This window comes from Actinoplanes sp. NPDC024001 (genome assembly GCF_040638955.1).
Taxonomy (GTDB): domain Bacteria; phylum Actinomycetota; class Actinomycetes; order Mycobacteriales; family Micromonosporaceae; genus Actinoplanes.
Genome location: NZ_JBEZZB010000037.1, coordinates 1 through 57,671, shown reverse-complemented (window position 1 = coordinate 57,671; position 57,671 = coordinate 1). Strand labels below are relative to the sequence as shown.

Annotated in this window: 45 protein-coding genes and 1 pseudogene (1 of these 46 running past the window's edge); 12 read left to right on the top strand and 34 right to left on the bottom strand. The window is 68.7% G+C overall.

Annotated features, from left to right (window positions below):
- From AB0F81_RS16825 to AB0F81_RS16800, 6 genes and pseudogenes are all read right to left on the bottom strand, one after another.
- Positions 1–1,814 carry the 5' portion of a DUF6055 domain-containing protein gene (locus AB0F81_RS16825; RefSeq protein ID WP_360197723.1) on the bottom strand. Its footprint begins 337 nt before the window's first position, so 1,814 of the gene's 2,151 nt are visible here — the first part of the coding sequence; the start codon lies at positions 1,812–1,814; its stop codon lies beyond the left edge, outside the window.
- Between the two features lie 691 nt (positions 1,815–2,505).
- Positions 2,506–2,601, bottom strand: coding sequence for a hypothetical protein (locus AB0F81_RS16820; RefSeq protein ID WP_360197720.1), 96 nt, complete (start codon positions 2,599–2,601; stop codon positions 2,506–2,508).
- Positions 2,574–3,032, bottom strand: a pseudogene (locus AB0F81_RS16815) (DUF6461 domain-containing protein); the annotation flags it as partial. The gene AB0F81_RS16820 and the pseudogene AB0F81_RS16815, both read right to left, overlap by 28 nt.
- Positions 3,033–3,094: 62 nt before the next feature.
- Entirely contained in the window at positions 3,095–3,577 is a 483-nt protein-coding gene (locus AB0F81_RS16810; protein WP_360197717.1) for a hypothetical protein, read from the bottom strand.
- A gap of 89 nt (positions 3,578–3,666) precedes the next feature.
- Complete coding sequence (locus AB0F81_RS16805) at positions 3,667–4,395, bottom strand: polysaccharide deacetylase family protein (RefSeq protein WP_360197714.1); 729 nt, start codon at positions 4,393–4,395, stop codon at positions 3,667–3,669.
- A gap of 652 nt (positions 4,396–5,047) precedes the next feature.
- Positions 5,048–5,557, bottom strand: a complete 510-nt coding sequence (locus tag AB0F81_RS16800; protein ID WP_360197711.1) for a PH domain-containing protein — start codon at positions 5,555–5,557, stop codon at positions 5,048–5,050.
- Between the two features lie 118 nt (positions 5,558–5,675).
- Here AB0F81_RS16800 and AB0F81_RS16795 point away from each other — a divergent pair, with 118 nt between their 5' ends.
- The 3 genes from AB0F81_RS16795 to AB0F81_RS16785 are packed head-to-tail and all read left to right on the top strand — an operon-like array spanning position 5,676 to position 8,093.
- A complete protein-coding gene (locus AB0F81_RS16795) occupies positions 5,676–6,992 on the top strand; it encodes a NucA/NucB deoxyribonuclease domain-containing protein (RefSeq protein WP_360197708.1) in 1,317 nt (438 codons plus the stop codon).
- Positions 6,962–7,879 carry a fibronectin type III domain-containing protein gene (locus tag AB0F81_RS16790; RefSeq protein ID WP_360197705.1) on the top strand — a complete coding sequence of 306 codons (918 nt, stop codon included), beginning with the start codon at positions 6,962–6,964 and terminating at the stop codon, positions 7,877–7,879. Before AB0F81_RS16795 ends, AB0F81_RS16790 begins: the two co-directional genes overlap by 31 nt.
- A 13-nt stretch (positions 7,880–7,892) precedes the next feature.
- Positions 7,893–8,093, top strand: coding sequence for a substrate-binding domain-containing protein (locus AB0F81_RS16785; protein ID WP_360197702.1), 201 nt, complete (start codon positions 7,893–7,895; stop codon positions 8,091–8,093).
- On the opposite strand, the gene AB0F81_RS16780 is transcribed toward AB0F81_RS16785, so the two are convergent.
- The 6 genes from AB0F81_RS16780 to AB0F81_RS16755 all read right to left on the bottom strand — a co-directional run bounded on the left by AB0F81_RS16780 (position 8,086) and on the right by AB0F81_RS16755 (position 16,367).
- A complete protein-coding gene (locus AB0F81_RS16780; RefSeq protein WP_360197699.1) occupies positions 8,086–8,913 on the bottom strand; it encodes a carbohydrate ABC transporter permease in 828 nt (275 codons plus the stop codon). The genes AB0F81_RS16785 and AB0F81_RS16780 overlap by 8 nt on opposite strands.
- Positions 8,910–9,752 carry a sugar ABC transporter permease gene (locus AB0F81_RS16775; RefSeq protein WP_360197697.1) on the bottom strand — a complete coding sequence of 281 codons (843 nt, stop codon included), beginning with the start codon at positions 9,750–9,752 and terminating at the stop codon, positions 8,910–8,912. The genes AB0F81_RS16780 and AB0F81_RS16775 overlap by 4 nt, the downstream gene beginning before the upstream one ends.
- 35 nt (positions 9,753–9,787) lie before the next feature.
- On the bottom strand, positions 9,788–11,095 hold the full coding sequence (locus AB0F81_RS16770; RefSeq protein ID WP_360197694.1) for an extracellular solute-binding protein: 1,308 nt from the start codon (positions 11,093–11,095) through the stop codon (positions 9,788–9,790).
- Positions 11,096–11,104: 9 nt separating this feature from the next.
- The gene (locus tag AB0F81_RS16765) at positions 11,105–13,096 is read right to left on the bottom strand and encodes a glycoside hydrolase family 36 protein (protein ID WP_360197692.1); all 1,992 of its coding nucleotides are present in this window, start codon (positions 13,094–13,096) and stop codon (positions 11,105–11,107) included.
- Positions 13,097–13,117: 21 nt separating this feature from the next.
- Positions 13,118–15,265 carry a CBM35 domain-containing protein gene (locus tag AB0F81_RS16760; RefSeq protein WP_360197689.1) on the bottom strand — a complete coding sequence of 716 codons (2,148 nt, stop codon included), beginning with the start codon at positions 15,263–15,265 and terminating at the stop codon, positions 13,118–13,120.
- 109 nt (positions 15,266–15,374) lie between these two features.
- Positions 15,375–16,367, bottom strand: a complete 993-nt coding sequence (locus AB0F81_RS16755; RefSeq protein ID WP_360197686.1) for a LacI family DNA-binding transcriptional regulator — start codon at positions 16,365–16,367, stop codon at positions 15,375–15,377.
- Positions 16,368–16,609: 242 nt separating this feature from the next.
- Between AB0F81_RS16755 and AB0F81_RS16750 the strand changes: the two genes are divergently transcribed.
- The gene (locus tag AB0F81_RS16750) at positions 16,610–17,032 is read left to right on the top strand and encodes an SDR family NAD(P)-dependent oxidoreductase (RefSeq protein WP_360197683.1); all 423 of its coding nucleotides are present in this window, start codon (positions 16,610–16,612) and stop codon (positions 17,030–17,032) included.
- A gap of 105 nt (positions 17,033–17,137) precedes the next feature.
- On the opposite strand, the gene AB0F81_RS16745 is transcribed toward AB0F81_RS16750, so the two are convergent.
- Entirely contained in the window at positions 17,138–19,993 is a 2,856-nt protein-coding gene (locus AB0F81_RS16745) for a glycoside hydrolase N-terminal domain-containing protein (RefSeq protein ID WP_360197680.1), read from the bottom strand.
- A gap of 398 nt (positions 19,994–20,391) precedes the next feature.
- Here AB0F81_RS16745 and AB0F81_RS16740 point away from each other — a divergent pair, with 398 nt between their 5' ends.
- On the top strand, positions 20,392–21,528 hold the full coding sequence (locus AB0F81_RS16740) for a serine hydrolase domain-containing protein (RefSeq protein ID WP_360197677.1): 1,137 nt from the start codon (positions 20,392–20,394) through the stop codon (positions 21,526–21,528).
- Here AB0F81_RS16740 and AB0F81_RS16735 read toward each other — a convergent pair whose 3' ends face one another.
- Together AB0F81_RS16735 and AB0F81_RS16730 are read right to left on the bottom strand one after the other, a co-directional pair.
- Positions 21,529–21,699 (bottom strand): hypothetical protein, encoded by a 171-nt coding sequence (locus AB0F81_RS16735; protein WP_360197674.1) that lies wholly within the window; start codon positions 21,697–21,699, stop codon positions 21,529–21,531.
- A 382-nt stretch (positions 21,700–22,081) separates the two neighbouring features.
- Positions 22,082–23,074, bottom strand: coding sequence for a cellulose binding domain-containing protein (locus AB0F81_RS16730; RefSeq protein ID WP_360197671.1), 993 nt, complete (start codon positions 23,072–23,074; stop codon positions 22,082–22,084).
- A 209-nt stretch (positions 23,075–23,283) separates the two neighbouring features.
- Between AB0F81_RS16730 and AB0F81_RS16725 the strand changes: the two genes are divergently transcribed.
- Complete coding sequence (locus AB0F81_RS16725; protein WP_360197668.1) at positions 23,284–24,210, top strand: NADP-dependent oxidoreductase; 927 nt, start codon at positions 23,284–23,286, stop codon at positions 24,208–24,210.
- Between the two features lie 55 nt (positions 24,211–24,265).
- Here AB0F81_RS16725 and AB0F81_RS16720 read toward each other — a convergent pair whose 3' ends face one another.
- The gene (locus AB0F81_RS16720) at positions 24,266–25,330 is read right to left on the bottom strand and encodes a GGDEF domain-containing protein (protein WP_360197665.1); all 1,065 of its coding nucleotides are present in this window, start codon (positions 25,328–25,330) and stop codon (positions 24,266–24,268) included.
- A gap of 210 nt (positions 25,331–25,540) precedes the next feature.
- On the opposite strand from AB0F81_RS16720, the gene AB0F81_RS16715 reads away from it, so the two are divergent.
- Positions 25,541–25,747 carry a DUF397 domain-containing protein gene (locus tag AB0F81_RS16715; RefSeq protein WP_360197662.1) on the top strand — a complete coding sequence of 69 codons (207 nt, stop codon included), beginning with the start codon at positions 25,541–25,543 and terminating at the stop codon, positions 25,745–25,747.
- 86 nt (positions 25,748–25,833) lie between these two features.
- On the opposite strand, the gene AB0F81_RS16710 is transcribed toward AB0F81_RS16715, so the two are convergent.
- Positions 25,834–26,664 carry a helix-turn-helix transcriptional regulator gene (locus tag AB0F81_RS16710; RefSeq protein ID WP_360197659.1) on the bottom strand — a complete coding sequence of 277 codons (831 nt, stop codon included), beginning with the start codon at positions 26,662–26,664 and terminating at the stop codon, positions 25,834–25,836.
- A gap of 255 nt (positions 26,665–26,919) precedes the next feature.
- On the opposite strand from AB0F81_RS16710, the gene AB0F81_RS16705 reads away from it, so the two are divergent.
- The gene (locus tag AB0F81_RS16705) at positions 26,920–27,918 is read left to right on the top strand and encodes an SDR family oxidoreductase (RefSeq protein ID WP_360197656.1); all 999 of its coding nucleotides are present in this window, start codon (positions 26,920–26,922) and stop codon (positions 27,916–27,918) included.
- Between the two features lie 88 nt (positions 27,919–28,006).
- Here the strand turns inward: AB0F81_RS16705 and AB0F81_RS16700 are convergent, their stop codons facing one another.
- Positions 28,007–28,972 (bottom strand): glycoside hydrolase family 6 protein, encoded by a 966-nt coding sequence (locus AB0F81_RS16700; protein ID WP_360197653.1) that lies wholly within the window; start codon positions 28,970–28,972, stop codon positions 28,007–28,009.
- A 402-nt stretch (positions 28,973–29,374) separates the two neighbouring features.
- Here AB0F81_RS16700 and AB0F81_RS16695 point away from each other — a divergent pair, with 402 nt between their 5' ends.
- Positions 29,375–30,385, top strand: a complete 1,011-nt coding sequence (locus tag AB0F81_RS16695) for a LacI family DNA-binding transcriptional regulator (protein WP_360197650.1) — start codon at positions 29,375–29,377, stop codon at positions 30,383–30,385.
- 13 nt (positions 30,386–30,398) lie between these two features.
- On the opposite strand, the gene AB0F81_RS16690 is transcribed toward AB0F81_RS16695, so the two are convergent.
- The 8 genes from AB0F81_RS16690 to AB0F81_RS16655 form a co-directional block, all read right to left on the bottom strand.
- A complete protein-coding gene (locus tag AB0F81_RS16690) occupies positions 30,399–31,466 on the bottom strand; it encodes a polyprenyl synthetase family protein (protein WP_360197647.1) in 1,068 nt (355 codons plus the stop codon).
- The gene (locus AB0F81_RS16685) at positions 31,463–31,645 is read right to left on the bottom strand and encodes a hypothetical protein (protein ID WP_360197644.1); all 183 of its coding nucleotides are present in this window, start codon (positions 31,643–31,645) and stop codon (positions 31,463–31,465) included. The genes AB0F81_RS16690 and AB0F81_RS16685 overlap by 4 nt, the downstream gene beginning before the upstream one ends.
- Positions 31,646–32,136: 491 nt before the next feature.
- The gene (locus AB0F81_RS16680) at positions 32,137–32,934 is read right to left on the bottom strand and encodes a sigma-70 family RNA polymerase sigma factor (protein ID WP_360197641.1); all 798 of its coding nucleotides are present in this window, start codon (positions 32,932–32,934) and stop codon (positions 32,137–32,139) included.
- Between the two features lie 177 nt (positions 32,935–33,111).
- Complete coding sequence (locus AB0F81_RS16675) at positions 33,112–34,029, bottom strand: sugar phosphate isomerase/epimerase family protein (protein ID WP_360197638.1); 918 nt, start codon at positions 34,027–34,029, stop codon at positions 33,112–33,114.
- A gap of 4 nt (positions 34,030–34,033) precedes the next feature.
- Entirely contained in the window at positions 34,034–35,218 is a 1,185-nt protein-coding gene (locus AB0F81_RS16670; protein WP_360197635.1) for a substrate-binding domain-containing protein, read from the bottom strand.
- A gap of 9 nt (positions 35,219–35,227) precedes the next feature.
- Positions 35,228–36,148 (bottom strand): ABC transporter permease, encoded by a 921-nt coding sequence (locus AB0F81_RS16665; protein ID WP_360197632.1) that lies wholly within the window; start codon positions 36,146–36,148, stop codon positions 35,228–35,230.
- Positions 36,149–36,197: 49 nt separating this feature from the next.
- Positions 36,198–37,187 (bottom strand): ABC transporter permease, encoded by a 990-nt coding sequence (locus tag AB0F81_RS16660; protein WP_360197629.1) that lies wholly within the window; start codon positions 37,185–37,187, stop codon positions 36,198–36,200.
- Positions 37,184–38,683 (bottom strand): sugar ABC transporter ATP-binding protein, encoded by a 1,500-nt coding sequence (locus AB0F81_RS16655; RefSeq protein ID WP_360197626.1) that lies wholly within the window; start codon positions 38,681–38,683, stop codon positions 37,184–37,186. Before AB0F81_RS16655 ends, AB0F81_RS16660 begins: the two co-directional genes overlap by 4 nt.
- Positions 38,684–39,133: 450 nt before the next feature.
- Here AB0F81_RS16655 and AB0F81_RS16650 point away from each other — a divergent pair, with 450 nt between their 5' ends.
- On the top strand, positions 39,134–42,682 hold the full coding sequence (locus AB0F81_RS16650; protein WP_360197623.1) for a ThuA domain-containing protein: 3,549 nt from the start codon (positions 39,134–39,136) through the stop codon (positions 42,680–42,682).
- A 119-nt stretch (positions 42,683–42,801) separates the two neighbouring features.
- Positions 42,802–44,133: a ricin-type beta-trefoil lectin domain protein gene (locus tag AB0F81_RS16645; protein ID WP_360197620.1), complete on the top strand. Its 1,332-nt coding sequence runs from the start codon at positions 42,802–42,804 to the stop codon at positions 44,131–44,133.
- A gap of 75 nt (positions 44,134–44,208) precedes the next feature.
- Here the strand turns inward: AB0F81_RS16645 and AB0F81_RS16640 are convergent, their stop codons facing one another.
- The 7 genes from AB0F81_RS16640 to AB0F81_RS16610 all read right to left on the bottom strand — a co-directional run bounded on the left by AB0F81_RS16640 (position 44,209) and on the right by AB0F81_RS16610 (position 55,688).
- On the bottom strand, positions 44,209–45,918 hold the full coding sequence (locus AB0F81_RS16640) for a ThuA domain-containing protein (protein ID WP_360197617.1): 1,710 nt from the start codon (positions 45,916–45,918) through the stop codon (positions 44,209–44,211).
- 14 nt (positions 45,919–45,932) lie between these two features.
- The gene (locus tag AB0F81_RS16635; protein WP_360197614.1) at positions 45,933–48,752 is read right to left on the bottom strand and encodes a carbohydrate-binding protein; all 2,820 of its coding nucleotides are present in this window, start codon (positions 48,750–48,752) and stop codon (positions 45,933–45,935) included.
- 165 nt (positions 48,753–48,917) lie between these two features.
- Positions 48,918–51,293 (bottom strand): ricin-type beta-trefoil lectin domain protein, encoded by a 2,376-nt coding sequence (locus AB0F81_RS16630; RefSeq protein ID WP_360197611.1) that lies wholly within the window; start codon positions 51,291–51,293, stop codon positions 48,918–48,920.
- Between the two features lie 115 nt (positions 51,294–51,408).
- Positions 51,409–52,620 (bottom strand): mandelate racemase/muconate lactonizing enzyme family protein, encoded by a 1,212-nt coding sequence (locus tag AB0F81_RS16625; protein WP_360197609.1) that lies wholly within the window; start codon positions 52,618–52,620, stop codon positions 51,409–51,411.
- Position 52,621: 1 nt separating this feature from the next.
- On the bottom strand, positions 52,622–53,449 hold the full coding sequence (locus tag AB0F81_RS16620; RefSeq protein ID WP_360197606.1) for a carbohydrate ABC transporter permease: 828 nt from the start codon (positions 53,447–53,449) through the stop codon (positions 52,622–52,624).
- A complete protein-coding gene (locus AB0F81_RS16615; RefSeq protein ID WP_360197603.1) occupies positions 53,449–54,282 on the bottom strand; it encodes a sugar ABC transporter permease in 834 nt (277 codons plus the stop codon). Before AB0F81_RS16615 ends, AB0F81_RS16620 begins: the two co-directional genes overlap by 1 nt.
- 140 nt (positions 54,283–54,422) lie before the next feature.
- The gene (locus AB0F81_RS16610; RefSeq protein ID WP_360197600.1) at positions 54,423–55,688 is read right to left on the bottom strand and encodes an extracellular solute-binding protein; all 1,266 of its coding nucleotides are present in this window, start codon (positions 55,686–55,688) and stop codon (positions 54,423–54,425) included.
- Positions 55,689–55,851: 163 nt separating this feature from the next.
- Here AB0F81_RS16610 and AB0F81_RS16605 point away from each other — a divergent pair, with 163 nt between their 5' ends.
- Positions 55,852–56,598, top strand: coding sequence for a FadR/GntR family transcriptional regulator (locus AB0F81_RS16605; RefSeq protein ID WP_360197597.1), 747 nt, complete (start codon positions 55,852–55,854; stop codon positions 56,596–56,598).
- Positions 56,599–56,798: 200 nt separating this feature from the next.
- On the opposite strand, the gene AB0F81_RS16600 is transcribed toward AB0F81_RS16605, so the two are convergent.
- The gene (locus AB0F81_RS16600) at positions 56,799–57,533 is read right to left on the bottom strand and encodes an SDR family oxidoreductase (protein ID WP_360197594.1); all 735 of its coding nucleotides are present in this window, start codon (positions 57,531–57,533) and stop codon (positions 56,799–56,801) included.
- Between the last annotated feature and the right edge of the window lie 138 nt (positions 57,534–57,671).

Sequence of the window (57,671 nt, the reverse complement as noted above, 5' to 3'; positions counted from 1 at the left end):
GAGCCGGGTTCGCGGCCGTCGTTGATGGCGTTCACCGACTCCCACGGAGAGGTGTAGGAGGCCGACGCGGCCGCGGTGCGGGCCCTGTTGTCGCCGGCCGGCGGCGGTGTGGTGCCACTGATCGCCAGGTCGGCGCTGTTGAAGGCGTTGAAGGCCGGGTTGATGTCGGGTTCGCCGCCGGCGCCGTCGCAGCGGCGGTCCGGGTTGAACATGAGATAGGTGCCGGAGCCGCAGGCGAACGCGATCTCCGCGTCGCCGCCGACCACGACAGAGCCGGACAGGTTGGCGCCGCCCTGGATGATGGCGTTGTCCTTGACCACGGCGTTGCCGCCGACGGTGCCGCCGTTCACCCAGCCGAGGCCCTCGACGCGGGCGTTGCCGGTGACGGTGCCGGCCATCACGGCCGCTTTCGGTCCGACGTACGCGGTGGCGGCGACGTTGGCACCGGCGGCGACCCAGCCGCCGCCATTGGAGTGCCAGCGGCCGCCGCCGGTCGGGGCCGGCTTGACATGGCCGGGCTCGAACCCGGACGGGGTGGCGCCGGAGACGCGGAACTCGTACGGGAAGCGGCGTGCCTTGGTGTAGCCGTCGAGGAAGCCGTAGCGCGGGACCGCGTTCGGCGTACCGGTGACGACCAGCCACACCTCCTTCTCGCCGGCCTGCAACGGGAAGTCGATCTGGCCATCGGTGCCCGTCTGCAGCGGCGAGTACCGCGGGGTGCCGTTCCGGACCGCGACCAGGCCGAAGGTCCAGCCGCTGGCACCGGTCTCGGCGTGGCCCTTGAGCCGCAGCTTGACCAGGCTGCCGTCACTCGACGGCACCAGCTTGATCTTGTTGAAGCCGTAGTCGGACGGCGCCACCCGGGCGTTGATGCGGTAGTGGTTGAGGCTCTGGTTCACGGCTTCGACGTTGCCGCCGTTGTAGGCGTTGAGGAAGCCGGCGCCGTAGACGTTGTTGATGAACGGCATCAGCGTGGACCGGTTGCCGAAGTCGTAGGTGACGGTGCGGGTGGCGTACTCCCCCAGCCGCCGGTTGAGCTCGGCCTGGGTGATCCCGGCGATCCGCCGGTAGACCTCGAGCGGGTGCTCGGTATTGCGGGCCTCGTTCCAGATCCGGTTGAACATGCCGATGCCGTCGCGGTCCTTGATGTACTGCAGCAGCATCCAGTTGCCGTAGTGGTGCCGGCTGGAGCTGTAGTACAGGTTCTCCGAGCGCAGCCACCGGGTCAGGTCGCCGGCCGCGGTGGTGGGCAACGCCTGCATGGCCATGAACTCGGCGCTGGTCTCCCAGAACGTGCCGGCCGAGGCGTCGGTGAAGCCGTAACCGGAGCGGCCCAGGAACGTGTAGTTCTGGAACACGTGGGCGAGCTCGTGCGCCACGCCCCACGAGCCGGGCAGAGCCGCGCCCGGAGCGAGGTTGATGACACCCACCTGGCCGTCGACCGAGCCCCCGGTGGCCCAGGCGTTGAGTTCGGTGCGGTTCCACGTGTTGGTGATGATGACGATGATCTTGTGCTTGGCCAGCAGTCCCGCTTCCGGCGTGAACTTCATGTCGTTCACGTAGAACCGGTACAGGTTCTCCAACTGCCCGAGGATGTCGGCCGGATCAAAGGTGTAGGGCGCGGGTGCGGCGGCCGGGTTGGTGCCGGACTTCTCACCCCACAACAAGATGAAGTTGTTCGACTCGCGGGTGCGGTCGGGGGCCCAGGGCACTTCACCGGTCCGGGTCCACCGCTCGGGGATGAATACGGTCTTGGCGGCTGCTGACGCGTTCGACATGATCTGCGGCACCAGCGCGATGCTGGACAGCAGCACAAAAGCGCACGCAAGAATGAACCACAGCTGTCGCCGTGATCGCGCTCGGGGGATCGACATGACCCGGAACCATAGACCATTAAATAGGTGCCAGCAACGCGCCGATCGGCAGAGCCTTCGGACGCCGTTCGTCATTCAACGGCGTCCTGCCCGCTACGCCGAACCTCTCTTCTACCAGGGGTTCTGCAGGCTGACTGCGGGACTGAGCGACCCGGAATCCATGCCGCCCACAGCTTTAGACGCACCTTCGGCGAACCTTTACAGAAGATTAAGAAGAGGGCGTATGATTCGACGCGAATACGATTCTCCGCATCGGCTCGGTAATCGCGATGACACGATCAGCGAGCAACACGCCAACCGCTTGTTTGATTAACCGGGCATCTGTTCCGCGCCGGCTAATCACCGGCAGCCGCCGTTCCGCTGGACAACGGGCGCCATCCCGGATGAGCGCCGCATCATTGTCTCGTTCGGCAGTTTGATTCGCTTATGCAACGTTCGTAACCTTATGCCCGTTACGACACTCCCCGCATGACAGCCGAGGCGGAGGCCTAGCACCTCGTCGACCGAACCATTCAGGCCGCCCGTCAGGCGTCAGCCGGACCGCGACGCCTACACAGGCCCGGCCAGGGATCTAAAGTGACTCACATCACAGTCGACACGGCCTCAAGGTAGCCCCCTGGCCGGGCGCTCCTCACCGTGGTCTCGCTGCCGCCCGGCCCGTCGACGAGCGCGGATCAGCCGGATCTATCTCGTCCGTGCTCAGGTCGAAGCCGAGCGCCTCCAGCACTGGCACCAGCCCGTCCGGGTCGCTGCCCTCTTGCCACCCGGCCCCGGCTCGGGGGCGAAGGTCACCAGGGTTTCGCTGTCGCGAGCCCACCGCAGCCTCGGATCGGTGTTCTCATTGAAGTACAACGACACCAGCTCGCCGCCGCGTGACAGCAGGCGGGCGGACTCCGCCGAGCAACCTCGGAACCCGTTCGGCTCGGCGATCAGCGTCCAGCCGTCGACGGCGGCGGCGGCGGCGGCGATGAAGTCGAGCCCAGTGTTCAGGTCGGCGTTCCACGATCCGTCGTCGCCGATGCGGTCGGGGTAATCGACTTGTTCGGCGGCACGGTGGAGTCGGTGGGCGCCGGTGACGTCGACTGCTTCGGCGCCCCCGAAGCGGGAGATCACCTCGTCGGGGGTGAGGCCACGGACCATGGTCACGCAGAAGTCAGGGCCGAGCGGGTAGTCCTCGGCGAACTACAGGTTCGGTGGATCTAGACTCAGCCCGGTCTTCCCTATTCGGGAGTGCAGTAGTCGACCCAGCCGTCCACGCTTGGGCCGTTCACCTCCACGACGTACTTGTCGATTTCAAATACGTGCGAGTCCATGGTGAAATGGACGAACTGCTCGTCCACCTTTTTGAAGTAGCATCTGATGCCGGTGGCCGCCCTTGTCGTACCGTGAGGCACTGCGGAGTTAGGTCTCGCCTTCCACCCGTCTTGGACGAGCGCAGCCTCGTAGAAGGAGGCGATCTCCGTGCGAGCGAGTGGGCTGCGATAGACCTGGTTCGCATAGGCTTCACCATCGGAATGGTCGCAGTTTCTGTTCCTCGTCACGGGAGTGGCGGACTCTGGATGCATGTCCAGGATCGGGAGCTTGTTCAACCTCTCGGCGAACTGGACGTCGCTTTTCGAGCAGAAGCCATAGCCATCATCCTCAGTCGTGCAGCCGGCAAGAAGCCCGACGGAGAGCGATGCCGTCGCGAAGAGCCCAAACACGCAGTGAAGTGTCTTTTGGTGCAAATTCGCATCCTAACTGCATGATAGTGATTACGCTCGACCGGTAGGGCGACCGGGGTGCGGTGCGATCAGTGTGTGACGACTGTCGACCGTGTTGGTGCAGTGGCCTTCTCGAGACCGACCAGCTGTGACACGGTGGCGAACCGGAAGCCGCGTGCTTTAAGGCCGGCGAACATCGCGCCAAGGCGGCGTAGCGCAACGAGCCGGTGTGACTTGCCGATGTCGTGCGCCAGAATGATCGACCCTGGCCGCACGTTGTCGACGATGTCGCGCACTTGCCCGTCCGGGTCGTCGGCGAAATGCCGCTCACGCATCAGGTGCGACCACAACACGATGTCGTAGCCGAAAGTGTTCGCGGCCAGCACGGTGGAGCCGCCGAGGTGACCATACGGCGGTCGCAGCAGTGTCGGTGGCCGGCCGAAGACGCGCTCGATCACCTCGTGGGTGCGCGACAGCTCTGTCTCCACATGGGGGCGATCGAGGGTGGCGAGGTCGTCGTGCGACCACGAGTGATTGCCGATCTCATGGCGGCTCATCCGGTGGCGTACGAGGTCGGCGTGGGCTTGCAGGTTGCGTCCCACCATGAAGAACGTGGCCGGTATCCGCGCCTCGTCCAGCGCGTCGAGCACCATCGGCGTCCACTGCGGGCCGGGCCCGTCGTCGAACGTGAAGGCCACGACCGGTTCGGTGATCTCCGCGTAGTGGCGGATGGTTATTCCCGCAGTGCGCAGGGCCTCGGGCGCGTCAGCCGCAGCCGCGTACCCCCCGCCCAGCGGCGGCCGGTCCCAGCCGAACATCCGTGGCACCTCGCTCACACCCACCGCGCCACAGGCGGCACCACCCGCGGTGAGAAGCGCCGCGCGCATGACGGCACGCCGATTCAGCCTCATTCAAGATCTCCCCCGTTGCAGCCCGCGAGGCTAGCTCGTCGCGGCAACGGGCTTATCGGCCTCATAGCGCTGGTGTTAGGGGCATCACCGGGGTCAACCCGGTGCGGCACGGTTGCGTGGCGGGACTGCTATGCGCGACAGTCGCGGCTCAGCGCTACAGCGTTTCCGCACATTCGCCGTGGGTAACGGCGGCCGCGGGCGCATGGACTGACTGTGCTGCCCTCGTTATGAGACGCGACGCCGTTCACGACCGCGTGCGCCTACGGGCAGCGGCGCAGCGGCGGGACCTGATGCTGGGTGCCCATGGCCGGACGGGCAGCAGGTACGGCAGCATCAGGTAGCCGACTTTCGTTTGAGCTTGCCGTTCAACCTCCGTTGCTTGCCTGGCGCCGATGCGGAGCGGTTCCCGGCGCCGGCGAGGGCGGCTTCCTGGAGTACCGGTGGACAAGCTGGCGCGGGGTGATGACGAGACCGACCGCGCGTTGACTGCGGCATGAGCGGTCGTTGCCGCGGACCGCTTGGAAGGGTCGCTTCGTTGGGCGCGTGGCCGAGAAACGGACTACGACTGCACGCTCAAGTCAGCGGATGCCGAGGCCCGGATGTGCACCGAGTGCCTTGGTGAGGATTTTCTACGGTCGGACGCCCCGACCCCAACGTCCGGAGTCGTCGGATTGTCCTCGATGAATTGAGCGGCAAGCTCGGGAGTGGCTCCGGCAACGAATGCCAGGGCTTGATCCACGCTCGCGTCCGGAGCCTCGTAGTAGCGGTCGCCAGCAGCTGTAGGGAGCCCGACGGTCACGCGACCGCCCCAGCGCTGAAAGAGGGTCTGCTCCAGCCTCCAGCCGATGACAGCGCCGCACTCCAGGGCCACGGTGTTCCGGCTCACGGCTCCACGGCGGACCACAAGGTAGCGGCCGTGCAGCGCGTGCCCGAGGGACAGGTAGGCCGCCACCGCCAGGGCCAGCGTCAACGGCAGCAGGGTCAGCGGCAGCGGCCACACCCAGTCGGGAATCGCATCGCTAAGCCCGTAGAGGAGCAGTACCCCCGAGGCCGCGGCGGGGCCGTACACGGCCCGGCCCAGCCGCCGGATCAGTGCGCCGCGAGGGTGCCACAGGAGTTCCGCCTCCAGAGGGCGCTGGGTGTCGGCCAGGACCTTGGCAGCAAGTTCTCGGGCCTCGTGCAGTCGGATGCGTCAACTACCCGGCCATCCGGGCCGCCCGGGCGACACGCCCTTCACGCGCGTGGCGGGCGGCAGCTCGGCGGCCATCGCCAACCGCGACCGTTCCTGCGACAAGAACCCGGCGTTCCGGTACGACGGAAGTGGCACCGAATGCGATGAGTACCCCTTCGCCACCACTTCACAGACCACTACGTCGCCATTCTCGGCGATGCCGGTCCCAGCCGCCGCCAACAACCGGCAGGGAAACATCCTCAGCGACGGCATTCTCAAGAATCGAATCAACGTCGACGACTTGTACTACGTGGTCGTGAAGACCAGTTCGACCCGCAGCGGGTCTCCCGCCAAGAACTCCACCCTCAACACCCAGTTCACCTCGTACGGCGACAATGCCGGGTGCGCGGACTGGAGCGGCGGCGACGCTACGAACTCCGTGCAGATCCCGGGCACCTCGAAGCGGGCGTGGTTCTTCTCCGACTCCTACCTCGGTGCACCGTCCGACCGCCGCAATCTGTTCGCGACGTCGCCGATCCGCAACTCGATCGTGGTGCAGGACGGGTCGACGATGCGCACCATCACCGGCGGCAACACCTGCCAGGAATTGAACCAGGACCTCGATTTCTTCAAGCGCTACGCCAAGACCCCAGCGGCGGATCCGGACGGCGGCTTCTTCTGGACCGGTGACCAGGTGGCGTCCGGCGGCGACGTGGTGAAGTTCTACTACCACGGCCGGCCGAACGACATCGCCTGGGTCAACGACTACGCCGCTGTGGCCACGTTGTCTGGCTCGGCCCTGTCCGCGGCGTCCACCTCCGCCGCTCCCACCATGACCATTACGCCGAGCAAGCTGTCCTGTGCGGCCGGAGGACCGGACGCCATGTGGGGCACGATGGTCATGAGATGGTCCGACGGCAACTACTACATCTACGGTACGGGCGCGTCGGTGCCCCATAAGCTGTACCTGGCGCGGGCATCCGCTGCCAACCTGACGAACTTCTCCGGCTGGCAATTCTTCGGTGGCAGCGATCTGCGGACCGCGACCGGTTCGGGCACCGCGACCTGGACGACGTGCGCGAGAGCGAAGCCGCTGCCCATCGGGGAAGGGGCCACCGGCGGCAGCATCGATTACATCAACGGCACGATTTGGCTGATCCAGGACGACTACGTCAATCCGAACTCCTTCTCGGTCGGCACCATCTCCGCTCACCCGTCGCAGACCCCCTGGGGATTCACCGACCGGCGGATCCCCCTCTACGACCCGCCTGAGGGCACCCACACCTACCCTACTACCACTGGGTGTACGAGCCGCGGATCCAGGACGGGCTGACGTCCGGGTCGAACCTGGTCATGTCCTACAACGTCAACACCGACGCCCGGAACACCGGATGCGTCGACGCCAACAACTGGGACGGCCGCATCTACCGCCCGCGGTTCGTCAACATCCCCACCAGTTGGCTCAACCCCCACGACGCCGCCTATATGTCCACCGGCAAGTACTCCTACCCGGGTGTGACCCCCGCCCGCGAGGTCGCCACGAACATCGGCGGAGCCACGGACTGGTCGGCCGGCGGCCTCGGCAGGAACAGCTGCCCGGATGTCGCCCCCGCCTCAAACTTCAACGTCACCGCCCAATCCAACGGCACCGTCGACATGTCCTGGAAGGTCGTCGGCAGCGACATCTGGTCATACCTGTGGCAGTGCGACTCCACCGTGACGACCTGCGGAACCACCCCGAACTGCACCTCCGGCGCCGCCGGCTTCACCAAGCAGTTCGACGGCCTGTGGATCACCACCCAAACGATCAACCTCGCACCGATCCAGATAGGCACTCAGAACGGGCACACCCTCCAGTGGTACGTCTGCTCCTCAGGCGCCAGAAGCAGCAAGGGAGGTCCTTCGGCCATCGCGTCAGCGACGGTCAGAGTCCCGGCGCCCCCCGCGCCGACCAACCTCCGCCTGACCACGCGCTCCGGGACCTCGGTCACGCTGGCCTGGAACGAGGTCACCTTCCCCTCGAAGAGCGTGTACATCACCCCGTACTACTGGGACATCACCGCCGGCGGCACCGCCGCCAACGCTATCGCCGGTACCCCGCAGACCGGCGGCACGACCATGACCACCACCGTGCCGAACGCCACCCACACCTACGGCTTCTATCTCAAAGCCTCGAACGTCGCCGGCATCGGCCCAGCGTCCAACCAAGTCCAGGGTTGACAATTGCACCAGCATGCCGGAGGAGGGTGGCTACCAGGCCGCTCAGCGGACCTTCGATCGGGCCCACCCACCGACCGCGGTCTTCGGCGGGGCCGACATCGCCGCGTTCGGCGTCCTACGAGCCGCCGAGGAACGCGGCTTGCGGGTGCTCGAGGACATGTCGGTTGCCGGCTACGAACATCCTGCACTCGTCGGCAGCAGCCAGATCACTTGACGGCACCGCCGGTGATGCCGGAGATGATCTTTCGCTGGGCTACGGCGAAGACCACCACGAGCGGCAGGCTCATGAGGATGACGTACGCGAAGATCAGGTGCCAGTTGTTCAGGTACAGGCCGGCGCTGGCCACCCGGAACAGGTTGAGCGGCAGAGTGTCCAGGCGGCCGCCGACCACGAAGAACGCGTAGAAGACGTCGTTCCAGACGTACAGGCAGATCAGGATGGTGGCGGTGGCCAGGACCGGGCGCAGCAGGGGCAGCACCACACGGCGGAACACCGCGACCGGCCCGGCGCCGTCGATGCGGGCCGCCTCCTCCAGGGCGGACGGGATGGTGCGGACGAACCCGGTGACGAAGAAGATCACCGTGGACAGGTAGATGCCCAGGTAGACGCCGATCATGCCGAGTGCGGTGCCGGCCAGGCCGAGCTGACGCAGCAGCAGGACCACGGTGACCACGGCCGGTGGCAGGATGATGCCGCTGATGCCGAGCGCGTACAAGATTGCGGTGAGCCGGGAGCCGCGCCGGGCCAGCACCCAGGCGGCCATCGAGCCGAGCACGAGAACCCCGGCCACGGTGGGCACCACGATGAGCAGGCTGCCGAACAGTGCCGCCGGAACGTCGGCGGCTACCCACACCTGCCGCAGGTTGTCCAGCAGTTGCCACTCGGTCGGCGGGCTCAGGTTCGGGTCGATCGCCTCACCCTGTGACTTGCCGGCGGTCGCGACGACCAGCCACAGCGGGATCCCGATCAGCGTGACGACCAGGACGATCGCGGCGACGGGTTGCAGCCGCTGCCAGATCGGCAGATCGCTCATGACATCACCTCCTCGCGTTTGCGTAGCAGCCTGATGACCGGGAACGCCAGTACCACGACCATCAGGAACAACACCAGGCTCATGGTGGTGGCTTGGGCGAACAGGCCCTGGCCGAAGGTGCGGTAGATGAAGATGTTGAGCAGTTCGGTGGTGCGTGCTGGGCCGCCGCCGGTGGTGGCCTGCACGATGTCGAAGCCGTTCATCGAACCGAGCAGGGCGGTCGCCACGTTGAAGGTGACCGCCGGGGCGAGCAGCGGGGCGCGCACTTTCCAGAAGGTCCGCCAGCGGGAGGCGCCGTCGATGCGGGCCGCTTCCAGGACGTCGAGCGGGATGGTCTTGAGGCCGGCCAGGTAGATCAGCATGGCCAGGCCCATCCACTTCCAGGCGTGGATGAGCGAGACGACCACGATGGTCCAGGTGGTGTCGGCGAGCAGGCCGGTGCCTTTGAACAGGGCCTGGAAGATGTAGCCGACAGCCAGCGCGGACATCAGGACCGGGATCAGGAAGAAGGTCCGGGCGATCCGGTTGATGACGGTGTCGCGTTCCAGCAGCACGGCCAGGCCGAAACCGAACACGTTCTGAAAGATCGCCACCAGTACGGCGTAGACGAGCGTGATCCGCAGCGACCGGAAAAGGGTGCCGTCAGAGGCGAGCTGGGCGAAGTTCTCCGCGCCGACGGGGTTGATCGACGCCTTGAACCCGGACCAGTCGGTGAACGCGTAGATGAACTGGTAGACGGTCGGCAGCACGAAGAAGACCAGCAGCAGCGCGTACGCCGGAAGCAGGAACCAGAGTGGGTGCGTGCGCCGGGTGATGGTGCCCGGGCGTGCCGAAGGCAACGCCCGAGCGGGTGCGAGGGTTTCGACGGCGGTGGTCACTTGAGGTAACCGGCGGCCTTGGCGAGTTGTTCGAACTGCTCCTGGGTGGCCTGGGCGACCTGCTGCGGTGTCATCGTGCCGGCGATCATGTCGGCCAGGTTGAGGTACAGGTCGGGGTTGGCGACGGCGAGGGCCTGCATCGAGCCGGCCGACGAGCCGACGGCGGCGTGCACGTCGAGCAGAGCCTGGGGTACGCCGGACGGGTTGCCCACCCCGGTCTGCAGCGACACTGTGTTGCGGTCGGTGATGAAGTCCTTATAGCCCGGACCCATCCAGTAGGCGAGCAGCTGCCTGGCCGCGGCTTCCCGTTTGGCGTCGCCGGTCTTGAAGGCCACCAGGGCGTTCGACTGGTCCGGGATGAACGTACCGACGTTGCCGGACGGCGCGATCGGGAAGAAGCCGATCTTCTTGTCCAGCGTGGCGGTGTCGGCCTTGGCCTGCAGCTGGCCGAAGAACGAGTTGACCTGCATGACCATCGCCGCCTTGCCGTCCAGCAGCGCGGTGCCCTGATCCTCGAACTTGGCGGTCTTGATGTCGCTGTTGAACAGCCCGTCCTTGATCAACGCGTCGTAGCGGGAGATCGCATCCAGCACGGTCCTGTCGGTGAACTTCTCCTGCCCGGTGTTGATCCGGTCCCACAGCCCGGCCTTGGCCGCGTCGGCGAGCTGCACCTGCACCCACCACTGGGTGGCCCAGCGGTCCGCGCCCATCTCGTGGAACGGGGTGACGCCCTTGGCCTTGAGCCCGCGGGCGACCTCGACCAGCTCGTCGAAGCTCTTCGGGGTGGTGGTGATCCCGTTCGCCGCGAAGACCTCCTTGTTGTAGTAGACGCCCTCCACCGCCGGACTGGTGACCAGAGCTGCGTAGCGGGTGCCGTCGAGGATGCCGGTGATGTCCTTGAGCGCCGGGTCCAGGGCGGACAGCCAGGGTGCGCCGGTGAGCGGCTGCAGGTTGGTCTTGGCGTTGATCGCGGTCAGCATCGACGCGGTCGGCTGCCAGAACGCCAGGTCCGGCTTGTCACCGGTGGCAACTTTGGTCTGGATGCCCTGCTCGTACGGGTCGGGGATGGTGACCACCTCGACGCTCGCACCGGTGGCCTGCTGGAAGCCCTCGACGACCTTCTTCGGCACGGTGTTGCTGTTCTGGGCTGCCCAGATGGTCAGCTTCACGCCGCCGAGCTCGGCGGTCGGCTCGGCCCAGGTGATCGCGGACTCGTCGGTGGTGGTCTCGGCGCCCGGGTCGGTGCAGGCGGTGAGCCCGGCGGCGAGCAGCAGTGCGCCGGCGGCGCTGATCCAGCGTTTCATCGGCATTCCTTATCGGGAGGAGCGGTGGCGGATCCGGACGATCCGAGCCGCGTACGGGTCGGTCTGATCGGTGGTCACGGTGAGCCCGCCGGCCGTCCAGGAGTATGACCACTCCGGGAGCCGGCGCGGGTAGAGCACCTCGACGTCGCCGGCGGGCAGCGGCAGGGTGATGCCTGGTTCGGCGCCGGGGCGCCGCCAGAGGCCGAGGTAGGTGGTGTCGCCGGCGTGCAGCGCGAGGCTGAGCCAGGTGTCGTCCCAGTCGGGCAGGCCGTTCGGCCACGAGGGGACACAGTTTGCAAGATCTGTTCGGATCGTCCGGTAGGCGAGTACTCCGTCGCGGACGAGTTCGTGCTGGTCGGCGCGCATGGCGTCGAGGCGGCCGGAGAGGTAGAGCCGGCCGAGCAGGCCGGTGCACATCGTGTACGCGATCTCCTCGTCGGTCATCTCCGGTTGCGGATAGGCCCAGCTGGCCGCCTGCTCCGGCAGCACGGACAGCGGGGCGGCCACCGCGATCGGCGGGTAGAGCCGGAAGTCCTGCTGGTCGCTGGTGGACTGCAGGTGCATCCGGCTGAGCAGGGCGTAGTCGGCGCGCATCGCCCCGGAGGCGCAGTTCTCCAGGATCAGTTCGGGATGGCGTTGCCGGATCCCGTCGAGCCAGGCGAGGTGTGCGCGGTTGTGGGCGAGCAGCCCGGCGCCGGCGCTGGTGGCGTCCAGGTCGGTGCCGGTGCCGGGGTCGATGTTGTAGTCCAGCTTGAAATATCCGACCCCGAGCTGCTCGACGAGACGGTCGACCACATCGTCGAGGTGGGCGATGGCGGCCGGGTGCCGAAGGTCCAGGTGGTAGCGGCCGTGCTCGACCAGGCGTACGCCGCCGCGCTGCAGGAACGCGGCGTCCGGCAGTTTCTCGGCGACCGGGCTGCGCACCCCGATCACCTCGGGTTCCAGCCACAGACCCGGGATCAGACCACGGTCGCGGATCCGGCCGATCACCTCCTCGATGCCGCGCGGGAAGCGGGTCTGCGACGGCTGCCATTCGCCGACGCTGTCCCACCAGTCGGCGTCGTTGTCGTACCAGCCGGCGTCGATGCAGAACACCTCGGCGCCGGTGGCCGCGGCGGCGTCGATCAGCGGCAGCAGTTTTGCCGTGGTCGGGTCGCCCATCAGCGTGTTCATGTAGTCGTTGAAGATCACCGGACTGGTGCCCGCGGGCTCGCGCAGGGCCCGCCGGTGCGCGGTCAGGTCGTCGATCGAGCCTGCGAGGGAGACCGGGACCGTGGTGAACGACTCGCCCGGCGCAAGCCACTGCTGCCACTGGTGGTCGGTGTCGGTGGGCCCGAGCAGGGCGAGATAGGCGCCGTCGCGGCGTTCGCCGACCTCGTAACGCCACGGACCGTTGTGTTCGACCTGCCACCACCAGGACCTGCCGGTGGCCCGGTCGGTCAGGCCGCCGGTGGGCAGGTGGGTGCCGGTGGACCAGGTGCCCGTACTGGTCACGGTGTGGCAACCGCGCCCGTCCTGACCGTGCGCACGCAGGTGCAGGTCGGGAATCAGGTCGCGCAGCGGCCGCCGGGTCCACCGGCCCTCCCCCAGCCATTCGCTGTCACCGGTGTGCAGGTCGAAGTCGTCGACCCGGCCCGGCAGGCCCGCAGCGAAGGAGGTGACGCCGAGCAGCAGGACCGGGTCGGGGCCGTTGTTGGTCACCGTGGTGCGTGCCTGGACGGCGGCAACCCCGTCGCTCCGGCGCAGAGCCAGGCGTACGGTCAGACCGGTCGCCTCGTCGTGCTGGTCGAGCCGCAACTCGTGCCAGTGCCCGTCGCAGATCTGCCCGACGCCGGCGAACCGCAGCCGGCGGCCGATCGAGGTCTGCGAGAAGCGCCGCGACACGTGGTCGCGGCCCTCCCCCGCAACCAGGATCTCCACCAGCGGCTGGCCGCTCCCGCGCAGTACCGCGGGTCCTTCGACACCGGGCTCGATGACCAGATTTGCCCATTCCAAGGCCACTGTTGCTCCTGTTTCTGCTGTTCAGCCGAGCACTGCTGCGATCTGGATCCGGTCGATGTTCGGCGCGAAACCGCTCGAGGCGTTGCCGAAGGTGATCGTGTTGGCGCCTGCGGCCAGGTCGACGTCGACGACCGCGGTCCGGTAGGTGGACCAGCCGAGGGTGTTGCGGAAGACCGCCCGTTTCGCGGGGCCGCCGTTCACGCTGATGTCCGCATGCCGGTCCACGATGTTGTTGTTGTAGGCGTGATCGCCCACCACCTCGGCGTTCGCGTAGCTGACGACCAGGCGGTAGCGGCCCGTTGCCGGTGCGGTCACGTTGTTCAAGCGCAGCGTGTTGGCGGCGCCGGCACCGATCCACCCGACGTAGCGGCCGCCGGACGCGGCGGCGTCGCTGACGGCGACGGCGGTTCCGCTGAGCGTGTTGGTCGCGCTTTCCGCCTCGTACGCGGTGACGGTGCCCGTTGCCGCGGCGACGTCGAGGTGGTCGAGGTTGACGGCGTCCCGGTCGTCGCTCGCGAAGGCGCGGTAGTCGATCCGGTTGATCCCGGCCGGCAGGTAGACCTTGGTGGTGACGGTCCGCCAGGTGTTCCAGTCGGCGGTGCCCGGCAGGGCCACGTCGGTCAGGTCGCTCCCGTTGACCCGCAACCGGATCGACCGGTTCGCGGGTGCGCCGGTGTACGGTCCGGCCGAGTAGCGCAGGGCGAGCTGGTAGTAGCCGTCGTTCGGTGCGGTGACGACGAAGGTGGTGCTGGCGGTGCTGCTCGCGCCGTACCCCTCGGTGAAGTAGGTCCCCGAGTAGCCGCTGTTGCTGCCGTAGGTGACCCGCGCGGTGCCGCCGAGGGCGGCGTATTCCGCCTCGTAGCGGTTGGCCGAGGCCGCGGTCAAGTCCCGGTCCGGCGTGATGATGATCTGGTACGCCGATTGGCCCTTGAGTCCGGTCAGTGGCACCGTGATCTGCCCGCCCTCGGCGGTGAAGTCGCCTTCCTTGACGACGTACGGCCCGCTGGACGGGTTGGTACCGGAGGTGTCGACTCCCTGCACGGTGGCGTGCACCCGGCTGCCCAGGTAGGACGGCAGGCCTCTGACCACGACGTTCGTGTCGTAGGTTCCGGTGACCGGGTTGTTGCCGCCGAGGATGACCCGGGCCTGCTTCTTCGCCGCGTCCACCGCCGCGAGGCCCTGCAGGGAGCCGCCGGGCGACGGCGGGGTCACCGCGACCGTGGTGCCGGTCAGTTCGCCGTACCACTTGTAGAGCCACCACGCGCCGGTCGCCTGGTTGTTGCGGGTGACCAGGTCGTTGAGGCCGCCCGCGGTGGTCCAGTAGGCGAGGCAGCCGTCCACCTTGCTGGCCTCGAACTTCGCGACGAACTGCACCAGGTTGCCGGGCACGCCGAGGTCGCCGGAGGCACGCCCGTACTCGTTGATGGTGATCGGGCGGGCGCTGACGCCGAGGCTGCGCTCGATCGCCCGGTAGTCGTCGAAGTGCTGCTGCCAGCTGGTGTAGAAGTCGTCGCCGAGTTCGTGCCAGGCCATCACGTCCGGCAGCACGTTGTTGTCACGGGCGTAGGTGAGGAAGGTACGCAGGTCGGCGGAGCGGTAGGAGGCGAAGTTCGGGCCGGCGATCCGTGCGCCCGGGTCGATGGCACGGATCCGGCGAAACACCGTGCGCCAGTCGGCCAGCAGTCCGGGCAGGTTCCCGCCGTACCAGATCATGTCGGGTTCGTTGAACGGCACGTAGACGTAGGAGCTGCGGTACGGATCGGCGACCACCTTGCGGGTCATGGTGTCGACCTTGGCCAAGTAGTCGTTGATGCCGAGGTTCTCGTAGGGCCACTGCTGGTAGATGTCCTGCATGTAGATCTGGATGTCGCGGCCGCCGGCCCGCTTGAACATCGGGGCGATCTTCAGGGCATCGCCGTTGGGGTGCTGCAGCCCGTCCGGCGCCTTCTGGGCGGTGACCTGCGGTTTGAGGGCGGCGAGCATGGTCTCGGTGGGGATGCCCTCGTCGCCGAGGCCGTAGAGGAAGCCGGTGGCGCCGTAGCGCAGGGCGCCGGTGCTGGTCGCCAGGTCCACGGTGAACTGCGAGGGTGCGGCGTGGGCCGGGACGGCGGAAAGGCTCGCTGCCAGGACGGTGGCGGCGAGGACGGTGGTGATGTGTCTCGATCGCACGGGGGTCTCCTAGAGGAGATGTGACCGGTCACATTGCTTCGGACAGGTAGAGTGTGACCGGTCACACCTACAGCACGGAAGACCGCGTTACAGTTTCGTTACCTGAGGGCTACCGCGGTGATGCGGTGGACTCCCGCACGACCAGGTGCGGCGGATCCACGTCGACCGGCGCCGCGTCCTCGGTCAGGGCCGCCACACAGGCCCGGCCGAGCCCCACGAAATCCATCCGCACCGTGGTCAGCGCCGGCGTCCAGTACGCCGCGCCCGGCACGTCGTCGAAACCGACGATGCTCACGTCGCCCGGAACGTCCCGGCCGGCCTCGTACAGCGCCCGCCGCACCGCCAGGGCGGTGTCGTCGTTGCCGCACAGGATCGCCGTCACCCGCGGATCCCCGGCCAGCTGCTGTCCCGCCCGATAGGCCGACGCCAGATCCCACCCGGCCGACAGCACTTCGGGAACCACGGCTCCCGCCTGCTCCAGGGTCGCCCGCCAGCCGCCCTGCCGCGCGCTGGTCGGAACCTCGGACGGGATGGCCACGTGATGCACGGTCTCATGGCCCAGATCGAGCAGGTGCCGGGTCGCGTCGGCCGCGGCTTGCCGCTCATCCAGGAAAATCATCCGGCGGTCCAGGCCGGGCAGCCCACCGGCTTCGGTCGCCGCCACCATCGGCACGTCCTCCGGCATCGCCCGCAGCACGCCGGAGCCGGCCGGGTCGAACGCCACCACGATCACGTTCCCGCAGCTCGGATCGGTGACGTAGTCCACCGCCTGGCGCACGTGCTCGGCCGTGTCCGACTCCACGACCCGCACCCCGACCGTCAGCTCCAGCAGCCGGCCGGCCTCCTCGACACCCTGCAGCACGCCGGCGTACCCGTACAGCGTGGTGTTGGAGGTGACGACGGTGACTGCGCTCGCCCGGCCGGAGCCCAGCGCCCGCGCCGCACGATTCGGCCGATACTGCAGGCGCTCCATCGCGTCCAGGACCAGCTGGCGGGTCTCCGCCCGCACCCGAGGCGCGTTGTTGAGCACCCGCGACACGGTCTGGTACGACACCCCGGCGGCAGCAGCCACATCCCGGATCTGTGGCGTCGCCCGCTTCATCGCCCGTCCCTGATTGGTCAGCCCGAACGGCACCACCCTAACCCTCGCGCATCATCTCGGTCGCCACCGGGCGACAGCCTGGTCACACCGTGAACCAACCGGCCTCGGCCGTGAGATCGGACGGGGCTTGCTGTTTCCTAGCTTTCGTAGATTCCTGGGCCGTTCCGCGCGAGAGGCCGCCGCTCTCGCGCAGGTGTCCCGCCGCCGTCGACCTCCTCGGCGTACGCGGAAGGTTGTGCCTGGTGGCCATCCACCCGCAGCCGCGAGAGATCAACCTGCACCGCTTCTTCTGGCGCCGGCGCCGACATCATCGGCGTCAGCGCGAACCTCGAGGAGACCGGCAGCGACGTGGCGAAAGACATCGCCGCGGCGGGCCGGTCCTTCGAGCCGATCCGGCTGACCTCGCTGATCCCGCGGCGGTCCGGGAGCTGGGTGCGGACCTGGCCCGGCGGAGCCGCCCGGCGGACGTCCTCGTCAACAACGCCGGCACGATCCGCCGGTCTCCCGCCGAGCGGCACAGCGACGGGGACTGGGACCTGGTTCTGCAGGTCAACCTCACCGCACAGTTCGTGCTGGCCCGGGCAGAGGGGAGCGCGATGGCCACTCGAGGGCGCGGGAAGATCATTTTCACGGCGTCGCTGCTGAGCATCGACATGTTCCAGTAAGCGGTGGCCCGGAACCCTTCTCACGTACGGATCGAGCAGGACACCGCCCGGCTTGTCCGGCGCGGGTCCTGCTCTCCGCTCCTCGATGCGCTGAAGCTCGAGGTGCTAGATCCGCTGGAGCTGGAAACGCTGGTTGGCGCCGCTGCCGGGGGTCCATTGCGAGATCCGCGCACCGTCGGCGGTGGAGGCCTGCCACACGTCCATAGCGAGTCCGCTCTGGCGGTTGATCAGCCTGACCACCCCGCTGCCCTGGTCCTCCACCAGCCACTGCTGGCCGGTGGAGTTGGTGTCGGGCTGCTGGGTGACGTCGGCGCCGGTGCCGGTGCCGGCGACCTGCAGGACGAGACCGCTGTGCCGGGCCCGGATCCGGTAGTAGCCACCGCCGGAGGACAGGAAGTCGAACTGCTGATTGAGTCCGCTGCCGGCCTGCCACTGGATCAGCAGCGCTCCCGCGGCGGTCGACGCTCCGTTGATGTCGGCGGCCTTTCCGCTGTGCTGGGCGACTAGCCGGTAGTTCACGCCGGTTTCCACCGGCCCCGATCGCGCGGCCGAGCCGCGGTAGGTGTGGCCGGCCTGGACGGCGAACTGCACGAGGTCGGCCTCCAGCCGCGTCGGTTGCACGGTGGCGCCGCTCGTCTCGTCGCGCAGTTCGAAGGTGCCGGTGAAGACCCGGCTGCGGACCCGGACCGTGCCGCCGCGGTCGGGGGTGATGACGAGTTCGGTTCCGGTGGCGTTCCAGGAGGCACCGACGGTGTACCCGCCCCGGCCGCGCAGACCGGTGACGCTACCGGCCGGCCAGGCCGACGGCAGCGCAGGCAGCACGTGTAGTTCCCCGTTGTGGCTGTGCAACAGCATCTCGGCGATGCCCGAGGTGGCGCCGAAGTTGCCGTCGATCTGGAACGGCGGATGCAGGTCGAACATGTTCGGCGCGAGCCGGTCGGTCCGCACCAGGTCGCGGACGAGTTTGTGGGCGCGCGCACCGTCTTCCAGCCGCGCCCAGAAATTGATCTTCCACGCGAGCGACCAGCCGGTGCCGTCGTCGCCGCGCAGTTCCAGGGTCTGACGCGCGGCCTGGTACAGCTGCGGCGTTCCGCGCCGGGTGATCTGGTTGCTCGGATGCAGGCCGTACAGGTGCGAGACATGCCGGTGCGTCCGTTCGGTCTCCACCCAGTCGGCGAGCCACTCCTGGATGTTGCCGCGCGAGCCGACCCGGGTCGGCGCCAGTCTGTCTCGTGCCGCCAAGACTTGGCTACGGAAGGAAGCGTCCACACCGAGGACTTCGGTGGCTCGTGCGACGGCGTTGAACAGGTCGCGCAGGATCTGATTGTCCATGGTCGGCCCGGCGCACACGCTGGCGTTCGCGTGGTGGGGCAGTTCCGGGGAGTTCGAGGGGTTGGTGACCAGATATCCCAGCGACGGGTGGGTCACCAGCGAGTCGAGGAAGAACTGTGCGGCGCCTTTCATCGCGGAATAGTTGGCGCGGAGGAAATCGACGTCTCCGGTGAACTGGTAGTGGTCCCAGAGCATCGTGGCGAGCCAGGCGCCGCCGGTCTGCCACATGCCCCACAACGCGCCGTCGACGACGGACGACCCGCGCCAGGCGTCAGTGTTGTGGTGGGTCACCCAGCCGCCGGCGCCGTACTGCACGCTGGCGGTGCGGGCGCCGGTGACCGTCAGGTCCTTGACCATGTCGGCGACGGGCAGGAAGCATTCGGCGAGGTTGGTGGAATCGGCCGGCCAGTAGTTCATCGGCAGGTTCGCGTTGATGGTGTATTTGGAGTCCCAGGACGGCGCCATGTCCTGGTTCCAGATGCCTTGCAGGTTCGCCGGCTGGGTGCCCGGTCGTGAGGAGGCGATCAGCAGGTACCGGCCGTACTGGAACAGCAGGGCCGAGAACTGCGGGTCGTTGACGCTCGCATGCTGGGCGATGCGTACGTCGGTGGTCTGATCGGCCGCCGCGGTGCGGCCCAGATCGATCGTCACCCGGTTGAAGAGCGTCTGGTGGTCGGTGACGTGCCGGGACCGCAGCTGGTCGAAGGCGACGTTGCGGGCGGCGGTGAGGTGCCGCCGCGCGATGCCCTGATAGTCGCCGTTGACCGTGCGGTAGTTGACGTAGCTGGACCCGATGGACACCAGCACGGTGACGCTCGTGGCACCGGAGACCCGCAGCGCGCCGCCGGAGCTGCTGACCGTGCCCCCGATGGCGCTCGCGGCAGCCAGGGCGAGGAACCGGACGGAGCCGGCGATGCCTTCCATGGCGCCGGAGATGCCGTCGAGGGCGATCGTCGTGGAATCCGGGCTGGACACGGTCGTCCGCTGCGGGCTGTCGAACGTGGCGGTGAAGGTGATCGCGTTGGCGCGGTCGGCAGTCAGCCGGATCGCGACGACCTGATCAGGCGCGCTTGCGAACACTTCCCGTTGATACCGTACGCCGTTGAGCACGTACGTGGCGGTCGCCGTGGCGGTCGTCAGGTCCAGGGTCCGCTGGTACTGCGAGGCGCCGCCGGCGCTGCCGAACGCGAGCCGGAGATTGCCGACGGGCTGGTACGCCAGCTGCCCCACGGGGTTGCCGAGCATCGTCTGGTTGATCAGGTCCTGGGCCGAGGTCCACTGGTCGGCGAAGACCCGCCGCCGGATCTCGGCGAGGTTGGCCGCACCCCGGGTGTTGGCCGAGTCGTAGGGACCGCCCGCCCACACGGTGTCCTCGTTGAGCTGCAGGCGTTCGGTGTCGATGTTGCCGAACACCATGGCGCCGAGGCGCCCGTTGCCGATCGGCAGCGCCCGCAGCCAGTCCGTTCCCGCGGGCTCGTCGTACCAGAGCGCCAGGTCCCCGGCGGCCAGCACGCCCTCCGGCGGCGTCGCGCCAGCCCGGGCGGCAGCGGTCCAGCCGGTCGGCAGGAGCGCGGCGCCGGCGCCGGCCATCCCGGCGGCGAGCAGGTTCCTGCGTGTCACCTCAGTCATGTGATGTCTCCTCGCGGTGCGTCACGGGAACGTCCAGCGATGGTTCGCGCTGCCCGGCAGGCCGGGTTGCCAGCCGTATCCGGCCTGCTCTTAGGCGGTGATGGGTGCGGGGCAAGACTCTGTGAGCGCTAACAAAGTTGGTCGACCGACGGGGTGCTCCTAGTGGGTTCCGCCGATACACTCCGCCACAACACGCGAAATCATAATTCGTATGATGTGTGCTGTCCATAGACAGGCGCCGATGGACAGGGCGGGCTCTTGCCGGGCTGCGGTCGTGCCATCACTCAACAGGTAGCCCGCCGGTTGCTCGCCATGCCGTGCCTCTGGGTCCGCCGGCGGCCGCCTCACGTCCGCGTCCGACCCATAGGTGGTGTCGTGGCTGTGGCACAGTCGTCAGGATGAGCAATGCGCTGGAGCACATGCTGCTTCGTCATGTGGAGGCTGGGACCGTACCGGGCGCCGTGGCGCTTCTGGGGTCTGGTGACGTGGACGTGGCGGCTGTCGGGATGGCCTCGACGGACGGCGAACCGATGCGTGCCGACGCCATCATGCGGATTCAGTCGATGACCAAGGTCATAACCTCCGTCGCCGCGCTGCGTCTCGTGGAGACAGGACGTATCGGCCTCGACCAGAGCCTTGAGCAGTGGCTGCCGGAGCTCGCGGACCGCCGAGTGCTCTCCAGTCCGACGGCGGCACTTGACGACACCGTGCCGGCTCGGCGCGCCATCACCCTGCGCCATATGCTGACCAACACCTCCGGCTACGGCATGGCACTCGTCGACTCACCGCTGCAGAGGGCGATGGCCGACAACGGCACCGAGGCCGGTCCCGAGCCGGTCACGCTGGGAGCTGATGAGTGGCTCATGCGGCTGGCCGAGCTCCCGCTCGCGTTCCATCCCGGAGAAGGCTGGCGTTACCACCACTCGTTCAGCGTGCTCGGCATTCTGCTGGCACGGTTGACGGGCCGGACGCTCGGAGAGCACCTTGCCGAAGACCTCTTCGGTCCGCTCGGCATGGTCGACACCGCTCTCTGGGTGCCGGAGGAGAACCTTGACCGGTTGCCCGCGGCCTACCGCCATGGAGAGAGCGGCCTGGTCGAGACGGAGCCGGCCGGTGGGGGTTTCTACGCAGGGCCGCCACCTTTTGACGTGAGCCATGGCGAACTCGTCTCCACCGGGCGAGATTTCCACCGCTTCGCGAGAATGCTTGTCGACGGAGGCCGGGTCGACGGGGATCAGGTGATCTCGACTGACCATCTACGGCAGATGACCAGCGACCAGGTGTCCACCGAGTGCAAGACGCCAGAAAGCTTCTTTCCTGGCTTCTGGGAAGAGTCAGGCTGGGGATTCGGCGTGGGTGTGCGCACAAACGGGCCGCTGCGCGGGCGTTACGGATGGTCCGGCGGCCAGGGCACGAACTTCTTCGTTGATCGTGACGGAACGGTCGGCATCCTCCTCACCCAGGTCGAGCTGGGCGAGAACCTGGGGCCTATGCTCGCGGAGTTCCAGGCACTGCACACGCCGTCCTCGTCGTAGTCACGCCCCGGGCGGACAGGCCTGATCAGATTCGCGCGCTACGGATGGCCACCCATAGGCGGCGCTGTTCTGCGGCGCTTCGCCGTTCTCGAAGGCGACCTCCTCCTCGACGGAAGCGGATTCCTTCAGCTGAGCGAGCAGGTCGGTCCAGCGAACGCGGGTCAGCGTCATCCTCGCCCGGGTCCGGCCGATGTCGGTCCCAGCCCGGAGCAGGCGCTGCTGGCGGCTGGAGAGACGGCCAGCACGGGTACGGTCCGGGCCCAGACCGAGTTCCTTCAGTAGCTCCCACCCGGCGCCAGGGCCGGTCCGTCGCGCGGCATGCCCGGCGGAGGCGCCGACCCGGCGGTGGCCAGTACAAGACCGAACGCCGTGGTCACTGCCACAGGCGCCGAATCATCCGTCCGCTGCGGATCACCGGGACATCATCGGCTGCCCGCGGCCGAAATCAAGGCGCGCGATCCGTAGTCAGCGGCGACCGCGCGGAGGGCGACGCAGCGGCCTAGCTATCTTGTGCGCCCGAAGGGACTCGGACGCCCGGCGAACCGGCAGCGATTCAGGACTTCGATGCGGGCGGGGCTTTCGATGTGGCCGAGGCGCTGGGAGCCGGGTCGATCGAGATCATGACCTGCGTCGGGGTGGAGAGGTTGCCGGCGCCGTCGAAGGCGCGAACGCTGACGAAGTGTGTCCCGTAGCCGAGCCGCACCAATGCCGTGGTGCCGCCGACCCGGCTGACGACCGCGCCGTCCAGCGCGACCTCGTAGCCGGCGACGAACTGGTCGTCGCGGGGCGCGTCCCACTGGGCGGTGAAGTAGCCGCCGCTCGGGCTGACGAGTCGGAGGTTCGTCGCCGGGCCGGGCGGGGTGACGTCCGGTGAGGTGCCCAGGCCCAGGGTCGCGAACGGGGAACGGTTGCCGGCCGCGTCGACCGCGCGTACTCCGAAGGTCATCACCATCGGCGGTGGGATCGGCATGCTGTGGCTGGTGGTGGTCACCGTAGCGATCGGGCCCGAGCTGGTGCCGGTGTAGATCTCGTATCCGACGACGCCGGTGTCGTCGGTCGACGCATCCCAGTGCAGGGTGAAGGTGTTGCCCTGCGTGTCACTGCGGAAGTTGGCCGGGGTGCTGGGCGGCTGAGCGTCGCGGGCGGCCGGATTGCCGGCACACGGCGCGCCGTTGAGTAGGCACGATTGCGGCACGCCGGGACCGGTGGCGATCCAGCCGAAGGACGTCGACGCGCCCGGGTCGAGACTCGCGTTCCACGAAGCGCCAGTGATGACGTAGTGCGTGCCGGTCCGGGTCACCACGGCGTTCCAGCTGTGGTCGAGCGTGGTGCCGTCCAGCAGGTCGAACTCCACCCGCCAGGCCGCCATGCGGTCCGCACCGTCGTTGGTCACCGTCATCCTGCCCACGTAGCCGGTGGGCCAGGCGCTCTCCTTCAGGAACACGGCGGTCGCGGCCTGGGCGGGTCCCGGAGTGAGCGTGATCGTCGCCAGTCCGGCCACCAGCGCGGCCAGGACCGCGGACACGCGCGAGGCGAATCGACTCATGTCGATGCACGCTACACGCTGGATTCGATGGCGGACGCAGCGTGCCAGGATGTGGAATACGCTGCGGCTGAGGTTTCACCGCGACCGGCGCGGCGGCCCGGACATCTCGGAAAGGCGGCGCGGCAGGTCATGAACGGGGCCGTGTGCAAGATTCACGGCGCCTCATCGGCGAGGCCATGAATCAGAGCACGACGGTCTAGAGTGGACGCGTGCTGGGAGTCGTCGCGACCGCGCTTGGCGGTCCTGAGGTGTTGCAGGTGACCGAGCTGCCCGAGCCCGCGGCGGGGCCCGGGCAGGTGGTGGTCCGGGTCCGCGCGGTCTGTGTGCACCCTGCTGACGTCGCCGCCACCACGGGAGAGATTCCTCGCGGGCCGGATCGGCCGCCGTTCTCGCCGGGGTGGGACATCGCCGGCGAGGTGGCAGCGGTCGGCGCCGACACGACGGATTTCGGGGTGGGTGATCGTGTCGTCGGGATGATCCCGTGGTACCTGACCCGGGGTGCACCCGGTGGCTATGCCGAATTCGTGGCCGCCGACGCGGACTGGTTGGTGCGGCTGCCGGACGAGCTCGATTTCGTGTCCGCAGCCACGGTGCCGCTCAACGCCCAGACCGCACACCAAGGGCTGTCACTGGCGTCATTGGCCATGCTGCCGGCCGGCAGCAGCATTCTGGTCACCGGTGCCAGCGGCGGTGTCGGCGGCTTCGCCGTACAGCTTGCCCTTCAGGGCGGCTACCGCGTCGTGGCCCAGGCAAGCCACGGCGATGAGCAATGGGTGCACGATCTCGGCGCTCACGAGGTGGTTTCCCGTTCCGTCGATCTTGCCACGGTGGGGCCGGTGGGCGCGGTGTTCGACGCGGTGCCGCTCGGCGAGGCGGCGGCCGCCGCCGTCGAGGACCGGGGCGTCGTGGTCGTGACCCGGCCCACGCCGGCCATCGTTCCCGCCCGTGGTGTGCGCCAGGAGCTGCAACTCATCCGGCTCGACCGCGAGCTGTTGGCCGACTTGGTGGGGCAGGTGGCGGCCGGACGGCTGCGCACCCGCGTGGCGGTCACGATGCCGTTGACCGAGGCGGTCGACGCCCACCGGCGGGTGTTGGCCGGGGGCCTGCGCGGGAAGCTCGTGCTGACGGTGGACTGACGGGGACTGCGGCGGCGACCGAGTCTGCCGCAGTGGCGGCCGTCAGCCCGCGCGATCACCTGGAGGCGGAGGAACTCCGGTCCAGGTACGGGTCGGCGTCGGCTCGGATCGAGAGACAGTTCACGGGGATCGTGTCGACCATCGTGCCGGCGCCGTTAAGGCATCGGTAGCGGACCAGGGCTGCCCATTCGCAGGCGCTCTCGACCACTCCCGCACAACGGGCGGCATTCCGGTGAACCCACACCCGGTCGCCCGGCCGGAACGCGGCTGCGGGTCGCGAGGTGGTCAGACTCGGCTGGGACACGGAGATGGCGGCCGGCGGGTAGGTCTCGATGTGGTCGCCGCTCTCGGTTGCCACGACCCAGGTGATGCCGGCCCTGTCGATGGTGTTCGCGTGCCGCTTGGCGGTGAACATCGCCTGGTCCGCGCGGCGCAGCAGGCCGGGAAGGTCGTCGGAACGCTTCGCCGGTACGACGCCGATCGAGGCGGTGACGGACAGAGTGTGACCCTGCACGTCCATCGGGGGCGCGATCGCAGCGCTCAGCGAGCCGGCCACGTCGTGCCACCGCGCCTGCGAGACGTCGGCGCGCGAGACGCGCGGCAGCGCGGCGAACTCATCACCGCCGAGACGGGCCACCAGATGGTCGCCGAGGCAGGCGGCCATGCGCCGGGCGACCACGCAGAGGACCTCATCGCCGGCATCGTGCCCGTAGGTATCGTTGATCGGCTTGAAACCGTTGAGGTCGAGGATCAGGACGGCCGAGGACCAGTCATCGCGGCGCAGCAGCTCCGGGGCGAGCGCGTGGAAGAGGCGGCGGTTGGCAAGTCCGGTGAGCTCGTCGTGGCCGGCCATCCAGCGGAGCGAGGCCCGCTCCTGTTCCAGCTGCTGGACGTGTGCCGCGAGCTGATCGATGCGGGCCTGGAGGCGGGCGGTCTCGGGCTCGGCTCCCAGCTGAGGGTCATCTTGCGGTGAACCGCCCGTGTCGGCGGCGGCAGGATCGAGGATCCGCATCGGCCGTCCTCTCAGAACTGCGGCGGACCAGCGTGAGCTGTCGAGTCGACGGCGAGGGATTGCCAAGCGCCACAGTGGAATCATGTCAGTACGCCGATGCGCGTGCAAGATTTCACGAGGACAACTGTCGCGATGACATGATGCATCGAAGGCGGGTTTCGGCTACTCTAGGTAGGTGCACTTTCGTGGTGAAAGATCCGCTCTTGACGGGAAGGTCCTGATCCTGCACTTCGGGCGGACATTGAGGGCCACAACCGGCTACTCACTCAGTGGCAAATCGATTACCCAAAGTGATCAGCCCTCCGAGGAGGGGCACTGATGAGTAGGGAAACCGGCTGGATCATTTCCAGCAGATCGACGGGCAACGGAGGCAGTTGCGTCGAGGCCCGCCGCCAGGACGGTCTCATCGAGGTCCGCAACAGCAAGGCACGCGACGCCGGCACCGTCGTGTTCACGACCGAGGAGTGGGACTCGTTCCTGTTCGGCGCCAAGCGCGGCGAGTTCGACCAGCTCCTGACCGACTGATCACGCCGATCTGCGGCACTTCCGCTGAGTCTTCTCCCGCGGCCACGGGTTTCGCGGTGCCTCGTGTGCGCGGGTCACAACAATTCTCAGCTCGTCCCTCGGAAGTCTTCGACCGGTACCGAAGCTTTGCGGATCAGATCGAAGACCCGCCGGTATTCGTCGACCTCGACCTGCTCCTCCAGGTAGAGCGCACCGACGTGGGACTCCAGGTAGACCACGTCGGGATCGTCAGGATCATCGAACTCCAGGATCCGGAAGGCACCCGCCATCGCTGCGTGCGCTCCGACCGAGAACGGCAGTACCCGAATGTCGACCGTATCCTCTCGGGACAGCCGCCGTAGGTGCTCGATCTGCCCCTTCATCACCTGGTCGCCGCCGACCGGCCGGGCCAATGCTCCCTCGCCGAGCACCGTCACGAGGCGGACCGGTGGAGTGCGAGCGAACAGCGTCTTCTGCCGCTGCATGCGGAGATTGATGTGGCGCTCGGCGACCTCCGTGTCGGCCGGCTGCTCGGCGCCGAAGACAGCCCGCGCATACTCCGGGGTCTGCAGCTCGCCGGGGATCACCTCGCCGTCGTACCCGAACAGCCGGGATGCGGACGCCTCCAGCCCGACGTACAGCTTGAACCACTCGGGGATCACCGGGCTGGCGTCCCACCACTCCTGCTGCGACGTGCCCAGCGCGAGGTCGGCAAGCGCGTCGGTGATGCTCTGGTCCGCACCGTAGAGCCAGCAGAGCGCGCGTACGTTGGCCCCGGTGACCGGCACCTTGCCCGTCTCGATGCGGTGCAGCGTCGGCTCCGATATGCCCAGTCGCGCTTCCACCACATCACGCCGGCTCATCCCGGACGCCGTGCGTAGCCGCGTCAATCGCCGCCCCAACGCCCGCCGCACGACGCGTTGGCCTGTGACCGGCACGCCTACCTCCGCCTTGCCAACCCATGTGGACGGTGACGCCGACCACCGTACCCGCAACGGCGCGTTGCCAACAGGCGACCCCGCGTTGCGCATCGAACGCGTTATGGGGACAGCCGGTGATCGCGGTGATGAGCGCCGGCGCGCGGGTGAGCCGGCCGACTATCGGCCCTGACCGTCCGGGCCCGGCGGCCGCACGCCGGTGGGAGTGCGGCGCTGCGCCTTCTACCCGCCCCGGTGATCCTCTAGCGTTCAGGCATGGGCGCCATGCGGGTTCTGTTCATCGGTGGCAGCGGGATCATCAGTTCCGCCTGCGCGGACCTCGCCGTCGAGCGGGGCATCGACCTGTACCTCCTCAACCGCGGCCACAGCACCGACCGCCCGGTGCCCTCCGCCGCCACGGTGTTGCGCGGTGACATCCGCGATCCTCGGTCGGTCGCCACAGCCATCAACGGCCGCGACTTCGACGCGGTGGTGGACTGGGTGGGCTTCACTCCACAGCACGTCCGCACCGACATCGATCTGTTCCGCGGGCGCACCGGGCAGTACGTGTTCATCAGCTCGGCATCCGCGTACCAGACGCCGCCGGCGCGCGTGCCGGTCGTGGAGTCCACCCCGCTGTCGAACCCGTTCTGGCAGTACTCACGCGACAAGATCGCCTGCGAGCAGCTGCTCGCCGAGGCATACCGCACGGAGGGATTTCCGGCCACCATCGTCCGGCCCTCGCACACCTACGACCGCACGCTGGTGCCGTTCGACGGCGGCTGGACCGTGCTCGACCGGATGCGGCGCGGCAAGGAGATCGTCGTGCACGGTGACGGCACGTCGCTGTGGACGCTCACCCACCACACCGACTTCGCACGCGGCTTCATCGGCCTGCTCGGTCACCCGCGCACGATTGGCGACGCGTTCCACATCACCTCCGATGACGTCCTGACCTGGGATCAGATCGCGCACGCCCTGGCGAAACCGCTGGCCGTGGAGCCGAGGATCGTGCACGTGCCGTCGGATGCGATCGCCGCGGCGGATCCGGAGTGGGGCGCCGGCCTGCTGGGTGACAAGGCGCACTCGATGATCTTCGACAACGCGAAGCTGCGCGACGTGGTTCCGGACTACGTCGCCACCGTGCCGTTCGAGCAGGGTGCACGGGAGATCGTCACCTGGCATCTCGAGGACCCCGTACGCCAGCGCGTCGACGAACGGCTGGACACGGTGATGGACCGGCTCGTCGAGGCGTACCGGCCACGCCCGTTGTGATGCCTCGTTGCCCGTCGGCGCCGACCGGGAGCACGCGGCGCAGGCCCGCGAGCCGGCTGGGGCACCGGCTCGCGGGCGCGCGGAAGCCTCAGTACCCGTAGATCATCTTGTAGGCGACCTCCGGCAGGAACTGACCTGCGCTGGACCCGCTGCCCACACCGCAGTTTCCGTCGGACTCACCGGGGGTCTTGAGCCACAGCAGCATCTCCGCGCCCCCACCCAGCTGGCTCGGGGTGCCGATCCGGCGGCCGGCGGGGTTGCACCACTGGCCGTTGGCGCCGTTGCCGTTACGGCTGGTGTCGATCACGAAGGGCTTGCTGTAGCCGTAGCGCCGCAGCTCACCGGCGACCCGGTTGCCGTAGTTGGTGTTGTCGCCGGTCGGGAAGTAGTTCGAGACGTTGAGCGCGAAACCACGAGCGCGGGCCACTCCGGCCATGTTGAGGCGCTGCGCCATGGTCGTCGCGTCGATCCAGCCGGGGTTGCCCGCGTCCAGGTAGGCCCAGGTGTTGGGCGCCTTGGAGCGGAACTGGTTGACCGCACGCGAGAGCATCCCCACCCGGTCGTTGATCTGCGACTGGCTCATACAGTTGAAGTCGCCCAGCGAGTCGGGTTCCAGGACGACCACGGCGGGCCGGTTGCCTATCGCTGCGGCGAAGGAGGCGATCCAGGCGTCGTAGGCAGCGACGGTGCCTGCGCCGCCGCCGGAGTGGCCGCCGCAGGCGTCGCGGCCGGGAATGTTGTACGCCACCAGCAACGGAAGCTTGTCGACCGCGTCCGCCGCCCCGACATATCTGCCGACCGCGCCCGCGATGTCGCCGCTCCAGTTGCCGAACCAGCTGGCCATCGGCCTCTGTGCGATCGCGGACCGGATGGCGGCCGCCCGACCGTCGCCAGGGTTGGCGGCGACCCACGCCGCCGGACTGGACTGGGGATTGACATAGAAGCCGCTGGTCTGGCTCACCGGATCAGCGTGAGCGGGTTGCGCCCCGAGCAGGACGGCGGGGACCACCAAGGCCAGCGCGGCGAGGATCCGGGAGCGGATCGGTCGTTTCATCGACGTGTCTCCTAGCGGGGAAGCGTCGGCCGCGGTGCTGAGCCGTTTCGGGGCGGTGGCGCCCGGAGCGGCGAGCAGCGGCGACGGGGTGGGGTGACGGGGGCGGCCACCAGGTGCGAGCACCATCCAAAACTGGAAGCGCTTCCAGATTTAGACATGTGCGTATGTCGATCGATGCTCGGCTCCTGACCACGTAATGTCAAGAGTCACGACAGCTTCCTCCACCGGAAGCCACGCGGTTGCTCGGACAGTTTCCGGGACCGCTCCCAGAGCTGGAGTCATCGACGGAGGCCAACGCCGCCAATGGTCGTCACCATCGGTACGATCGACCGGCGGCTCCGCCAAGACGGTCCCACCCGGGGCGGCCGGCCCGGCGTCGGACAGGAAGGACCCGGCATCAAGATGGCAGTGTCCCCGCGGCGGCAGCCCACTCTCGACGAGGTGGCCGAGCGGGCCGGTGTCTCGCGTTCCGCGGCGTCTCGCGTGATCAACAACGCGCCGCACGTCAGTCGCGCCACCCGCAACGCCGTCGAAAAAGCGATCAAGGAGTTGGGCTACCAGCCCAACCGCACCGCCCGCGCCCTGGCCACCCAGCAGACCGGCATCGTCACGCTCGTCGTTCCGCACGACAACCCGGAGTTGTTCGCCGATCCGTTCTTCGCCCAGGTCATCGTCGGTGTGTCCGCGATGCTCGAGGAGACCGAACTGCACCTGCTGCTGTGCCTCGCCAGTTCCCACCGGGGCCGGGCCCGGCTGACGAACCTGCTGCGCACCCGCGGCGTGGACGGCATCATGCTGATGGCTCTGCACGGCGACGAACCACTGACCGACATCATCGACCGATCCGGTCTGCCCACGGTCCATGTCGGCCGGCCGCTGCACTTCGAGCCGCAATGGTTCGTCGACTCCGACAACGTCGGCGGGGCCAGGCTCGCGACCGAACATCTCGTCCGACTCGGCCGGACCCGGATCGCCACCATCACCGGCCAGCTGGCCACCGAGGCCGGCAAGGCCCGCTACCGCGGCTACCGCGAGGCCATGATCATCGCCGGGCTGGCCCCGCACGGTACGGCGGAGGGCGACTTCACCGAGAACAGCGGCGCCGAGGCGATGAGAGCCCTGCTCGACTCCCACCCGGACCTCGACGCCGTGTTCGCCGCCAGCGACAATCTGGCAGCCGGGGCCCTACGAGCGCTGGCCGAGGCCGGGCGGTCGGTACCGGCTGACGTCGCCGTGGTGGGCTTCGACGACCTCGGCATCGCCGAACGCACCGATCCCCCGCTGACCACCGTCCACCAGTCCGTCCAGGACCTCGGGAAGGAGGCGGCTCGCATGCTCGTCGCGGTGCTCGCCGGACAGCAGCCCTCATCCATCATCCTGCCCACCCGACTGGTACGGCGCGGATCCGCCTGACCACACCCGGCGATCACCGCCGGCGTCGCACCGCCCGGTCGATCAGCTCAGCCAGCGCGACGCGGCTCTCCGCGGCCATCGGGGCGGCCGCGAGTACGGCCCGCGCGGTGTCGGCGCGTACCCGGATCATCTGCTCGATCTTCTCCCGGGCGCCGGTGTTCTCGATGATCTCGCGCAGTTCGGCGGCGCCCTCAGCGTTCAGCGCGGGATTGCCGAACAGGTGCCGCAACCGTGCCGACTGCCCGCGGTCGGCGGCGTCGCGCACCAGCGCCATCAGCACGGTCGGCTTGCCCTCGCGCAGGTCGTCGACGACGGACTTGCCGGTCAGCGCCGGGTCACCGAAGACGCCCAGCACGTCGTCGCGGAGCTGGAACGCCTCTCCCAGTGGGTCTCCGAACTCGAACAGCGCGGTGATCAGCTCCGGCGCCGCGCCAGCCAGGGCCGCCCCGATCTGCAGCGGCCGGGTGACCGTGTAGCGGGCGCCCTTCATCCGGATCACGGTAAGCGCACCGGCCAGCGAGCTGTCCCCGTTCCGGGACCCCAGGTCCAGGTACTCCCCCGCGATCGCCTCGGCGCGCATCGCCGCGAAGACGCTGCGTCCCCGGTGCACCGCGTCGGCGCCCAGCCCGCACTCGTGGAACATCTCATCCGCCCAGGCGGCGCACAGATCGCCACACAGCAGGGCGGCGTTCCGGCCGTACGCCTCGGGATCGCCCGCCCAGCCGGACCGGGCGTGCAGCTCGGCGAAGGTGCGGTGCACCGAGGGCCGGCCCCGGCGGTGATCGCTGCCGTCCAGGATGTCGTCATGGATCAGCGCGAACGCGTGGAACAGTTCCAGCGCGGCGGCGGCGGCCACGATCGGCGGGCCGTCCGCCCCGCCCGCACACCGCCAGCCCCAATAACAGAAGAGCGGGCGCAGCCGTTTGCCGCCGGTCAGCACGAAACGGTGCAGCGTACTGACGAGGTCGAGCGGCGCGCCGTCCGGACGGCGCTGATCCTGCCGGTCGAAGAAGGCGGCCAGCGCCTCGTCGACGCGGGCCCGCAGGGCGTTCACGTCGGTCGCCGCCACGGTGACGGTCACGGCTGTGCCCCCGCCGGCCGCAACGCGGCCAGTTCCAGCAGCAGATCCTTGACCTGCGTCGCGGTGACTCGCTGCCGGGCCGTAGGTGCGGCCGGTCCCGCTCGCAGGGCGAGCGCGCCGACGACGCCGGCGGTCGCGACCGAGCCGCGCGCACCCATCAACCAGATGCTCGTACGCATGGGGCTTCCTTCCGGGCTCACGTGGTGGCGCAGGTCAGATCCCGCGCCGGTCCCCACTGGTCCGCGGCCGGCAGCAGCGCCGCACCGGCTCTGGCGGCGCCTGCGGTGGGCAGTCGCCTTCGTGTCACCTCGGACATGTTCGTTCTGCGTTCACGGACGGTGATCCCGGATGAGCCGATGCGGGTCGTCCGCTGGGCTGGCGCGGAGCTTGCCCGCTCCGCGCCAGCCTCTTCCGGATCGCTCGGGCAGCGATGCATGTCGGCGTCATGCCGCTGCCGTCGCGGCCCGGAAGCCGCGCACCCCCGGCCCTCGGACAGCAAAGGTCGAATAAGTAGCCGGCACCTCAGGAAACTGCGTTGACTTCACCGACATTGCCAGGCTCCAGCAACTTAATCAAGCGACTTTCATCAATGGTTAACGGTATTCGAAGGCCCCTTGACGGCCCTTTTTAGATTTAGGAGTAGACGCGAAAAAATCATGAAGGATTTCTGTTATCGGAAGTGGTGTCCGGACGGTCGTCGCGCCGCCGCAAGCAGCGCCGGCGAGACGGGGAACAGGGCGAGACAGGCAGTCAGCCGTTCGAGCGGGCTCAGCCCACCGGCGGCCTGAGCACAGACGGAACAGCATCGGATGTGCCGCACGATGCGCTTTCGCCACAGCGTGCTCGGACGCCCGCCCCAGCCGTCCAGAGCGACCGCCAGTTGCGCGCATCGTGGACTCGCGTCCAGGGTGACGACCAGTGACCGGCAGAGATCCAGCTGGCTGCGCATCCGCTGCAGGCGCACGCCGGCGTGTGCGACGCTCGTCGCCAGCGTCTCCGCCACTTCGGCCCTGGTCAGCCGGCCCGCCGCCTCCAGCCACCACAACGACAGCACTACCCGGTCGCTCCGATCGAGCCACCGACTGGCGCGCATGACCTGCCGGTGGCCCTGCGTCAGCTCCACGCACGCGAGGACCAGGCTCTCGGCATCGGCGTGCGGCGGATCCGTCATCTCCTCGAGAGGTACGGCACGCTCAGCGTCGACCTGCCGCCGATGGAGATGACTGCTGACCTGGCGTGTCGCGATCGCCGCCAGCCATGGCCGGAAGCTCTCCGGGGTGCGCAGGCTGCGCAGGTCCCGCACCGCCCGCAACATGGTGTCCTGCACGACGTCGTCGACGTCCGGGAGCCCGCCCAAGGCCCTGCGGGCGATGGTGTACACCAGTGGCAGGCTGACTCTGGCCAGATCGTCGAGCGCCCTGCGGTCACCGGCCTCCGCGGCGACGACCAGGCTCCGCTCGTCGGTCACGGTGATGCGACCCCCCCCCCAATGGTGGAGTTTCGCCACCTGCCGGCACCGGCGAAGACATCGCCGATTACGGTGTGGCGCTTCGTCGGAATGCGGCCCGGAATGGCGGTTCGTGAGCCCGCTGATGAACGCATTCATAAATGCATCGGCGGATGCGGTGGCCGGCGTCGGGTGACTTCATTCGGGCGCCGGCCGGCTGCGAGCCGGCGGTCCGCGGTCCGGGGCCTCCTGACCCACGTCGATTCCTCGCAGGGCGACACGCAGGAAGGACAGGCCGTCACGAGCGAGGGCGTCCTGCGACGGGGCGAGCGGTCGCCAGATGGCCGCGGCGGTGGCGATGGCCTCGTTGCCCGCCGTGAACGACTCGATGCACAGGGGGCCCCGGTAGCCGGTCGCGGCCAGCGCGGTGAGGAATCGGGGCCAGTCGAAGTGGTCCCTGCCGGGGGTACCGCGGTTCGTGCCGCTCACCTGGACGTGCTTGATGTACGGGCCGGCGAGCGCCAGAGCCGCGCAGGGATCGGCCTCCTCGATGTTCATGTGGTACGTGTCGATCATGAGTCCGACGCTCGGCGGCAGGCCGTCGATCATCTCCACCGCCTGTTCCACGGTGTTGACGACGCTCGTCTCGTAACGGTTGAGGGCTTCCACGCCGATGCTGACCCCCCGCTCCCCCGCGTGGTCGGCCACGGGTCGCAGGGCGCGGCGCACGTCGGCATAGCAGGTTGTGCGAGCCGCCGCGGACATGTGCCAGGTCCGTCCGACCGCGGCGTAGACCGGTCCACCGACACAGGCAGCGCCGACTGCCGCGGCATGGTCGACGCAGGACTTCAGGTACGCCGCGGTGGAGGCAACCGTCTCCGGCGAGGCATTGACGAGATCACGTCCGGGCGAGGTGACCGCGCAGACGCCGGCCACGGTCAGGCCGTACGCCGCCAGCAGATCCCGGGTGCGAGCCGGATCCCAGTCGCCGAGTCGCTCGACCGGCAACTCGACCGTGTCGAAGCCGAATCCGGCGATCCGCGGGATCAGCTCGGCCAGGGCCGCGTCGTCGACCGGTGAGGTCCACACCCATGGGTTGACACCGATGGCGCGCACGCGGCTACTTCCAGCGGTCCGGGTAGCCGGGCAGGTCGGTGCACCCGCACATCGCGTAGTGCAGCGGGGGCATGTCCGGATCGGCGTACTGATCGAGGGTGTCCTGGCTGATGGTGGGCTGCGGGAGCTTCCACGGGCTCGGCACCTGCTTGCCGTCCAGGATCGCCAATGCGGCGATGACGGGGGTACGCCACTGATACGTCGGATAGGTCGGCGCGATCGCGGTGAGTTTCTTGTCCTTCCACAGCTGGAGGAAATCGAGCTGGTCCTCGCCGTTGATCGGAGGCACGGGCTGCCCGGCGTCCAGGAACGCCTCGGCCGCCGCGACGGCTACCGCTCCCGCGTCCATCCAGACGCCGTCGATCGTGCCGTACCGCTGCAGGTAGTCGTTGACGATCTTCTTGGTCTTGGCCGGGTCGCCGTCGGTGAACTCGACGCCGACCACGTTGACACCCGCCTTGTCGAAGGCGACCTTCGCGGCCGACCAGCGGGTCTCCAGGACGTCGACGCCGGGCAGGATCCGCAGGGCGAGCACCTTGCCGCCCGGCTTCATCTTGCCGCTGACGAACTCCGCGGCGACATGACCGAAGCCGTAGCCGCCGATCGGATTGATGAAGGTCACCGGGCAGGTGGTGTCGACGCCCCGGTCGAAGACGATGACCGGCAGGCCCTTCTCGCAGGCGGTGGCCACGGCCGGGGTGAGCGTGGCGGTGGTGTTCGGTGAGACGATGAGCGCGTCACAGCCCTTGCCGAGCAGGTCGTTGATGTCGGCGATCTGTTTCTGGTCCTTGCCCTCGGCGTCGATGTGAACGAAGTCCTCGATCCGGCCCCGCTGCGCCTCGACCTCGGCCTGCATGGTCTTGAAGCCCACCTGCCGCCAAGGGTTGTTCAACCCGGCGTTGGAGAAGCAGATCTTGTGCGGTCCGGTCTTCTTGAACTTCGCGGTGTCCACCATCTTCGGTTGGAGCGCCTGCTCCCACGGCTTGCCGGCCGGCCCGGTGGGCGCCGCTTCCAGCAGTGCGAGCTCCCTGTCGTAGTCCGCCTGCACGAAGAACTTGGACTGCTCGCCGGTGCCGGAGCCGGTGGCCCCGGTGGCGGCGGCCGATGACGTGGCGCTCGGTTCATCGGTGGCACAGCCGGGGAGCATCAGCAGTGCTCCCGCGGCTACGACGGTGATGGTGCGTCGCACGGAATCCCCTTACCTCGATGTGGGACGAACGGACGAGACCGCCACAGCGAGCAGGATGATCGCGCCCTGGACGGTGGACTTGAGGGCGCCGGCGACGCCGTAGAGATTGAGCAGGGCGAACAGCGTCTCCAGGGTCAGCGCGCCGAGCATCGCGCCGGCCACCGAGCCGCGGCCACCGCCGAGGGCGACGCCACCGAGGACCACCGCCGTGATCGCGGCGAACTCGAGGCCGGCGCCTGCCTGGAACGAGACGCCGCTGTACCCGCCGAGCAGGATCGCCGCGAGCGCCGCCGCGAGGCCGCTGAGGACGAACGCGATGGTCTTGGCACGCCACACCCGGACACCGCTCAGTTCGGCGGTCCGCGGGTTGCCGCCGACGGCCGCCAGGGTGCGACCGAAGTCGCTACGGCTCAGCAGCACGGCCAGCGTGGCCACGGCCAGCAGGACGAGCAGCGCGTACGGCACCCGGCCCAGCGCGGGCACGTCCTCGAACGCTCGCCGGCCGAATCGGCGGAACTCCTCCGAGAGCCCGCCTTTCGGGGCGCCGTCGGACCACAGGTAGACGGCGCCGACCAGGATCAGCAGCATGCCGAGAGTGCTGATGAACGACGGCACCCGCAGCCGGGTGGTGACCAGACCGTTGATGAGGCCGACGACCACGCCGAAGGCGAGCAGCAGTGCCACCACCGGCCACGTACGCGACGGGTCGTTGTCGATGAGCCGGGCCGCCACGACGACCTGGGCGGTGACCAGGGAGCCGACGGAGAGATCGAACTCGCCGGAGACGATCACGAAGTACTGACCGGCGGCGAGCAGGATGATCGGTGTGGAACGGCCGAGGAAGGACATCAGCGACGGTGGGGTGAGGAAGCTGGGCTGACGCACCGCGACCAGTACGAGCAGCACCGCGAGGAGCACGACGATCGGCATCAGGCTGCCCGCGCGGACTCGCGGTAGCCGCAGCGCAAGCGGGCGACGCTCAGCGATCCGCATGGCCGGCACGCCGTCCTTCCCGGTGCCGCCGGGCGTAGACGGCGACCGCCGCAATGATGATCACGCCACGGATGACCTGCTTGAAGAACGCGTCGACCTCGAGCTGGTTGAAGATCGCGTCGATCCCGGCGAGCAGCAGCACCCCGCCGACAGTGCCGGCGACCCCGCCGATCCCCCCGGCCAGGGCGGTGCCGCCGAGAACCACCGCGGCGATCGACTCCAGGTCGTACAGGCCTTCGGTGCCCACCCGGGGAGCACCCGAGCCGAGCCGGGCGGCGAGGTAGATGCCGGCGAGGCCGGCGCAGAGCGAGCAGAGTACGTGCGCGGTGACGAGGATCCGGGTGTTGCGCACCCCGGAGAGCCTGGCGACCTCCGGGTCACCGCCGACGGCGATCAGGTGGTGACCGAAGCGGGTACGCGCCAGCGCGAACCAGGCTGCGCCCGCGACGCCGAGCAGCAGGAGGAACGACAGTGGCACCGGCCCGATCCGCTGGTAACCGAGGGTCTGCACGAGAGCGGGCGCGGTCGTGCCGGCCGGGCCGTCGTAGCCGTTGTCCAGGTAGCCCTTGAGCAGCAGTCCGACACCGACGGTCGCGATGAACGGATTGATCCTGGCCTTGGTGACGAGCAGACCGTTGCACAGGCCGACACCGGCACTGACCGCGAGTGCCAGACCGGCCCCGGGGAGCAGTGCCGCGTCGTCACCACGCATGGTCTCGGCCGCGACCAGGGTGCTGAGGCTGATCACGTACGCCACCGACAGATCGAGCGATCCACCGATGACGACCAGGGTCTGTCCCACCGCGACCAGCCCCAGGCCGGCCGCCACGTGCAGCAGGCTCACCGTGGTCGGCACGCTGAACAACTCGCCACCGTCGATCGTGACCACCAGCCAGCCGATCGCCAGGGTGAGGGCCAGCGCCGCGAACACTCCCGGCGAGGCGCGCCGGGCCGGCATGGACAGCGCGCTGCTCATCCGACCGCCTCCCGCGTGGCGCCGACGGCCAGCGCGACGACGTCCTCCTCACTCGCCCCGGCGGGCAGTTCGCCGGCGATCCGGCCGTCGCGCATGACGATGATCCGGTCGCTCAGGCCCAGCAGCTCGGGCAGTTCGGACGAGACCATCAGCACAGCTGCGCCGTCGCGGGCGAGCCGGCGGACGAGGTCGTGGACGGCCGCTTTGGAGCCCACGTCGATGCCCCGGGTCGGCTCGTCGAAGAGCAGGATCCGTGGGCCGAGCGCGAGCCACCTCGCAAGCACGACCTTCTGCTGGTTGCCGCCGGACAGGAAACGGATGTCCTGGTCCTCTCCCATGGCGCGCAGCTCGACAGCCGCGAGCAGGTCGCGGATCCGGGCCGCGCGGGCACGGCGGCCGGTCCAGCCCGGATCGACGGCGCGACTGGCCAGCAGCACGTTGTCGAGCACCGACTGGCCGGCGACGATGCCCTCACCCTTGCGGTCCTCGGTGACGTACGCGATCCCGGCTCGCATCGCGGCGCGCGGCGACCGCAACCGCACGGGTTCGCCGTCGATCGTCACCGCGCCGGTGGTGAATGGTGCGGCCCCGAACAGCGATCGGGCCAGCGCGGACCGGCCGGCGCCGCGCAGCCCGCCGACGCCGAGCACCTCGCCGGCGCGCAGCTGGAGGTTGATGGCTCGCAGTTTCCGGTTGCCGCCGTCACGGACCGCCAGCCGGACCGGGCCGACTTCGCCGGGAGCCGCGCGCTCGGGGTAGTAGCGGGACAGGTCGCGCCCGACCATGTGCCGCACCAACCGGTCCGCGCTGATCTCGGCGGTGTTCTCCGTGGTCACCCGGCGGCCGTCCTTCAGTACGGTGATCCGGCTGGACAGGTCGAAGACCTCGGCGAGCCGGTGGGATACGTAGAGAACGCCGATCTGGTGCTGTTGCAACCGCCGGACGAGAGCGCGGAGCTGGCCGACCTCATGGTCGGCCAGGGCCGCGGTGGGCTCGTCCATGATGATCAGCCGAGCGTCGAGAGCCAGCGCCTTGACGATTTCGACGACCTGCTGCTGGGCCACACCGAGTCGTCCGACGCGGGTGCCGGGTGGCAGCGAGCCCTCCCCGACGGACGCGAGCAGCGTCGCGGTGCGGTGCAGCATCGTCCGACGGTCGACGAGCCCGCGCCGCCGGGGCTCCCGGCCCAGGAACACGTTCTCCGCGACGCTGCGCTCCGGCAGCAGGTTGAACTCCTGATGGACGATGCCGATGCCGGCCCGCTGGGCATCCCGCGGGCCGGAGAGGAGCAGCTGGGCACCGGCGAACTCGATGGTGCCCTCGTCGGGTGGGTACACCCCGGACACGATCTTCATGAGGGTGGACTTGCCGGCGCCGTTCTCCCCCACGACGGCGTGCACCTCGCCCGGCCGGACCTCGAGGTCGACACCCTCGAGCACTCGCACGCCGAGGAACGACTTACCGATGCCCCGGAGCGTGAGCAGCGGCTCCGACATCAAAACCCCTACGGTGCGTAGTTGACGACATGAGCAGTCCCGGACGCCGAAGCGTGGGCTCTCCGCCCGGATCGGCACGGCGAACGAAGTCATCATTCGTCATACGTTCGGCTCGCTCCCGACCTTAAGGGCCACTTCGGACGTTGGCAATGCCTGCTGGGAGCGCTCCAAACCCACGATCAGCGAATCGGGACGCGGGAAAACTTGTTACGAAACAGGCGCTAACGAGTCGCATTGACATCGGGCGATGCGCGGTCGCATGCTGCCGAGCAGACCACGGGATGAAGTAGCGCCAGATGTGACAATGCGTTACTTCCCGAAGGATCCTGCTTGCCGTCACGGCGGACGGCACGGCGACCCATGGCACCTACGGCGACGCCGCCCTCGACGAGGACGGTGCCGCCGGCACGTGCCCGTGGTCGGCATCGTGACCGCCGATTAGGAGACGGAATGCGTCGCACCACCATCATCTTCGGAGCCATCGCGGGCCTGTTGCTGTCGCTCGCGATCGTCCGCCCGGCGTCAGCAGCGCCGGCTTTCCGCGCCCTGCTCTTCACCAAAACGGCCGGTTTCCGGCACGACTCGATCCCCGCGGGCATCCAGATGTTCCGCGAGCAGGCGGCCGCCGAGAACTTCGAGGTGGTCCAGACCGAGGACGCCGGCGTCTTCACCCCGGCCAACCTCGCCACCTTCGACGTTCTGATCATGTTCCAGACATCGGGCATGGTGTGGACGACGGCGGCGCAGCGTCAGGCCGTGGAGGGCTTCCTCGCCGGCGGAAAGGGCATCGTCGCCGTCCACAACGCCACGGACATGGGCATCGAGAACGAATACCCGTGGTGGGACGAGACCGTCAACGGGGGCGCGCACATGCCCGAGCACTCCCCCGGTGTCCTGTCCGGCACCGCGATCGTCGCGGACAAGAGGCATCCGTCGACGGCGGCGCTCCCGGACCGGTGGAACCGCGCCGAGGAGTGGTACAACTTCGACACTAACCCGCGCGGCAAGGTGCACGTCCTGGCAACCGCCGACGAGCGGACCTACAACCCCGGCCCGCGCGCGATGGGCAACGACCACCCGATCTCCTGGTGCCGTAACGCCGGCGGCGGCCGGGTCTGGGCCACCGGCATGGGTCACGCGATCGCCTCCTACAGCGAGGCGCACTTCCGCAACCACGTCCTCGGCGGCGTCAAGTGGGCCGCCGGCAACGAGCCCGGAGACTGCGGCGGCACCGTCTGGAGCAACTTCGAGAAGCGCACACTCGACGACAACACCGCCGACCCGATGGCGCTCGCCGTCGCACCGGACGGCCGAGTGTTCTACGCCCAGCGGGCCGGCCAGGTCAAGATCTTCAAGCCCGCCACGAACAGTACGGTCACGGCCGGCACGCTGAGCGTCTACACCGGCGGCGAGGACGGCCTCACCGGCCTGGCCCTCGACCCGAACTTCGCCGGCAACGGCTACGTGTACCTCTACCACTCGCCGGCCAGCAGCACGACGGACATCAACCGGGTGTCCCGCTACACCCTCACCGGCGACACCCTCGACATGTCCAGCGGGGTCACGATCATCGACATCCCGGCGTACCGCAGCCGGACCCACCCCGAGCCGGGGCACACCGGCGGATACCTCGAGTTCGGGCCCGACGGGAACCTCTACATCGGCACCGGTGACGACACCCCGCCCAACCTCGACCCGGCCTGGCAGGGTTACGCGCCGCTGGACTGGCGGTCCGGCAGGTCGTACCTCGACGCCGCCCGCTCCGCCGGCAACACCAACGACCTGCGCGGCAAGCTGCTGCGGATCCGGCCCTCGGCCGGCGGCGGCTACACCATCCCGGCCGGCAACCTCTACCCGCAGGGCACGGCGCAGACCCGTCCCGAGGTCTACGCGATGGGCTTCCGCAACCCGTTCCGCTTCTCGATCGACCCGTCCAACGGCTGGGTCTACCTGGCCGACTACGGCCCCGACCGCAGCGGCGCCACGACCAACCGCGGTCCCGAGGGACTCGTCGAGCTCAACGTCATCAAGGCGCCGGGCAACTACGGATGGCCGTTCTGCCACGGCAACAACCAGCCGTACGCGCCGTACAACCCGGACACCGGCGCCGTCGGCGCCAAGTTCAACTGCAGCGCGCCGGTCAACAACTCGCCCAACAACACCGGCCTGACCAGCCTCAAGCCGGTCGTCGCACCGAACATCTGGTACGGCTACGGCGTCTCGCCGACATTCCCCGAGCTCGGCTCCGGCGGGTCGGGTCCGATGGGCGGGCCGGTCTACCGCTACAACGCCGCGAACCCGTCCACGACGAAGTTCCCGCCGTACTACGACGGCGTGCACTTCCTCGGCGAGTGGACCCGCAACTGGATCAAGGAGGTGCACTTCGACTCCGCGACGGCGGTGACCCGCACCAACCCCTTCATGCCGGCGGGCAACTTCAACAAGCCGATGGACATGGAGTTCGGCCCCGACGGCTCGCTGTACCTACTGGAGTGGGGCTCGAACTTCGGCGGCGGCAACAACGACTCCGGCCTCTACCGGATCGACTACATCCAGGGCGGCCGCTCACCGCTGGTGAAGGCGTCCGGCACACCCACCAGTGGCAACGCGCCCCTGACCGTGCAGTTCAGCAGCGCCGGAACCACCGACCCGGACCCCGGCGACACGCTGCGGTACCAGTGGACCTTCGGTGACGGCGGCACGTCCACGGCGGCCAACCCGTCACACACGTACACCGCCAACGGCAATTACACCGCCCAGCTGAGGGTCACCGACAGCGGGGGCAGGACGGCCTTCGCCAACGTCCCGATCACCGTCGGGAACACCGCACCGGTGGTCACCATCACTGTCCCGCCGAACGGCGGCATGCTGAACTTCGGCGACCGCGTCTCCTACACGGTCACCGTCTCCGACCCGGGCGGCGCACCCATCGACTGCACCAAGGTCCTGGTCAACCCGTCCCTCGGCCATGACGACCACCAGCACGAGACGACCGACTACCCGGGTTGCTCGGGCACCGTCGCCACCGACCTGCTCGGCGGGCACCCCGACGGCGCGAACCTGTACTACGTCCTGCGGGCCCGCTACACCGACGACGGTGGCACCGGCGGTGCGGCACCGCTCACCGGCTACGCGCAGGCGATCCTGCAGCCCAAGCACAAACAGGCCGAGTACTACAGCAGCCAGTCCGGGGTGCGGGTCGTCGAGCAGGCCGCCGCGGAGAGCGGCAAACGGCTCGGCGACATCTCCAACAACGACTGGGTGGCGTTCACCCCGATGAGCCTGTCGGGCATCACCAACGTCAGCTACCGGCTGTCATCGCCCGGCGGAGGCGGATCGATCGAGCTGCGCGCCGGCTCGCCGACCGGCACCCTGCTGGCCACCACGCCGGTGATCAGCACGGGCGGATGGGACAACTATCAGTCCACACCGGCGGTCAACGTCGCCGCCCTGTCCGGCAGCCACACGCTCTACCTGGTGTTCAAGGGCAGCTCGGCCAACTGGTTCGACCTGGACTCGATGGCCTTCGGCGGTGCGGGGGTCGGCGTACCCGGTCAGGGTGGTGGCATCGCCGGTCGCACCTGGACCGTCGCCGCCCAGCACAGCAACAAGCTGATGGACGTCAGCGGCGCCTCCACCGCCGACGGCGCCCAGGTGGTCCAGTGGACGGCGACCGGGGGCACCAACCAGAAGTGGCAGGCCGTCGACGCCGGCGGGGGCGCCGTCTCCCTGAAGGCCGGGCACAGCGGCAAGTGCCTCGAGGTGATCGGTGGCTCCACCGCCCAGGGCGCGTTCTTGCAGCAGGCCACGTGCACCAACACCAATCAGCAGAAGTTCCTCGCCACGGCGACCGGCACGAGCGGTGTGTACACCGTGAAGAGCGTGGTGAGCGGGTTGTGCGTCGACGTCAACGGCGGCGCCACCACCGACGGTGCACGGCTGCTGCAGTGGGGCTGTCACAGCGGCACCAACCAGCAGTGGCGCTTCACACCGGCGTAACGACATCGCCTGCACCGCCGGGACCGGCCCGCTGCAGGGCCGGTCCCGGCGTTTTCCAGCGGCACGCCCTGCGTAGCGGCGCACAACACCCGAAATACCTACAGAACGGAGGAAACACAATGCGACAAGGCACCGGTCACCGCCGATGGCCTACGCTGCTGGTCGCCACGGCCGCCACAGTGCTGCTCACCGCCGCCGGGTTGACCGGCATCCGGCTGGCGGCCGCCGACGTCGTCGCGCTCGCGGCGACGCCCGGCTGCGGCAAGGCTCCCACCCTCAGCAGCGGAACCCACTCGATGCAGAGCAACGGCAAGACCCGCAGTTTCATCCTGCGGATCCCCGCCGGCTACAACAACACCACCCCGTACCGGCTGATCTTCGCGTTCCACTGGCGGGGCGGCACCATGAACGACGTCGCCTCGGGCGGCAGCAGCGGCGCCTCGTGGGCCTACTACGGAATGCAGGAGCAGTCGAACAACAGCGCGATCCTGGTCGCGCCACAGGGTCTCGGCAACGGCTGGGCCAACTCCGGCGGTGAGGACGTCACCTTCGTCGACGACATGCTCCGGCGGATCGAGGACGGCCTCTGCGTCGACACGTCCCAGCGTTTCGCGCTCGGCTTCAGCTATGGCGGCGGCATGAGCTATGCGCTCGCCTGCGCCCGGGCGACCGTCTTCCGGGCTGTCGCCGTCTACGCCGGCGCGCAGCTGAGCGGATGCAGCGGCGGCAGCCAGCCGATCGCGTACTTCGGTCTGCACGGCATCTCGGACAACGTCCTCAACATCTCGGCGGGCCGGTCGCTGCGCGACACGTTCGTCCGCAACAACGGCTGCACCGCGCAGAGCCCGCGCGAGCCGGGCCCCGGCAGCCGCACGCACATCACCACCGCGTACGCGGGATGCCGGGCCGGCTATCCGGTGCAGTGGGCGGCGTTCGACGGCGGTCACGGTCCGGGGCCGGTGGACGGGTGCAGCGGCTGTGAGGACGGCACCCGGACCTGGACCAAGGTGGAGGTGTGGCGGTTCTTCTCGCAGTTCGCGGGAACCCCGCCGTCGTCCAGCCCGTCCTCACCGTCCGACCCGGCCGCGTTCCGGCTGCGCAGTGAGGCCTCCGGCCGCTGCCTGGACATCAGCGGCGCGAACTCGGCCAACGGCACGCCGGCGCAGATCTGGGACTGCCATGCCAACGCCAACCAGCGGTTCAGCCGGAGCGGGGCGGAGCTGCGGGTGATGGGCAAGTGCCTGGACGCCCCGGCCAACGCCTCCGCCCGGGTGCAGATCTGGGACTGCAACGGCGGCACGAACCAGCAGTGGACCCTCAACGGCAACGGCACGGTCAGCAATCAGGCCGGGCTGTGCCTGGACGTGAACGGCAACGCCACGGCCAACGGCACCGCGGTGATCCTGTGGAACTGCACCGCGGCCGCCAACCAGCGCTGGACGCGAGCGTAGGAACACGAGGAGAGACGGCCACCCGGTCAGCGGATCGGGTGGCCGTCTCGTGTGCTCCATCGTTGAACGCGAGGCTCAGGGCAGGGTCCACTTCTGGTTCGCGCCGCCGTGACAGCTCCACAGGTGCACCAGTGTGCCGTCCGCGGAACCGCCGCCCGACACGTCCAGGCATTTACCCGACTGCGGATTGCGCACAGACCCGTCCGCAGCCGCCTGCCAGGTCTGGTTGCCACCACCGTGACAGCCCCACAACTGGACCCGGGCCCCGTTCGCGGTGCTGTTCCCGCTGACGTCCAGGCACTTGCCCAGCGCCGTGATCGTCGACCCCGGCGTGACCGTCCACCGCTGCCCCGCCACACCCGAACACGACGCGATCTGCACCGGCGTGCCGTCCGCCGAAGCACCGTTACGCACGTCCAGGCACTTACCGCCGATCCCCACGATCGGGCCCGTGCCGCCGGGCTGCGTGCCACCCAGATCCTTGATCCGGATGTTGCGGAAGGAGACGTCGTCGCCCGTACCGTGATTCTGGATGCCGACGTGGCCGGCGAGTGACCGGGCCGGGTTGGTGTTGGTGAAGTCGTTGATCTTCACGCTGTTGAGGAACACCTGCAGCCGCTCGCCCTCCACCAGGATCTCGAACGTGTTCCATTCGCCCGGCGCGTTGAGCGCCGCGTCCCGGGCGGCAGTGTCGGGAGCTTTGATCGCGTAGATCGAGCCGGTGGTGCGGTCGGTCGTGTCGGTGGCGTCGATCTGCACCTCGTAGCCGTTGTCCAGGGCCGAGGTGGGGTCGCTCGGCGGCGGGAAGCCGACGATGATCCCCGAGTTGTCGTCGCCGAGCAGTTTCCAGTCGAGCTTCAGCGAGTAGTTGGTGAACTGCCGGGCGCTGTACCAGAGCATGCCCATGCCACCGCTGGAACTGAGGGTGGCGTCGGTGTTGGTGAAACCGCCCGGACCGGATTGGGACCAGCCGGTCGTCGAGCCGTTGTACAGGGCGGTGTAGCCGGTCTCGGGCCGGCAGTCGGCCTTGCTCACGCCGGCCGCGTACCGGATGCCGCCGAGCAGGTGCGACCGGAACGCCGGCTCCGCGTACGCCCCTTGGCTGTGCCCGCCGCCGGTGTAGAAGGACCGGCCGCCGGAGGCGGTCTTGCACCATGTGTGCGGGTGGTCGGCGCCCATCGACCCGCCCGAGTACGACGACTCGTCCAGTGTGGCGAGCACGTGGGCGGTGGCGCGGGGGTTGGTCCGGAAGTTGTACCACTCGTCGGTGCGGTTCCAGGCCTGCGGCAGATGGGCGGTCGCCGCGTGCGCCCGGTCCTGCACCCGGACGGTGGCCGGCTGGATCGCCGGATGGGAGGCGAAGTAGGCGCCGACCAGGTTGCCGTAGAAGGGCCAGTCGTACTCGGTGTCCGCGGCGGCGTGGACACCGACGTAGCCGCCACCCGAGCCGATGTAGGACTCGAACGCCGCCTGCTGCGTACCGTTCAGCACGTCACCGGTGGTGTTGAGGAAGACCACCGCCCGGTAGCGGCTCAGGTTGGCGGTGGTGAAGTGGTTGGCGTCCTCGGTGGCGGTGACCGTGAAGCTGTTCGCCGCCCCCAGGTCGCGGATGGCCTGGATGCCGGCCGGGATCGCGTCGTGCCGGAACCCGGCGGTCTTGGAGAAGACGAGAACGTTGTACGGCGGATCGGCAGCGACTGCCGGGCTGGGCGAAGCGACGCTGCCCAGGACGAGAAGTGTCACGGCTGCCGCTCTGCGGAGCGTGCTCCGGATTTGTCTGCGCATGTCATGTCTCGCTTTCAGGGAAGGGTCCAGCGCTGGTTCGCGCCGCCGTTGCACGTCCACAGGGTCACGACCGTGCCGTCCGCGGAGCCGCCGCCCGACACGTCCAGGCACTTGGCCGACTGCGGGTTGCGTATCGAGCCGTCGGCACCCGCCTGCCAGATCTGGTTGGCGCCACCGTTACAGGTCCACAACTGCACCTTCGCCCCGTTCGCGGTGCTGTTGCCGTTGATGTCCAGGCACTTGCCCAACGCCGAGATCGTCGAGCCGGGCGTCACCGTCCACCGCTGCCCCGCCACACCCGAACACGACGCGATCTGCACCTGCGTGCCGTCCGCCGAAGCACCGTTACGCACGTCCAGGCACTTACCGCCGACCCCCACGATCGGCCCCGTTCCGCCGGGCTGGGTGGTCCCGGTGTTGAAGGTGAACGCGTCGACGTCGAAGAGGAAGCCGGAGCCGCCGGCGAAGGTCAGGTAGAGGGTCGTAGTGCCGGCCGGCGCACCGGCGATCGAGCCGTTCACGGTGGTGAAGGTGTCCCAGGAGCCGGTCACCGGGACGGTGGCCGAGCCGAGGACGGTGCCGGTGGGCGAGCCGGCGCGGACCTGCACCGTGCCGCCGGCGCCGGCGGACGAGACCCGGGCGCTGAACGATGTGGCGCTGCTCAGCTGGTAGGGCTCGAAGGCGATCCAGTCGCCGTTGTCGATGCTGCCGACGGTCTTACCGCCCTGGGCGGCGGACTTGTCGTAGACGACGATGCCGGAGGAGGTCTTGTAGTGCTCCGCCTGGCGGTGTCTCGGCTGCAGGATGTGCTGGGTATGGGTGGTGAGCCCGCCGTCGTCGGTGTATTCGGCGTCGAAGACCGCGAAGATGTTCGCCGCGTCGTCGTGCTCGCCGTCGACCGGGATGGTGAGCGTGCCGGTGCACCCGGTCTTCGAGGTGATCTGGTGGCCGTGGTTGTCGTGGCCGAGTACGTAGGTCACCTTGACCCGGGCGCAGTCGATCGTCGCGTCCTCCGGATCGGTCACCGTGACGCTGAACGGCACCGTGTCACCGAAGGTGAAGATGTGCCCGGCGGCGGGGCTGCCGAACCTCACTGTCGGCGCGGTGTTGCCGACCGTGATCCGTACGCTCGCGGTGCCTGTCGCGCCGGCCGCGTCGCGTACCGTCAACGTGGCTGTGTAGTCGCCGTTCGTGGGGTACGTCTTCGTCGGGTTGGCGACGGTGGAGCTGGTGCCGTCACCGAAGTTCCACGCGAACGTGAGCGCTCCGCCCTCCGGATCCGACGAGCCGGCCGACGAGAAGGCCACGGTGAGCGGCGCCTGGCCGGAGGTTTTGTCCGCGCTCGCCGCCGCTGCCGGCGCGCGGTTGCCGCCACCGACGTAGTCGAACCGGTAGAGCGCCGAGTTGGCGTCCCCGCTGTAGTACCCGGTGCCGTAGTCGAGCACGTAGTAGGAGCCGTCCGGGCCGAAGGCGGAGTCCATCACCTGCTTGCCGGTCCACGGGAAGCTGTCGATCGTCCCCGGTGAGCCGTCGGCGTTGAGGTGGATCGGCTTGATCCAGCCGCGGCCGAACTCGGTGGCGAAGAACTGTCCGTCGAACGTCTGCGGAAACTTCGTCGGCGACGTCGAGGCGGGATCGTAGCGGTAGACCGGTCCGGCCATGGGTGACTCCGCGCCGCCGCCGAATGCCGACGGGCTGCCGGAGTCGCCTCCGTACCGGATCCAGGCTCCTTTGGCGGGCGGAAGCGTGCCGAGACCGGTGTTGCGGAACGAGTTGTTCGTCGGCCCGCCCGAGCAGTTGTACTTGGCGCCTGCCGTGTTCGTGGCGAAGTTCCATTCGGCGTACGTCTCCGAGGCGGTGTTCGCGCCGGTGCAGTACGGCCAGCCGTAGAAGCCGGGGCCGGTGATCCGGTTGAACTCGACCTGGCCCTGCGGTCCGCGCGACGTGGTGGCGCCGGCGTCCGGACCGTAGTCGGCGACGTACACAATGCCGGTGACCTTGTCCACGCTCATCCGGAACGGGTTCCGCAGGCCCATGGCGTAGATCTCCGCCCGGGTTCCCGCAGTGCCGGGCGGGAACAGATTGCCGGCCGGGATCGAGTAGGACCCGTTCGCGTTGACCTTGATCCGCAGCACCTTGCCGCGCAGATCGTTGGTGTTGGCGGCACTGCGCTGCGCGTCGAACGCCGGATTGCGGTTGGTGCGCTCGTCGAGCGGGGCGTAGCCGGCGGACTCGAACGGGTTGGTGTCGTCGCCGGTGGACAGGTACAGGTTGCCGGCCGCGTCGAAGTCGATGTCCCCACCGGCGTGGCAGCAGATACCCCGGTCGGCCGCGACCTCGAGGATGTCTACCTTGCTGGCCGTGTTGAGGCTGAAATCGGCGTTGAGGGTGAACCGGGAGAGCCGGTTGACGCCCTGCCAGGCGGCCCAGTTCGTGCCGGTGACCGGCGCGTCACCGCCGGGGGTGGACAGGGGCGGAGCGTAGTAGAGGTAGACGTACCGGTTGGCGGCGAAGCCGGGATCCACGCCGATTCCCTGCAGACCGTCCTCGTCGTGCGTGTACACGGGGATGGTGCCGATCACGGTGGTGTTGCCGGCGGCGTCGGTGCGGCGCAGCGTTCCGTTGCGCGCGGTGTGCAGCACAGAACGGTCGGGCAATACCGCGAGTGACATCGGCTCGCCGACTTCCGATACGCCCCGGGCGAGCTGCACCTGCTGGAAGTCGGCGCCGGTGATGGTGTGGGCCGAGGCCGGTGGCGAAGTGGACATCTGAACGGTGAGCGTGGCCGCGAGCAGCAGCAACGTCGCCACCGCAGCACAGGGTCTCTTGAGCATGAGGGTGCGATCCCTTCCTGAGCAGCTGGCTGTCAGGCTGGGGCGCGCGCCGTCGCGCCGGTGTGGTGGCAGGATGTTGCCGTGGCCCACCGGGTGCCATGCCGGCGGGCCACCGCCACCCGAGCCGGGGCAACAGCTCGGGCGGCGGGACGTCGATGGCGCCGCTCAGTTCCGCAGGCTCCACTGCTGGTTGGCGCCGCCGTGACATGCCCAAAGATGGATCTTGATTCCGTTGGCGGTGCCGTTGCCACTCGCGTCCACGCACAGGCCGGACTGCGCGCCGGTGATCGTCCCGTTGGAGTTGACGTTCCACTGCTGGTTGGCCTGGCCGTTGCAGTCCCAGATGATCACGGGAGTGCCGTTGACCGTGCCGTTGCCGGACGCGTCGAGGCACTTGTTGCCGTACACCGTCAGCTGCTTACCGGCGGTGTAGGTCCATCGCTGGTTCGTCCCGCCGTGGCAGTCCCACAGCTGCACCTGCGTGCCGTTGGCCGTGCTGGATCCGCCGACCTCGACGCATCGGCCCGACCCGCCCCCGGCAATCTGGACGTTCTGCCGCCCGGACCCGCTCTGCGGACCGGCCGCCGCCATCACCGCCTGCGCTCCCGCGGGCCAATTGCCGCCGGTGACCGTGACGTTGCCGGACACCACGTTGCCGCGGTCGCCGTTGGTGACGTTGGTGCTGCCGTTGGTGGACCAGTTGCCGGTGACGGTGAAGTTGCCCATGTTCTCGGCGAACCAGTAGTTGGCGGTGGCCCAGGTACCGGTCGCGGAGAAGACGTTGTTGCGGGCGGTGTAGTAGCGCGAGCCCTCGTCGAAGTAGAGACCGAAGTACCCGTTGGTGCGCAGGCAGTAGTTGTCGCTGATCAGAGATCCGGGGTTGGCCGACAGTGTGTAGATGCAGCCGCCGTCGTTCATCTGCTGCATCACGTCATGGATGTAATTGCCGGTGAGGACGTTGTTCGAAGCGGTGGTCGCGGTCGAGTAGCGCGGTTGGTAGTTGTACAGGCCCCGGTCGGCGTAGTGGTTGCTGCCGCCGGCGTCGTTGGAGCCCCAGCCGTACCCGATCGACATGCCGGTGTACGGCAGGTTGTACACCTCGTTGTGCGAGATCGTCGCACCAGAGACGTACGTGGCCAGCACCGACACGATCCCTCGATGCTCGATGCCGAGGTCGTGGAGCCGGTTGTTGCTGATGGCGATGTCCCGGTTGAGCATGCGCTGGTCGGAGGGGTGGTGTGCGTCAGCGCGTACGCCGCCGACGACGATGCCGCCGGCCGAGTTACGGGCGATCTCGGACCGCGTCACGGTGATGTTCGCGGCTCCCAGCCCGACTCCGCTGGTGTGTGCGGTGGCGTCGTTGCCGATGCCGATCGCGGTCTGGCCCAGGTTGACGAACTGCGAGTCGGTGAAGGCGACGTTGTTGGCCGCGGAGACCTGCACGGCGGCGGGCGACTGGAACCAGTGGGGCCGGGTGGCCTCGAACTGGGGGCAGCCGTTGTGGCATGAGGTGAAGCTGGGCCAGTTCCAGTTCCCGGAGATGTACGCGCCCGTCTGCTGGTCGGCGTAGCCCTGGTTGCTGCTGGGCCCGAGCCAGCTCGTACCGGTGAACGTGATCCCGGTGAAGGTTATGTGGTGGGCCGGGGCCGCGTAGGTCCCGCCCACGGCGAGGAGGGAGTCGAGCGTGGGCAGCTCGACGCTGACGCTGCTCATGTTCTGCCCGCTGAGCGGGATGTAGGACAGCGCGCCGCTGCCCGGGTCGAGGTGCCACTCCCCCGGCGCGTCCAGGAACTCGTACGCATTGGCAAGGTAGAGCGGTCCGGCACGATGCGGGCTGGTGAACGTGTCGTACCCGAAGTTGTTGTTGCTCCAGCCGGGCTGTTGCATGGTGATCTGATTGCCGGCGATGGTCTGCACCGAGGCGTAGCGGTCGGTGAACGAGCCGACGCTCTCCACCTGGATGCGGCTGTCGTTGGACAGGTTGTTGAGGTACGACAGCGCGCTGCTGGTGAACCTCAGACCGGTGCTGTCCGCGGTGAAGTCGGCGCGGTTGACCTGGGTACGTGCCCTGGTGGCGATCGCGCCGTTGACGTAGAGCTGCCTGCTGTCGCGGCCCACGCCGACGTTGGCGCGCCAGATGTTGCGTCCGGCGTCCACCTGCGACCAGCCGGTGACGGCCCGGGCGCCGCTGATCACCGGACGGGCGGAGGGCGCCGCCTGCCACAGGACGCGGTAGCCGTTCGTGCCGGAGTCCGCGGCGGTCAGCCGCAGCGGGGCGGCCAACCGGTACACCCCGTCGGCAAGCTGCACGACGATGTCGCCGGACATGGCGCTGTTGAGCGACCGCACTGCGGTCTGAGCGCCGGTCAGCGAGCACGGTTGGGCGCTGGTGCAGCTGGTGCCCGTTCCGGACGGGGCGGCGTAGAGGGTGGTGGTCGCCGCGAGGGCGGGCGCGGCGGACGCCGCCACGGCAGCCGCGGTGGCGACGAGTGTCAGGGTGGTTGTCGCGAGCCCGGCCAGGAGTTTCGCGGATACGGACACGGCTGTCTCCTTACCTGGGGGGCGGTAGTGGAGTTGATCAGGCCGGTGCCGGCCACCGTAATTTCATCATACGAATGACGTATGTTTCAATCATCACCGTCTATCTATGTCAGATCTACCGGGGGCCGATGTCGTTGTTCCGCCACGGTGCGACCGGGAACCGGGCGCCGTGGGCGGCGCCGTCCAGCTCCGGCAGCAACCGCCGCCCCGCACGTTCCGGTCGCACGTGCGGCCCGCCCACTGAAGGCGCACTCGAACGCTGCGCCGCGGCCACAATCGCCTGTTCGTCGACGCGTATCCCCACCCCCGGAGAATCGCCGAGCAGGAAGGCGCCCTCGTCGACGCGCAGGTCCAAGGAGACGCCGGCGGGCGGGGTGAGGTCCTGCAACTCGCTGGTCAGGTGGTTCGGTACGGAGGCCGCCGCGTGCAGCAGCCCGATCGGGCTGTTGCCCACCGGGCTCACCGGCAGATCGAAGGCGTGTGCCAGGGCGCAGACCCGCAGGAAATGGGTGACGCCCCCGACCGCGGCCGCTTGCACGACGTCGACCGCCCCGGCGGCGATCAGCGGGCGGTACTGCTCCAGCCCACTCAGGTTCTCCCCCGTGGCGACCGACGCGCGGACGCTGCGGGTGACCGCGGCCAGGCCCTCGGCGTCCCAGCGCCGGACCGGCTCCTCGATCCAGATGAGATCGAGCGTGCGCTCGAGCTCGCCGACGTGCCGCACGGCCTGCTTACGGGTCCAGGCCTCGTTCACATCGAGCATGAGGCCCGGCCGCCGGCCGTGCGCCGCTTCGGTGAGCACGTCCCTGACCAGGCACAGCCGTTCCCGGTCGCGCTCGATGTCCAGGCCGCCCTTGACTTTGGCGGCGCGCAGGCCGTGCTCGGCGTAGACCTGATAGGTCGCGGCGAGCTCCTCGTCGGTCAGTGCGATGTCCAGACCTGAGGCGTACGCCGGGATCCGCCGGTCGCGTCCTCCGAGCAGCCGCCACAACGGCTGTCCGGCGGCCTGCGCCTTGATGTCCCACAACGCCGTGTCCAGCGCGCCTATGGTGCCGAAGACTGGACCGGCGTGCCCGGCCTTGAAGGTGTGCCGCAGCATCCGGTCGTAGAGGGACGTCACCGCGCGCGGGTCCTCACCGTCGATGGCCGTGAAAATTCGTTCGATGTCGACGTGCGGGCCGAGGCCGACCCCGGAAATGCCCTCGTCCGTGTCGATGATGACGATGGGCACCGGGACCACCCCGTCGGCGAAGACGCCGTTGGCGTCGCCGACCGGCCGTCCCCACTGCTGCGTCGTGGCCAGTGTGCGATACCCGGTGATCCGCATGTCAGCCCTTCGTGGAGCCGGCGGCGACGCCGTCGGCGATCTGGCGTTGCAGGAAGAGGTAGACGACGAGCACGGGCAGCGCGGCGATCAGGACGCCGGAGGCGAAGGTCGGGATGTCGTCGGAGTACTGCCCGCGCAGTGAGGTCACGCCCACCATGAGGGTCCGGTGCTCGGCCGAGGGCATCATCACCAGCGACATGAGGACGTCGTTCCAGCAGAAGAGGGCGTTGAGGATTCCGACCGACAGCAGGGCGGGCCGGCCCAGCGGAAGCATGATCCGGCGGTACACGCCGTAGACGCTGCTGCCGTCGATCCTGGCCGCGTCGATGACCTCCTGGGGAATCGTGCGGTAGTAGCTGGTCAGCAGGAAGACGGTGAACGGCAGGAACTGCGCGACGTAGACGAGGATCAGCCCGGGATAGGTGTCGATGAGCCCGGCGTCGGCCATGACCCTCGCGAGCGGCACCATGATGACCTGGAACGGGACGAACAGCCCAGCCAGGCAGGCGAGGTACAGCAGCGTCGAGCCACGGAACCGCAGCCTGCTCAGAGCGAAGCCGGCCATCGATCCGAGCAGCAGCAGGAGCAGCACCGCCGACGTCACGACGACCAGCGAGTTGACGAAGTAGCGGCCCATGCCGACGCTGGTCCACGCCGTTTCGAGGTTCTCGCCGCGCAGGGTGTCGGCCAGCGAGAAACGATCGAGAACGTAGTCGCGCCGGGTCTTCATCGCGACGTTGGCGGTGAACAGCAACGGATAGACGGTGGCCAGCGCCAGCAGAGCCATCGGCAGTGCGGCGAACCAGAAACCCGGACGCAGGCGCGACATCAGTCGTCTCTTCCGGTCCGCTGCAGCAGCGTGATCTGCAGCAGGCCGACGACAATCATGATCAGGAAGAGGACTGTCGAGGCCGCCGACGCGAGAGCCGGCCGGTTCATCTGCCCCTGCTGGATCCAGATGTAGTACTCGGGCAGGTAGGTGGATCCCTCGGGACCGCCACTGGTCATCACGTAGAGCAGGCCGAACATCGAGGTCAGCATCCCGATCATGGTGGTGACGAAGACGAACTGGATGGTGCGGGTCAGGCGGGGAATGATCACGTGCCAGATCACGCGCGACAGCGACGCCCCGTCCACCCGGGCGGCGTCCAGCAGCGCGGAGTCCAGCGTGGCGAACCCGGCGAGAAACACCACGAGGGCCATGCCGAAGGTGGCCCAGACGTGTACGCCGGTCACCGCGAACAGCGCGACGTCGGGGTCGCCCAGCCAGTCCACCGGGCCCAGTCCCACCCGGCCGAGGACGGCGTTGAGCGGGCCGTCGAAGGCGAGCAGAAGGTTGAAGATGGCCCCGACGATGACCGGTGAGAGTACGGCCGGGAAGAAGTAGACGCTGCGATAGAAACGATGGCCGGGCACCCGCAGGTAGATGAAGGTGGCGAGCAGGCCGGGGATCGCCACGGCGACCGGCAGCAGCAGCACCAGAATGCCGACGTTGCCCAATGCGGTCCGGAACAGCGGGTCCTCGATCAGCTCGCGGTAGTTGTCGAGGCCGACCGGCACCCCGTTGCGATCCCCGTCGCCGGTGAACGAGAAGTTCACCCCGAGCAGCAGCGGGTACAGTCGCAGCGCCAGCAGGACGAGCACGGTCGGGGCGATCAACACGTACGGCGCGAGGCGCTCGGCGCTCGAGCCCCGTCCTGGGCGGAGCGCAGGGCGTTGCGCGGGTCTGTGCGGTGCCCGGTCGGTCCCTCCCGCATCACCGGTACGGACCAACCGTTGCACGCTCCCGGGCCGCACCGGCCTCAGGCCGCCTTGTCCGAGGCGGCCAGTTGCTTCACGACCTCGTCCACGGTGGTGGAACCGCTCAGAAGTTGCTGGGACAGGCGCCCCATCAGGTCCAGGGTCTTCGACGACAACGCCACGTGCAGGGCGGGCTTGCCGGTCTTGATGCCAGCCACGATCGAGGCCACCGCCGGGCCGCCCTGGGACACGTCGATCGTCGTGTCGGCCGCGATCGCTCCGGCGTCCGCGTAGAAGGCTGTGAGCGCTTCCGTGGAGGTCAGGGACCGCACCAGGTCGGCGGCCACCTTCGGATCCTTGGTCCACTTGGCCACCCCGTACCCGATACCGCCGTCGTAGGCCAGAGCCGGGGTGGTGCCGGCGGTGACCACCGGAGCGTCCATGACGCCGAGCTTGTCCGGTGTGAGGAACTCGTTGAAGTCCTGCCAGTGCCCGACGTCCGACATCAGGCCGATCACATGCGCGGCTTTGCCGGACTGGAAGAGGGCGAAGGAGTCGTTGAACATCGCCGTCGAGTTCGCGCCGTCGTTGTTCAGTCCCTTGTCGCCGGCCTGCTTCCACAGTTCGAAGACCTGCTTGACGTGGGGCGAGGCCCAGTCGCGTTTGCCGGCGATCCAGTCGTCGTACTCCTGGGCGGTGAGGACTCCCGAGCCCAGCGCCGAGAGCCAGAACTGGATGCCGGCCCCCTCCTTGTTCCCGAGGGCGATGCAGTCGGCGCCCGCCTTGGCGATGGCGCCGCAGTCGGCGACGAACTCGTCCCAGGAGGTGGCCGGGGCAGCCGGATCGAGGCCGGCCTTCTCGTAGAGCGCCTTGTTGTAGTAGAGCGGATGGCCCTGCAGTGTCACCGGGCCGGCGTAGGTCTTGCCGTCCTTGGTGAACGCGTCCCAGCCGGCCAGCCGTTGCTTGTCGTCGGCCAGGTAATCGTCCAGCGGCACCAGCGCGTCCACCCGGTCGCGGATCTGCCCGCCACCGTTGAACAGCATGACGTCCGGGCCCTTGCCGGATTGAATCGCCGCACCGAGCAGTGTGTAGTACTGGTCGAAAGGTTGCGCGACGAATTCCACCATGACGCCGGGATGCTTCTCGGCGAAGTCCGCCTTCGCCTTCTCGATGTAGGACGCCGCCGAGGGCTCACCGGACTTCCAGTCCCAGACGACCAGCTTGTCGGTGGACCCGGTGGAGGACCGATCCGAGTCGGTCGCGCTTCCGCACCCGGTCACCGTCAGCCCAGCTATGAGGATCGCCGACCACAATGAGCGCCTTCTCATCTCGTCACCTTTGAGAGAGAGCGGCCGATGGGCCGCGGGGGCCAACAGTGCTGGAAACGTAACTCGTATGACGTATGTCGTCAATGGCGCACCCGTACACTGATACGACGCCGCGCCCGGCGAGCAACCGGAGGGAAACATGACGCCATCGCAGGATATGGCCGTGAACGCCGGGGCGAACCCGACTTGGGCTCGCCGGCCCAGCAGCCTGGCCACGGCCCTCACCGCCGAACTGGTCGAGCGCATCGTCCGGAACGTCTACCCCTCCGGGACGCCGCTACCGCCGGAACCAGTCCTATGTGAGACCTTCTCCGTCAGCCGGACCGTCGTCCGGGAAGCAGTGAAGATCCTTCAGGAGAAAGGCCTGGTCCAGGTCCGTCAGGGCTCGGGCACCACCGTGACCCCGTCATCGCAGTGGGACATGCTCGACGAAATGGTCCTCATGGCCACCATCGCCGAGGACGACTCCCTGGCCATTCTCGACGACGTCGTCGTCACCCGACGCCTGCTGGAGTCGGACATGGCGAATGTCGCGGCGCGCACCGCCGACCCGGAAACCGTTCAACGCCTCCTCGCCATGGTCGACCGGATGGACGAGCTCGTCGACGACCACATCACCTACCAACAGCACGACCGCGTCTTTCACGACACGATCATGCAGGCGTCCGGCAACCGCGTCGCACGCAGCGTCGTGCGGGCGCTGGAGAGTCAGGTCGTCAACACGGCCCGGTACATGGGCCGCACCGAACGGTCCCTGTGCGTGGCGTCCAACCGCGGGCACCGGCGCATCTACGAACGCATCGCCGCCCACGACCCGCAGGGTGCGGCCGAGGCGATGTTCACCCACATCACCGAGGCCTGGCTCGTCCGGCGCAGCGGCTCCGGTGAGCCCGCCCGCCTCAACCGCTGAACAGCGGTGAATCCGGCTCTCACGGCGGTATCTGCTCGCCGATCCGAACGCCACCCACGTCGACATCGTGGGCAAGATCCGACACCTGCGGCAGAAATGCGCACCAGAGCCTTGCGGTCAACCCCGCACGGATCACGTGCGGGGTTGATGGCCGATCGCGGTTGCGGTGCGTCGGGATCAGGTTCCTCGTGGGCTGGTGGTCACCAGGGGATGACGCCGTCGTCGTTGACGAATGAGCCGGTCGGCCCGCCGTCGGGGAGCGTGGCGAGCCGGATTGCGGTGGCTGCAGCCTCCTGCGGAGAGCGGCCCTGGAAACCCGTGAAGTCGGTCGCGACCAGGCCCGGACAGGCGGCGTTGATCAGGATGCCGGTGCCGGCGAACTGCCGAGCGTAGTGCACGGTGATGGCATTGAGGTACGACTTCGTCGGCGAATAGGCCGCCATGATCGGGCCGATTTCGATGTTCGGGTCCGCCTGCCAGGTCACCGACCCGACGCTGCTGGAGATGTTGACGATGCGCGGGGAGGCCGAGCGCCGCAGCATCGGCAGCATCGCGTTGGTCACCCTGATCACGCCGTAGACGTTGGTGTCCACGACGCTGCGGACGACGTCGAGGTCGAGCGTGGTCGGGTCCTGTGTCCATCCTGGTCCGGTCTCTCCTGAGATGCCGGCGTTGTTGACGAGGACGTCCAGGCGTCCGCCCTGCCGTTCGATCAGTTCCGCGGCCTCGGTCACGCTACGGTCGCTGGTGACGTCCAGGGGGACCACGAACGCATCCACGCCGGCGGCGTGCAGCATCTTCACGGCCGCCTCGCCCCGGGCCTGGTCGCGGGCACCCACCGCCACACGGTAGTCCCGTGCGCCCAGCCCTGCTGCGATCTCGAATCCGAGTCCCTTGTTCGCGCCGGTGACCAGCACGGTCTTCTTGTCGCTCATGACGCCGATGGTGACTCCACGACCGGTGATGTCGTTACACCGCTTAGTACTGCTACGGCGGATCACTACTTCGAGTAGTTCTGGATCGTTTCCCGGACGTGGTCACGGTTGAGCAGGTGCAGGGTTGGGACGAGGCGT

What these genes read in the sequence shown, in the direction of transcription:
- AB0F81_RS16745 (WP_360197680.1), bottom strand. Translation starts at nt 19,993, where the DNA reads ATGACTGAGGTGACACGCAGGAACCTGCTCGCCGCCGGGATGGCCGGC.
- AB0F81_RS16610 (WP_360197600.1), bottom strand. Translation starts at nt 55,688, where the DNA reads ATGAGAAGGCGCTCATTGTGGTCGGCGATCCTCATAGCTGGGCTGACG.
- AB0F81_RS16685 (WP_360197644.1), bottom strand. Translation starts at nt 31,645, where the DNA reads ATGCGTACGAGCATCTGGTTGATGGGTGCGCGCGGCTCGGTCGCGACC.
- AB0F81_RS16625 (WP_360197609.1), bottom strand. Translation starts at nt 52,620, where the DNA reads ATGCGGATCACCGGGTATCGCACACTGGCCACGACGCAGCAGTGGGGA.
- AB0F81_RS16665 (WP_360197632.1), bottom strand. Translation starts at nt 36,148, where the DNA reads ATGCCGATCGTCGTGCTCCTCGCGGTGCTGCTCGTACTGGTCGCGGTG.
- AB0F81_RS16640 (WP_360197617.1), bottom strand. Translation starts at nt 45,918, where the DNA reads ATGCGCAGACAAATCCGGAGCACGCTCCGCAGAGCGGCAGCCGTGACA.
- AB0F81_RS16770 (WP_360197694.1), bottom strand. Translation starts at nt 11,095, where the DNA reads ATGAAACGCTGGATCAGCGCCGCCGGCGCACTGCTGCTCGCCGCCGGG.
- AB0F81_RS16785 (WP_360197702.1), top strand. Translation starts at nt 7,893, where the DNA reads ATGCCGGAGGAGGGTGGCTACCAGGCCGCTCAGCGGACCTTCGATCGG.
- AB0F81_RS16655 (WP_360197626.1), bottom strand. Translation starts at nt 38,683, where the DNA reads ATGTCGGAGCCGCTGCTCACGCTCCGGGGCATCGGTAAGTCGTTCCTC.
- AB0F81_RS16660 (WP_360197629.1), bottom strand. Translation starts at nt 37,187, where the DNA reads ATGAGCAGCGCGCTGTCCATGCCGGCCCGGCGCGCCTCGCCGGGAGTG.
- AB0F81_RS16620 (WP_360197606.1), bottom strand. Translation starts at nt 53,449, where the DNA reads ATGTCGCGCCTGCGTCCGGGTTTCTGGTTCGCCGCACTGCCGATGGCT.
- AB0F81_RS16735 (WP_360197674.1), bottom strand. Translation starts at nt 21,699, where the DNA reads ATGACGCTGACCCGCGTTCGCTGGACCGACCTGCTCGCTCAGCTGAAG.
- AB0F81_RS16740 (WP_360197677.1), top strand. Translation starts at nt 20,392, where the DNA reads ATGAGCAATGCGCTGGAGCACATGCTGCTTCGTCATGTGGAGGCTGGG.
- AB0F81_RS16805 (WP_360197714.1), bottom strand. Translation starts at nt 4,395, where the DNA reads ATGTTCGGCTGGGACCGGCCGCCGCTGGGCGGGGGGTACGCGGCTGCG.
- AB0F81_RS16650 (WP_360197623.1), top strand. Translation starts at nt 39,134, where the DNA reads ATGCGTCGCACCACCATCATCTTCGGAGCCATCGCGGGCCTGTTGCTG.
- AB0F81_RS16645 (WP_360197620.1), top strand. Translation starts at nt 42,802, where the DNA reads ATGCGACAAGGCACCGGTCACCGCCGATGGCCTACGCTGCTGGTCGCC.
- AB0F81_RS16600 (WP_360197594.1), bottom strand. Translation starts at nt 57,533, where the DNA reads ATGAGCGACAAGAAGACCGTGCTGGTCACCGGCGCGAACAAGGGACTC.
- AB0F81_RS16635 (WP_360197614.1), bottom strand. Translation starts at nt 48,752, where the DNA reads ATGCTCAAGAGACCCTGTGCTGCGGTGGCGACGTTGCTGCTGCTCGCG.
- AB0F81_RS16715 (WP_360197662.1), top strand. Translation starts at nt 25,541, where the DNA reads ATGAGTAGGGAAACCGGCTGGATCATTTCCAGCAGATCGACGGGCAAC.
- AB0F81_RS16780 (WP_360197699.1), bottom strand. Translation starts at nt 8,913, where the DNA reads ATGAGCGATCTGCCGATCTGGCAGCGGCTGCAACCCGTCGCCGCGATC.
- AB0F81_RS16705 (WP_360197656.1), top strand. Translation starts at nt 26,920, where the DNA reads ATGGGCGCCATGCGGGTTCTGTTCATCGGTGGCAGCGGGATCATCAGT.
- AB0F81_RS16695 (WP_360197650.1), top strand. Translation starts at nt 29,375, where the DNA reads ATGGCAGTGTCCCCGCGGCGGCAGCCCACTCTCGACGAGGTGGCCGAG.
- AB0F81_RS16730 (WP_360197671.1), bottom strand. Translation starts at nt 23,074, where the DNA reads ATGAGTCGATTCGCCTCGCGCGTGTCCGCGGTCCTGGCCGCGCTGGTG.
- AB0F81_RS16700 (WP_360197653.1), bottom strand. Translation starts at nt 28,972, where the DNA reads ATGAAACGACCGATCCGCTCCCGGATCCTCGCCGCGCTGGCCTTGGTG.
- AB0F81_RS16795 (WP_360197708.1), top strand. Translation starts at nt 5,676, where the DNA reads ATGCGTCAACTACCCGGCCATCCGGGCCGCCCGGGCGACACGCCCTTC.
- AB0F81_RS16755 (WP_360197686.1), bottom strand. Translation starts at nt 16,367, where the DNA reads ATGAAGCGGGCGACGCCACAGATCCGGGATGTGGCTGCTGCCGCCGGG.